Origin of the sequence: Streptomyces adelaidensis (genome assembly GCF_016598475.1) — a bacterium.
Lineage (GTDB): Bacteria > Actinomycetota > Actinomycetes > Streptomycetales > Streptomycetaceae > Streptomyces > Streptomyces adelaidensis.
Genome location: NZ_JAEMUX010000065.1, coordinates 1 through 50,154, shown reverse-complemented (window position 1 = coordinate 50,154; position 50,154 = coordinate 1). Strand labels below are relative to the sequence as shown.

Below are 50,154 nucleotides of genomic sequence, written 5' to 3'. Positions count from 1 at the left end.
CCGCCTCCCAACGCCCCCGCCACGCGGACTCCGTGAGCTGAGCCGCCTCCAGATGCTGTCGGGTGCGGGCGAGCTGCCTGCCGCCGCGTACGACGTGCACGATGCCGGCCTCGCGATCCGCCCGCGCAACAGTCAGCCAACTCGCCGCCCTCGGCTTCACGACGACCGCCCTGTCGACCGGTACGGCTCCCACGCAGGCCGTCGTCGACCGGGCGGTCGCCGCCGCGCGCGGCAAGGACGCGGTGGTCGTGGGGACGTACAACGTGACGGCGGGCAGTAGTCAGAAGACCCTCGTCGCAGGGCTGATCGCCACCGGTGTTCCGGTGGTGGCGATCGCGATCCGGAACCCGTACGACGTGGCCCAACTGCCGGACCTCAAGGGCTACTTGGCGTCGTACTCGTGGACGGACGTCGAGGTGCGGGCGGCGGCGCGGGTGCTGGCCGGGCGGGTGGCGCCGCGCGGGAAGCTGCCGGTGCCGGTGCAACGGGCCGACGATCCGGGGGCGGTGCTCCACCCGATCGGGCACGGGCTGACGTACTGAACCTACGCCGCCCGCCTCGTACACACCGTCCCCAACTGACGCAAAGCGCCCGGTCCGCCTGGCGTGGCCCCCGGTGGCGGGTCACGCTGGACGGGGGTTCGTCGGGGGGATGCCATGCGGAGGGTGCGTACCGGGGTGTGGGCTTCGGCCGTCGCGCTGGCTGTGGCGGCGTCCGCGCTCTCGGGGTGTCAGGTCCTGTCCGGCGGTGCGGGTGACAGGTCCGAGGAGCCGACGGCGACGGCGGTGACGGCGGTGACGACCACCTCGCCGAACCTGCCGTCCGGTTACGGGACCGTGTTCCTCGGGGTCGACGAGTGCAGTTCGTTCGGGACGACCAGCTTCACCGAGGTGCCCTGCGTGGGCGAGCGCGCCGCCGCCCGGGTCGTGGCGCGGCACGAGGGCCGGGTCGCGCAGGGGCCGCTCTGCCCGCCGACCACCGACTTCGTCCTCCACATCAGCGAGTCCCGGCTCACCACCGGTGCGGACGAGGACGGCGACGGTTCCGTCCCCCAGGGCTACGCCTGTATGCGCAAGCTCCAGCCGCCGCACCCGGGCGACCCCGGCGGCGGAGGCGGGCCCCGGACCATCGTCGGCGACTGCGTCTACGGCACCGGGCGGGGCGAGGTCCGCGAGACCGCCTGCGACGGCACGGGCAAGCACGCCCCGGAGTACCGGGTCACGGCGGCGGTCGGCACGAAGTCGCGGTGCCCGGACTCGACTGAGCTGTATGTCCAGTTGGGCGGCAGCAAACCGGTGGGATGCGCCGTACCCGTGTGAACGGTCGGGTAACTGGCCACATGTGGGCGAGGATCGAGTCGAAACCCAGCTGGCCGCACATCCCTCCACACTCCGTCGTACCGGATCGATATCATCCGCTCACGGACCGTACGACGACGGTGGGGGGACGATGGCCCAGGATGCTCAGGGTGCTCCGGGCAAGGAGGAGCTGCCGGAGATTCCCGGTTACCGCATCGACTCCCTTCTCGGCTCCGGCGGCATGGGCCGCGTCTATCTCGGTACGTCTCCCTCGGGCCGCCAGGTCGCCGTCAAGGTGATCCTCGGCAATCTCGTCCACCAGCCCGACTTCCGGCACCGTTTCCGGCGCGAGGTGACCGCCGCCCGGCAGGTCAGCGGGGCGTTCACCGCGCCGGTCGTGGACGCCGACCCGGACGCCGACCCGCCCTGGATGGCCACCCTCTATGTACCGGGGCAGCCGCTGGACCAGCGCATCAAGCTGGGGCCCACCCTCGGTGCCGAGGAGCTGTACCGCCTCGCCACCGGCCTCGCCGAGGCGCTGCGCGACATCCACCGCGCCGGCATAGTGCACCGTGACCTCAAGCCGGCCAACGTCCTGCTCGCCGCCGACGGCCCCCGGGTCATCGACTTCGGCATCGTGCGCGCCGCCGACGCCGACATGCCCACGGGCACGGGGGTCACGGTGGGCACCCCGCCGTTCATGTCACCGGAACAGATCCGCGCCCAGAAGGACGTCGGACCGCGGAGCGACATCTTCTCGCTGGGCTCGGTGCTGACGTACGCGGCGAGCGGCCATGTGCCGTTCGATGCCACGGACGTGTACGCGGTGGCGTACCAGCTCGTCCACGAACCCCCTGACCTGGAGGGGGTGCCCGACTGGCTGCTGCCGGTGGTCGAGCGTTGCATGGCCAAGGAGCCGGACGGGCGCCCGGACGCGGACGAGTTGCTCACCCTGCTGCAGAGCACGTCCTACCCGGCCGTCCTCGACTCCCCGGAGACCGTGGTGCTGCGCTCGCCGGCCCCCCGCTCTCCGGCGCCGCCCGTGACCACGGGCGCGGGCTCCGCGGCCACTCCCCCGCCCCGGCGGCGTCGGCGGCTCGTCCTCGCCGTGGCGGCCGCGGTGGTGGCGGTCGCCACGCTGTCGGGCGGACTGCTGTACGGGCTGCGCGGCGGCGAGGACGTCGGCGGGGGCGGCGGCTCGGATTCGGCCGGGTCCCCGAGCGGGAAGCCCGGCCGGAGCGCGCGCGCCGTCACACAGCCCAAGGGGTCCGCCGCGTACGCGAGCACGCAGTCCGGCTCGGGCGGCTTCACTTTCACGTACCACGACAGCCCCGAGCGCCGCCCGGACGGCTGGCGGCAGTGGCAGTACAACCTCCAGAACAGCGACTGCGTGTACGCCGAGTCGTCCCTGGTGTGCGTTGGCGACCGCACGGTCCGGATCGACGCCGCGACCGGCAAGGAGCTGTGGCGGACCGACGAGGCGTCGTCGTACGGCCAGAACACGCCGGTCGTCGTCGACGACATCGCGGTCGTCAACGTCGGCGACCGCATCGTCGGTCTCTCGCTCGCCGACGGCAAGGTGAAGTGGCGCTACGCGATGGCGTTACTCACCCAGCGGCTCATCACCGACGGCGAACGGGTGTACGTGGTCGACCACGGCGGCCTGGTCCAGGCCGTCGACGCGCGCACGGGCCGGGAGAGCTGGACGCTGTCGGCGCGAGGCGCCCCCGAGGGCGGCACCGGGCATCCGCCCGCGCTGCGGGTCGTCGGCGACCGGCTCCATGTGTTCACCGGCGTCACCGACGACGGTCTCGGCGAGGACTTCGTCACGGTCGTCGACACGGGCACCGGCGAGCAGGTCGCCGCGTTCAAGCTGTCCGCGCCGTGCGAACCCGGCAGCCAGGCACTGCTCGAAGAGGGCGGCACGACCCGGCTGTACTGCGTCGTGGTGAACGACGAGAGCGCGGAGAGCACCCTGTTGAGCCAGGAACTCGCGGCCGACGCCAAGGGGGTGCGCACCGAGGTCGACGCGAACCTGGGCGGCGGTCAGATCGGGGCACCCGAGCTGTCGGTGACGCCGGGCCGGGTGCTGTTCGTGGCCCCCACCCAGACGGGCGGCGAACTGGTCGCCGTCGACACGGCCCGGCGGACCGAGCTGTGGCGCCGGCCCCTGCCCGGCCTGGGCCCGGCCGACGCACCGCCCGTCCAGGCCGGGGACCGCGTCTACGTCGCCAACACCCGTGACGTCGCCGTCTTCGAGTCACGCACGGGCAAGCTGCTCTACCAGCACAGCGTGCCGACCGTCGAGGACGACAGCGGCATGGTGACGGGCCTGGACACCGAGCCGATGGTGGCGGGCGGCGTCATCTACGCCCCGTCGACGAAGGTGGGCTGGGTGGCGCTGGACACCGAGCGGAGTTGAGCCCCGGTGCCGCTGGGCGGCGGCACCGGGGCCCGACTCGCTTACCGTTCGGGCGGGTTACGGCCTCAGCGCCGGCTCCCGCTCGACATCGCGCTTGTCGAGCTCGGAGTCGAACTTCGCCAGCGGCTTCGCCTTGCTCGGGTCCTCCTGGACGGCGGCCGGGGCGACGCCCGCCCACTGCAGGATCCGTGCCGTGGCCAGGTCCTTCTGTGCCTCGACGAGACCGGCGACGTTGGCGCCGTGGTTGGCGCCGGGGGCCGTGAAGACGTACGAGTCACGGGCGCCCTTGCCCAGGTGGAACGGCTCGGCGCCCCACGGGTCGTTCTCGCCGTACACGAAGAGCATCTGCTTGGCGTTGTGGCGGACCCAGGTGTCGACGTCCCGCATGGCGTACGGCTGGAACCTCATCTTGATGTCACGCGGGACGAAGTTCCGGGGCGGCTGGTAGCCGTAGCGGATGTACTTCTTCTCGATGTGCGGGAAGTCGATCGTCGGCGCGCCCAGCTGCGTGCCCGCCTGGTAGAAGTACGGCGTGTACGGCTCCAGGCCCTGGTCGGTGTAGAAGGAGAAGCCGGAGATCGTGTCGATGGACGTCCAGATCTCGTCGTCCGTCGCGGACTTGGCGTCCTTCGGGATGGCGTCGCTGTCGCAGTCCGCGAGCAAGCTGTACTGCCAGAAGCCCCACACGTAGTCGAGGACGACCGCCTCGTACGCCTTGTCCAGGCTGCCGACGGTGTCGAAGGTGAAGCCCTCGGCGGCGGCGACCTCGGCGTACTTCTTCTCCAGCGGCTCCCGGCGCACCAGCGCCTCGCGCTGCACGGCGTTCAGCCGGTCGCGGCACTCCGCGGTGCCGACCTGTCCGAAGAACCGGTCGTACGCCGAGTCCTCCTTGTTGACGACGTCGTTGGGGGCGACGTAGGCGACGACGCCGTCCATGTCCTTGGGGTAGAAGCGCTCGTAGTAGGTGGCGGTCATGCCGCCCTTGGACCCGCCGGTGGAGATCCACTTCTTCGAGTAGATCTTCTTCAGCGCCTTGAAGATACGGTGCTGGTCGCTCGCCGCCTGCCAGATGTCCAGCTTGGACCAGTCGGCCGGGTCGGGGCGGGACGGGCTGAAGAAGCGGTACTCCATGGACACCTGGTTGCCGTCCACGATCTGCGTGGGCTCGCGGCGGCCGGGGGCCGTGGAGACGTTGTAGCCGCCGGTGTAGAACACCGTCGGGCGGGCCGTGTCCTTGTGCAGCACGGTGACGCGCTGCTGGAACGTGCCCTTCGCCGGGTGCCGGTGGTCCACCGGCTGTGTGAAGCCCAGGACGAAGAAGCGGTAACCCGGGTAGGGCTTCTCCTCGATCAGGCTCACGCCGGGTATCGCGAGCAGTCGGTCCTTGATGTCAGCGGTGTCCGGCTCCGCGGCGGTGGCCGCCCCCGCCGTGCTCAACGTGCCTATGAGCACCACGAGCGACAGCACCCATCTGAGTGCTTTGCGCATGCGTATCTCCCCTATGCAGCAGCTGTGCGCCGGAAGCTATCGGAGTGGTCGGCTGGGCACCAGGGAGGAATGGGGCCAACTGGACTGTTCTCAGGCGGAGATGGCGGAGGTAGGGAAAACCCTGTGTGCGACGCGGGGTGGGATGGCGGGCCCTGGTGGATTCACGCTCCGGGTGGGGTGGCTCGGGTCGTGTCGCGGCTGCCGGCCGTGGGGGTTGTTCGCGCAGTTCCCCGCGCCCCTATGGGGGTGGGGGTTGCTCGCACGGCTCCCCACGCCCCTTACGGGCGCGCGGTTCCCCGTGCCCCTTACGGGCGCGCGGTTCCCCGTGCCCCTTACGGGCGGCGGATCCAGCCCGAGTCGTATGTCTTCGTGCCGACGCTCGCGTGGATGCGCACACTGCGCCGGCCCGCGTGTACGGTCACCGGGCCCGCGGGGTGTTTCTTGTTGCGCACCCACTGGCCGCCCCAGGCCCGGATGCGGACGCTCGCCGTGCGCGACCCGGCCTTCTTCTTGGCTACGAGCACGGCGCACACGTACCGGCTGCCCTTGCGGTAGACCCGCACGGTCCCGGCGTCGAAGGTCAGCGTCCGTACCTTGCGCCCGCCACAGGACACGACGGCCGCCGCCTGCGCGCTCTCCACCGGCGCGGCCAGCGTCAGCAGCCCGGCCAGCGTCAGCACGGCCAGCACGAGCGCCGTCGGCCGACGCGCTCCACGCCTGCTCACCTTTGCCCCTCCCGCCACAGATGCGTACTGAGGTACGGACGCAGGACGTGGGTCGAACGGTTGCGCGGATGCTTGGTATCCACGTGGACGCCGGGTGTCAGGCGGGCCGGGCCGCCTCCGGCTCGCCCACGAAGGTGCGCCACAGCTCCGCGTACCGCCCGTCCCGCGCCAGTAGCTCGTCGTGGGTGCCGTCCTCGGTGACGCGGCCGTGGTCCATGAGGACGACGCGGTCGGCGCGGGCGGCGGTGGTGAGGCGGTGGGCTACGACGAGGGTGGTGCGGCGGCCGGCGATGCGGTCGGTGGCGTGGTTGACCTGGGCCTCCGTCGCCAGGTCCAGGGCCGCCGTCGCCTCGTCGAGCAGCAGGATGTCGGGGTTGACCAGCTCCGCCCGCGCCAGGGCGATCAGCTGGCGCTGGCCCGCGGAGAGGTTCCGGCCGCGTTCGGCGACGTCGTGGAGGTAGCCGCCGTCGAGGGTGGCGATCATGTCGTGGGCGCCGACGGCCCGGGCGGCGGCCTCGACCTCGGCGTCGGTGGCGTCGGGGCGGCCGTAGGCGATGGCGTCGCGGATCGTGCCCTGGAAGAGGTACGCCTCCTGCGGGACGACGCCCAGGCGGTGGCGGTAGGAGGTGATGTCCAGGTCGCGCAGGTCGGTGCCGTCGACCGTGACCCGGCCGCCGGTCGGGTCGTAGAAGCGGGCGACCAGCTTGACGAGGGTCGACTTGCCGGCGCCGGTCTCGCCGACGAAGGCGACGGTCTGCCCGGCGGGGATCGTCAGCCGCACACCGCTGAGGGCCGCCTCCCCTTCGACGGAGGCGCCGTACGCGAAGTCCACGTCCTCGAAGGCGATGTCGCCCCGCAGCGACAGCACCTCCAGCGGCTCGGCGGCGTCCGTCGTGGAGGTGGGTTCCTGGAGGAGTTCCTGGATGCGGCCCAGGGAGACGGTGGCCTGCTGGTAGCCGTCGAAGACCTGGGAGAGCTGCTGGACGGGGGCGAAGAAGAGGTCGATGTAGAGGAGGTACGCGACCAGGGCGCCGGTCGTCAGGGTGCCCGCGTCGACGCGGTGGGCGCCCACGATCAGGACGGCAGCGGCGGCGGCCGAGGACAGGAACTGCACGAACGGGAAGTAGACCGAGATCAGCCACTGGCCGTGGACGCGCGCCTCGCGGTAGCTGTCGCTGCCCGCCGCGAACCGCGCGCCGCCGTCCCGCTCGCGGCGGAACGCCTGCACGATCCGCAGCCCCGACACCGACTCCTGGAGGTCCGCGTTGACCACGGACACCCGCTCACGGGCCAGCTCGTACGCCTTCACGCTGGCCCGGCGGAAGTAGACCGTACAGACGATCAGCGGCGGGAGCGTCGCGAAGACGACGAGGGCGAGCTGTACGTCGATCACGACCAGGGCGACCATGATGCCGAAGAAGGTGACGACGGAGACGAAGGCGGTGACCAGGCCGGTCTGGAGGAACGTGGAGAGGGCGTCGACGTCGGTCGTCATCCGGGTCATGATCCGGCCCGTCAACTCCCGCTCGTAGTAGTCGAGTCCGAGCCGCTGGAGCTGGGCGAAGATCTTCAGGCGGAGGGAGTACAGGACGCGTTCGCCGGTACGGCCGGTCATCCGCATCTCGCCGATCTGCGCCGCCCACTGGACGACGACCGCCGCCAGCGCCAGCACCGACGCGGCCCAGACCGCGCCAAGGGCCGCCTGCGAGACACCCTGGTCGATGCCGTGCCGGATCAGCACCGGCAGCGTCAGCCCCATGCCGGCGTCCACCGCGACCAGCCCCAGGCTGACCAGGAGCACCGGCCCGAAGCCGCGCAACAGCCGCTTCAGGCCGTACGACTCCTCCGGCGCGACCGCGCCGGCCTCGTCGATGCCGGGGATGTCGGTCGCCGGGGGCAACGCCTCGACCTGGGCGAGGAGTTCGGGCGTGGCGGGGGTGCCGTCGAAGGCGGTGTCCCTGGGCTCCCGGTCGCCGGTCCACAGCCGGGGCGTGATGCCGCGCTCGGCGTCGAACTCGGCGTCCAGCTCGTCGCGTATCGAATCCCGTACGGGGCTGTCGTCGGCCTTGGCCAGGGTGGTCCGGGGGAGGTGGCCGGGCGAGACGCCGCCCAGTTCGTCGGGGTCGGTGAGGAGGCGGCGGTAGAGGGCGGAGCGGCGCTCCAGCTCCTCGTGGGTGCCGACGTCGGCGAGGCGGCCCTCGTCGAGGACGGCGATGCGGTCGGCGAGGCCGAGGGTGGAGCGGCGGTGGGCGATGAGGAGGGTCGTTCGGCCCTCCATGACGTGCTTCAGCGCCTCGTGGATCTCGTGCTCCACGCGGGCGTCCACCGCCGAGGTCGCGTCGTCGAGGACGAGGAGGCGCGGGTCGGTGAGGATCGCGCGGGCGAGGGCGACGCGCTGGCGCTGGCCGCCGGAGAGGGTGAGGCCGTGTTCGCCGACCTTGGTGGCGTAGCCGTCGGGCAGCTCCGCGATGAAGCGGTGGGCCTGGGCGGCACGGGCGGCGGTCTCGATCTGCTCGTCGGTCGCGTCCGGGCGGCCGTACGCGATGTTGGCGCGGACCGTGTCGGAGAAGAGGAAGGAGTCCTCCGGGACCAGGCCGATCGCGGCGCGCAGCGAGTCGGAGGTCAGCTCGCGGACGTCGTGGCCGCCGATGAGGACGGCGCCGCGCGTCACGTCGTAGAAGCGCGGGAGGAGGAGGGAGACGGTCGACTTGCCGGAGCCGGAGGAGCCGACGACCGCGAGGGTCTCGCCGGGCCGGATCTCGAAGCTCAGCCCGTTCAGCACCGGGCTGGTCTTGCCGGGGGCATGGTCATACCCGAACGACACGTCGTCGAACTCGACCGTCGCGGGCGCGTCCGCCGGGAGGGTCTTCGAGCCGTCCGTGAGGCTCGGCTCGGTGTCGATCAGCTCAAGGACGCGCTCGGTGCCGGCCCGCGCCTGCTGGCCGACGGTCAGGACCAGGGCGAGCATGCGGACGGGGCCGACCAGCTGCGCGAGATAGGTGGAGAAGGCGACGAAGGTGCCGAGTGTGATGTGGCCCCGCACGGCCAGCCAGCCGCCGAGGGCCAGCATGGCGACCTGGCCGAGGGCGGGGACGGCCTGGAGGGCGGGGGTGTACCGGGCGTTGAAGCGGATCGTGCGCAGCCGCCCCGCGAAGAGCCGGCGGCCGACCTCCCGCAGCTTCCCCGTCTCCTGGTCCTCCTGCCCGAAACCCTTCACCACGCGTACGCCGCTGACGGCGCCGTCGACCACACCCGCGACGGCGGCGGCCTGGGCCTGGGCGTACCAGGTGGCCGGGTGCAGCTTGGTGCGGCTGCGTTCGGCGATCCACCACAGGGCCGGGGCGACGGCGAGGGCGACGAGGGTGAGGGGCAGGGACAGCCACGCCATGATCACGAGGGAGATCAGGAACAGCACGAAGTTGCCGATGGTCATCGGCAGCATGAAGAGCAGGCCCTGGATCAGCTGGAGGTCGCTGGTGGCGCGGCCGACGACCTGCCCGGTGGACAGCTCGTCCTGACGGCGCCCGTCGAGCCGGGTGATCGTCCCGTACATCTCCGTACGGAGGTCGTGCTGCACGTCGAGCGCGAGGCGGCCGCCGTAGTAGCGGCGGATGTAGGTGAAGACGTAGACGAGGAGGGCGGCGCCGATCAGGGCGGCCGCCCAGGGGCCCATGTCCCGGGTCCGGTCGCCGATGACATCGTCGATGATCACCTTGGTGACCAGGGGGACGAGCGCCATCAGGGCCATGCCGGCCAGCGACGAGCCGAGGGCGAGGATCACGTCCTTGGGGTGCCGCCAGGCGTACCCGGCGAGCCGGCGGGCCCAGCCGGCCTTGTCCCCTGCGGAGCCGTCCCCTACGGGGCCCTCCATGGCTTCCTCCCCCTGTCGCGCGGCCACGCGGTGCCCTCCCTGTCGTCATGGTCTTCCGGAAGGCACCAACGCGCGGAGCAGCGGATTTCATCCCGCCGCAACGATTCCGCTCTGCGGTCGGCTGGGGAGGGTGGGGTGGGGTGGGTGGGTGCGGGTCCGGTGGGGGCTGGTCGCGCAGTTCCCCGCGCCCCGGAAGCACGGGGGCTGCGCCCCGTGCTTCCGGCTACTGGCTGCTGGCTGCTGGCTGCTGAGGCCGCTTGTCGCCGCCGCGATCAGAGCCCTGGCCGCCGGGCGTCTGCCCGACGACCCGGCCGCCTCCCGTACCTCAGCGGCACCGGCTCGCGGCACGCACGCCGACGCGCCGCACTCGCCCGGCCTCCGTTCGCCCCGGCTGCCCCGGTCCACCCGGCATCACCGGCTCACGCCGCCGGCTCCGGCTCACCCCTGCGCCGGCAGTCCCGTCGTGCGCAGCCGACTCACCGTCTGCGCCGAGGTCGCGCGGGGCGCCTGAACCGCCAACGCCGACAGCAGCCCTTCCCAGGCGTCGGGGAGTCCCGCGTCCACGGCCGACCGGTAGGCGGCGCAGGCCTCGGCCGACCGTCCCTGTTCCAGGTAGAGGGTGCCGAGCGCGGCGTACGCCTCCGTGTCACCGGCCGCGCAGCCACGGACGTAGGCGCGTTCCGCGGCGGCGGTGTCATCCAGTGCCTCACGCACGCGGCCCAGTGCGGTCCAGGCGTCCAGGGCGCCCAGGGCGGCGGCCCGCAGCACCGCTCGCCGGGATCCGTCCCGGTCCCCCGCCCGCTCCCGCATCCGGGACAGCGCGGCCCACGCCGCGGGTGAGCCCCGGTCCGCGGCCAGGTCTGCGGCGCGCTCCGCGCCCTCCGCGTCCCCGGCACGTTCCCGGCCGCGCGCCAGCGTGATCCATGCCTCCACGTCACCGGCGCGCGCCGCCTCCGCGGCGGCGTGTGCGGCTCCCGCGTCGTCGCCGCGCTTTGCGCGGGCCTCGGCCAGGGCGGTCCAGGCCTCCGGATCGCCGGTGCGCACCGCCTGCGCGGCGGCCTCCTCGGCGGCGACGCGGTCGCCGTCCGACTCGGCGAGCAGGGCCAGCTCACGCCAGGCCGCGCCGACACCGAGGGCCGCGGCCTCGCGATGGGCGGCCTCGGCCCCCGGCAGGTCCCCGTCCGCATCACGCAGTTGAGCGAGGAGGGACCAGCCTTCGGGGTTTTTGGCGTCCGCGCCCCCGGTGGCCGCGGCCACCGCCGACTCATGGTCACCGAGCGACCGGTGCAGCCGTACGAGACGCGCCCAGGCCGCCGTGACGCCCGCCTCGGCCGCCCGGGTGGCGTGCTCCACCGCCTCGGGGAGGTCACCCGCGCGTTCGGCGACCTGTGCGAGCCCGATGTGCCCCCACCCGTCACCGACGCTCACCGCCTGCTCGAACGCCTTGGCCGCCGCCGGGCCGTGGGCCGCGCGCATCCGGCCCAGCGTCCGCCAGGCGAGTGGCTGCCCCGCCGCCGCTGCCAGGGCCGCGACGGCGTCCGCGGCGGCCGGGTCCCCCTCCTCCTCGCGGATCCGGGCCATCGCCGACCAGGCCCACACATCGCCCGCCCCGGCCGCGTGCCGGTACGCGTCGTAGGCGGCGGGCCTGTCGCCGCCGCTCTCCCTCGACATCGCGAGGGCCGCCCAGGCGACGGGGTCGGTCGCGGCAGTCTCCTCGGCGGCGGCCCAGCCGTCGGTGGTCTCCCGCAGCACCGTCCAGGCGGCCCGGGCCCGGCCGTGGCCCCGCTCGACGGCCATCTCGTACAGCGCGGCGGCACAGCCGTAGCGGCGGCGCTGTCCGGCGGCCCGTCCGAAGGCGTGGAGGTCGTCGGCGGTCCTGGCCCAGGCGGCGCCGGTCCAGAACTCGGCCGGCGGCGCCCGATGCGCCCTGACCCGGCGGATGTGCTGCTCGAGGTAGTCGTCCGGGCGGTAGCTGTCGGGGTCGCCGACGCCCGGCTCGTGCCGTTCCGCGATCAGCGGCGCCGGACCGCGTCCCGCCGTCGTCAGCGCGCCGATGGCCGCCGGGAACCACTCCTTGCCCGCGGTCGCACGGGCGGTGGAGTCCATGAACCCGGCCGCGGCCTCTTTCAGCAGCCCCGCGGGTACGGCGCTGGCGTGGCCGAGCCTGCGTGCCTCGACGGCCGCCGTCAGCACGGCGTGCTCGGGAGCGGTGAACCACTTGCCCGGGCCCATGTCCCAGCGGTGCACCAGCTCCGGTCCCCCGGTGAGGTGTTGCAGCACGCGGTTGCCGGGCCCTGCCGCCCGTACGGCGGCGGCGAGTCGCGGGTCACGGGCCGCTGCCGCGGCTACCGCCGAGGCGTCGCCGGACAGCGTGTCCGGCACCGTGATCTGTGCGTGACGGCCCGTCAGCAACGCCCGGGTGTGCGGGGATTCGTCCTCCATGCCCCGGCGGTTCTCCGTCAGTCGCCGCAGGTGTTCCGGCCACATGGTGCCCACCACGGCGAGCGGCGCCACCCGGTCCAGCAGCCGTCCCAGCGCCCGCGCGGCCTTCTCCCCCGAGGCCCCGCTCAGATAGCGCTGTGTCTCGTCGAGCCACAGCACCGTGCGCGGGCCGACGTCCGCGGCGGTCAGTTCGTCGGCGTCGGCGGGGTGCAGCACGGGCCAGTCGGGCAGGATGGCCGCCACCGCCTCATAGACGGCCCGGGTCTTGCCGCTCGCCGAACCGCCCACCAGCAGCACGAACACGGCGTCGTTCGTCGCCGCCGTACGCGCCAGCCGCTGCCGCAGGGTCTCGTCGTGCGGGCGCAGGAGGTACTCCGGCAACAGCAGGTCGGCGGTGCCGTCCGGGCCGGGGGCGGGGCGGACTCCCAGGCGTACGGGGTCCCATTGGCGGGCGGTGCGCCAACGCGTCTCACCGTCAAGCATGCGCCGTGGGCACCTCACGGCCGAGGAACTCGACGGCCGGGTCCGCCGTGGCGAAGATGGGAAACACCTTGGTCAACCCGGTGATCCGGAACAGTTTCAGTGCCCGCTCGGACTCCACGACCAGCGCGATCGTGCCGTCGTGGGCGCGGAGCCGCTTCAGAGCGCCGACGAGAACGCCCACTCCGGTCGAGTCCAGGAGCTCGACGGACGTCAGATCCACGACCAGGAAGTACCGTCCCTGGTTGATCAGGTCCACGAGCAGCTCGCGCAGGGTCGGCGCCGTGTAGACGGATATCTCACCGCCCGGATCTCTGCTCATGACGTTCACCAACGTGATGTCCTCGGTGACGTGTTCGTACGTGTGGTCACCCGAGACCATGATGCCTTCCTCCGTCGCCCGCCGCTTACGGGCCTTCCGCTCCTCGATGGCCGCGAGCCGCTGCTCGATGCCTTCCTCCGCGTAGTCGGCGACGAGCGTCGCGACCGCGCTCGGCACGTCGTCGTGGACGCGGAAGACCTTCGTGAGGGCGGTCTTGGACAAAATGGCCCGCAACCGGTCGTTCGTCACGACCAACGACAGCGTTCCGCCTTTGAAGTGCACGCGCTTCAGGCCGCCGACCAGCACGCCCAGGCCCGTGCTGTCGACGTCGTCGATCGCGCTCAGGTCGACGACCAGGATCAGCCGCCCCTCTTCGACCAACCGCGCCAGGACTGTGCGCAGTTCGGGGGCGGAGTGGATGTCGAGCGCACTGCCTCGGTCGTCGCGTTCGAGCCGCACGACAGTGATGTCGCTGGACTGCTCCGCGTACGACACCTTCGGTTGCACCTGGCCCCCCATCACCTCGGCACTGCGGATCTTATCCGCCCGGCACCGGCTGAACAGGGGTGAGCGCGGCTCGGGCCACGCTCAGGAACGCGTCCTGCGCGACGGAGTGCTGGGTTCCGGGAGCGGTGGCGGCGAGTGAGCCGCGCAGGGTCTCCGCCGCCGCTGCCACCCCGTCCGGCCCTTCCAGACGTACGACGTTGAGCGCTTCCCCGACCGCGCCCATGGCGGCGTCGTACTCCCGTCGGCGCGGCGACTCGTCCGCGGTGCCGATGGCGCTCCGCCAGGCCGTGAGCGTCTGTTGGGCGCTGTCGGTACGGCTCAGGTACGTGACGTACGCCGCCCGCCGCACCGCCCGCTGGCCCGCCAGCGTCTGCTCGGTGAGGGTACGGCGGGCGACGTCGAGCTGGGCCGTGGCCTGGAGCCGCCCGGCGTCCCAGGCGGCGGCCGCCTGTTGCCGTCCGGCTTCCCACGCGGCGTTCGCCTGACGCTCGCCCGCCGCCCAGGCCGCCGCGGCCTGACGCTTGGCGGCGGCGAAGGCGAACACCCCGGTCAGCGCTCCGCCGCCGATCGCGGCGCCGGCGGCGATCAGTGCCGTCAGCACGGCCTCGTCCATCTTCTGTGCCTCTCTTGACGCGTCAGGTGCCCAGCGCCGCCAGCACCACGGACCTGGCCTCCTCCTGGACCCGGGTCAGGTGGTCCGGGCCGAGGAAGGACTCGGCGTAGATCTTGTAGACGTCCTCGGTGCCGGAGGGGCGGGCCGCGAACCAGGCGTTGGGGGTGGCGACCTTGATGCCGCCGAGGGCGGCGCCGTTGCCGGGGGCCTCGGTGAGGACCGTGGTGACCGGCTCGCCGGCGAGGGTGTCGGCGGTGACCTGGCGCGGGGACAGCTTGGCGAGCAGGGCCTTCTCCTCGCGGGAGGCGGGGGCGTCGACGCGGGCGTAGGCGGGGGCGCCGAAGCGGTCGGTGAGCCGGGCGTAGTGCTGCGACGGGGTCCTGCCCGTGACGGCCGTGATCTCGGAGGCGAGCAGGGCCAGGATGATGCCGTCCTTGTCGGTGGTCCACACCGAGCCGTCGCGGCGCAGGAAGGACGCGCCCGCCGACTCCTCGCCGCCGAAGCCGAGCGTGCCGTCGGACAGGCCGTCCACGAACCACTTGAAGCCGACGGGGACTTCGGTCAGCGGGCGGCCGACGTCCGCCGCGACCCGGTCGATCATGCTCGACGACACCAGGGTCTTGCCGATTCCGGCCCCGGCGGGCCACTGCTCGCGATGGGAGAACAGGTAGGAGATCGCGACGGCCAGATAGTGGTTGGGGTTCATCAGGCCCCCGTCCGGCGTGACGATGCCGTGCCGGTCGGCGTCGGCGTCGTTGCCGGTGGAGATGTCGAACCGGTCGCGCCGCTCGATGAGCGAGGCCATGGCGTACGGCGAGGAGCAGTCCATACGGATCTTGCCGTCCCAGTCGAGCGTCATGAAGCGCCAGGTGGGGTCGGTGAGCGGATTGACCACCGTGAGGTCGAGCCGGTGCTGTTCGGCGATACGGCCCCAGTAGGCGACCGAGGCGCCGCCCAGCGGATCGGCGCCGATGCGCACTCCGGCGGACCGGACGGCATCCAGGTCCAGCACGTTCGGCAGGTCGGCCACATAGGCGCCGAGGAAGTCGTGGCGGCCCGTGCCGGGTGCGGTCAGGGCGCGGGCGTAGGGGATGCGCCGTACGTCCTTCAGGCCGCCGGTGATGATCTCGTTGGCGCGGTCCTGGATCCAGGAGGTCGCCTCGGATCCGGCGGGGCCGCCGCTCGGCGGGTTGTACTTGAAGCCGCCGTCGGCGGGCGGGTTGTGCGAGGGGGTGACCACGACTCCGTCGGCGAGCGCCGAGGCGCGGCGGCGGTTGTGGGTGAGGATGGCGTGCGAGACGGCCGGGGTGGGCGTGTAGCCGTCGGACTCGTCGATGAGGACGGTCACGTCGTTGGCCGCGAAGACCTCCAGCGCCGTGATCCGGGCGGGCTCCGACAGGGCGTGGGTGTCGGCGCCGAGGAAGAGGGGGCCGTCGGTGCCCTGGGCGGCGCGGTACTCGCAGATGGCCTGGCTGGTGGCCGCGATGTGGTCCTCGTTGAACGCCGCCGCGAACGACGAGCCGCGGTGCCCCGAGGTGCCGAACGCCACCCGCTGCCCCGGTTCGGCCGGGTCGGGGTGCAGCGCGTAGTACGCCGTGACCAGGCGGGCCACATCGATGAGGTCCTCGGGCCCGGCGACCTGCCCCGCTCGCACGTTCTGCATTTCCCGGCTCCTCCGCAAGGTCGACCGTTGGGTACGGCTGGGTACGACTGGGTACGGTCGTCATTCTCCCCTGCCTGGGGCGCGGGGACGCTCACGGGCGGCCGGAACGTGCGCCGGGTCACCGGGACGCGGGACATGCGCCAGAGCCCGCCGGGACGCGCACGGGGACGCCGGGACATGCGCAGGCCCGCCGGGACGCGTACCGGGACGCCGTTGTGGACGCGTCCGGTGGGTGCGACGATGCGGGCCGGCCATGCGGGTCGGCGAGCGAAGGGGAGAGCGACATGATGAGGCACGAGGACCAACGGCCGCCCGCCGCCGTGCTGTTCGACGCGCTGGGCCCCGACTACGAGAAGGCGTTCGCCCATGCCCCCGCGCACCTGGCCGCGTTGGAGTGGCTGATCGAGCGGCTGCCGCCCGCCGCGCGGACACTGGACGTGGGCAGCGGCACCGGGCGGCCCACCGCGTCCGCGCTCGTCGCGGCCGGGCACTCGGTACTGGGCGTCGACATCTCCCCCGTCATGGTCGAACTCGCCACCCGCCAGGTCCCCGAGGCCGAGTTCCGCCGCGCCGACATCCGGGATCTTCCGCTTGAGCCGGACTCGCTCGACGGCGTGTGCGTGTTCTTCTCCCTGCTGCAGATGACCCGCGCCGAGCAGTCGGCTCTGACCCGGCGGCTGACCCTGGCCCTGAAGCCCGGCGGGCATCTGGTGCTGGCCACCGTGCCCGCGGACGTGGAGGGCGCCGACGTGGTCTTCATGGGCCAACCCGTCCGCGCGACGAGCTTCGCCGAGGAGGGCTTCACCGCCATGGCACAGGCGGCCGGCCTGACCGTCCTCACCCACCACAGCAACGTCTTCACCCCGAACCACCCCGACGCCGCGCCCGAGCCCCACCTCTTCCTGCACTGCCGCAGGGACGAGACGGGGCGCTGAGCCCGACGCGGGCAGGAGGGGCGCGGGGAACCGCGCGAGCGACCACGACCAACCCGCACCCGCCAACCCACCCGAGGAACGTCCCGGGGCCTACGCCGCGGCCTCAGCCCGCTCCTCCTCCTCCTCGGCGGCGGCCGCCGGCTCCTCGTTCACGCTCTCGTCCTTGCTGAGCAAGCAGATGAACGCGCAGCCGGCGGCGATCACCGCCGCGATGTACCAGTTCGCGCCGGGGACGTCCCAGGACAGCGCCAGGTCGAACAGCGCGCCCGCCAGCAGGGAGCCGACCATGTTGCCGGCGCTGCGGAAGAAGTGCATGGCGCCCATGGCCTTGGCGAGGCGGTCGGCGAGGACCTTGCGGGCGACCCAGATGTCGAAGGACGGGACGAAGAGGATCTCGCCCAGGACGACCGTGAGGCAGCCGACGATCACCCAGGGGGCCGTGCGGCCCGCGCCGAAGGCGGTGAAGGCGACCGTCATGCCGGCCAGGCCCAGCGCCATCACCGCGCCGGGGCGCAGGTGCTTGATCAGGAACTTGAACAGCGGGTACTGCAGGACCAGGACGGTCAGGCCGGTGATCCAGAACGGCGAGGAGGGGGCCCAGCCGGACGCGTACTCCTTCATGTGCAGCGGGATGCCGACCATGAAGCCGATGGAGAGGAACCAGAAGACGGCGGAGAGGAGGAAGTAGCGGGTGGCGCCGCGGACCTCGATGCCCTTGAAGACCGCCGTACTGACCAGCGCGGGCCTGGTCGCCCCGGCGGACGGCGGCTCCCCGAAGCCGTCCCTCGGGATGAACGCCGAGGACGCCAGGCAGAAGCCGATGAAGATGGCGAAGACGACGGAGAAGAGGGTGCGGAGGTTCACGTCCGCGAGGAGGCCGCCGGCCAGCGCGCCGCCGAAGAGGCCCACCTGGGCGGACATCTGGAAGGTGGAGAAGGCCTTCGGGCGCTCGTCGTCGGGGTAGGAGACGAGGATGTTCTTCAGGCCCGGGAAGGCGGTGCCTGAGCCCAGGCCGATGAAGAAGGCGAGCGCGGAGTAGACGAGGACGCCGTCGCCGAAGCCCATCAGGAACAGTGCCACCGCTTCCATCGCGGTGCCCGCGAACACCGCGCCCCGGATGCCGATCCGGGCGGCGACCCCCTCGTAGAAGAAGGTGGCGGCCAGTCGGCCGACGTACGTCATGCACATCACGACGCCGGCCCAGAAGCCGCTGTCGGTGCCGCCGAGGGAGGCGACGAGGACGGGGAACCAGATGAAGTTCCCGATGTGGGCGAGGAAGATACCGGCGTTGACGCCGATCAGTGCCCGCCTGCGTTCGGTGCTCACGCGGCGATTCCCTTCAGATCAGTCACAGCATGGGTGGCGCGCAGGGCCGCTATCTCGCGGGCCAGGGCCGGGCGGTCGATGTCCGTGCCCCGGACGACGGTCCGTACGGGCAGGGCCGAGAGGGGGCGGGTGGGGGTGGACGGGTGCAGGAGGTTGTACGTGGCCACGCCGCCGGGGCGCAGCGGGTGCGCCCCCGACGTGGTGCCGCTCAGCTCGTCGAAGTAGCGGCGGCCGCCGACCGTGGCCTGGTGGCGCAGCGGTACGTCCCAGGAGGCGTCCTCGCCGCGCAGCAGGTCCAGCTCGCTGAGCAGCGAATAGCCGTGGTAGGCGCCGGTGTTGCCCGAGTCGGTGCCGACGAGCAGGTCGCCCCGGCCCAGCGCGGCCAGGGCGTTGCGCCGCATGTCGCCGAGGGCGGCGGTGCGGGTCTCCTGGACGCCGTACTCGATGCCGTACGGCTTCTCGATGCCCTTGACGAAGTCGAGGTTGCGGACGTCCTGGGTCTCGGCGAAACCCTCGCGGCCGTACTCGGTGAGGAACTCCTCGCCCGTCATGATCATCGGGCGGAGTCCGGCGAGCGTGGAGACGAAGCGGGCTCCCTCGAACTCCTTCCAGTCGGCCTCGTCGAGGGTGCGGTCGCGCACGGTGTGGGCGAAGAGGCGGAAGCCGCACTCGTACGCCCAGCGGGTCTCCTGGAGGGTGTTGCAGTCGATGACCGCCGTGACGCCGCGTTCGGCGGCCATGCGGGCGGTGAAGCGCAGGACGTGCTCGGAGAGGCGGGAGAAGCGGACCGGGCTGCCCGGCTGTTCGGTGCCGTCGGTGAACATCACCTTGAGGAAGGTGCCGCCGCGTTCGGCGTTGGCGCGCAGCGCGTGGTCGAGGTCGGACTCGACGGCGAGCATGTGCACCGGGGCCGGGAACTCCACTCCGTGGCCGGTGCGGCCGGCCGTGTCCGTCGTCGCCGTCACCGCGTAGCCGCAGTGCGCGATCTCCGGGTACGGCCACGGGGAGGCCTCCCGGCCGGCCGCCCAGGCGTCGGCGGCCAGCGGGAAACCGAACATGTCCACCACGTGGGTGACCCCGTGGTACAGGTACTGGAGGGCCACGATCCGGGGGTCCTCGACCGTGTCGTCCCAGTTCGCGGGGAGCGAGACATGGGCGTGGGTCTCGGTGTAGCCGGGCCAGAGCTCGGGCTCGTCGCCCCGGCGGGGGCCCGCCGGGGCGAACGCGGTGAAGACGCCGTCCTCGCTCGTGACGTCGTACGCCGCCTCGGGGTCGAGGGCGGGGACGGCCACCCCGCGCAGCTCCCGCCGCGGTGGAGCGGAGCTCATCGGGCCACCTCGACCTTCAGCCGGAGGTCGATGGCGTCCAGGGCCTCTTCGTTGCGCTTGTTGACCTCGTCGCGGTCGGCGCCGGTGAAGATGATGTGGCCGATCCAGTCGAAGTTGCTCTTGGAGAGGCGGCTGACCTCGACGCCGGGCTTCTTGTAGGCGAGGGCGCTGTGGAAGCCGGGCAGGTCCGTCAGGCCGTCGAAGCCGATGGACTCGACCGTGCCGGCGACCGGGGAGCCGAACCAGTGGCCGCCCGCCGTGGTCTCGCCCGGGAAGGGCAGTTCGGGGCGCTCGCCCAGGGCCTGGCGGATGACCTCCAGGTAGGCGTCCACGCCGGAGCTGATCTGCATCAGGCTCGGCACGATGCCGCCGATGAGGCGTCCGTTGACCTCGCACAGCACCGGGCCGTCCGGGCCGAGCAGGAACTCGGTGTGGATGAAGCCGAAGTCGACGCCCAGCTCTTCGAGGACCTTCGTCGTCATCGCGAACAGCTCGTCCTGGAGCGGGTGTCCGCTGAAGTACGTGGCGCCCATCTCGATGAAGTGCGGGAAGCCGCTGAGCGGGCGGTCGGTCAGCCCGAGGTTGACGATGTCGCCCTTGCCGAGCACGCAGGACTCCACCGAGATCAGCTCGCCGGTGACGAACTCCTCGATCAGGATGTCGGGGATGCGTACGACGCCGCGCCCGTAGTCGACGACCTCCGCGAGCTCGGCGAGGTACGTGGTCAGGTCGTCCTCGTCCTTGAGGTGCAGGACGTGCAGGCTGGCGGTGCCGTCGGACGGCTTCACCACGCAGGGGAAGCCGATCTCGCGGACGGCCGCCTCGACCTTCGTGGGGTCCAAGACGTGGGCGAAGCGCGGCTGGCGGATGCCCCGGCCGTCGAGCGTCAGCCGGGTGAGGTGCTTGTGCCGGGCGTTGCGGGCGCCGTCGACGCTCATCCCGGGCAGGCCCAGCGCCTCGGCGACGGCCGCGGTGTGGACGGTGTGGTACTCGCTGTACGTGGTCACCCCGTGCACCGGGCGCTCGGCGTGCAGTTCGCGCGCCAGGGCCGTCAGCTCCTCGATGGAGAAGGCCTGCTCGCTCTTGATGACGTGGCAGTTGGGGTGCGCGTAGGCGGCCTCGGTGAGCGGGGAGACGGCGAGGTAGAAGTCGGGGTCGACCGAGACGAGGGTGACGTCGTGGCCGAGGTCGAGGGCGTTGGCGATGCCGGCCATGCCGTTGGGGTTGCATTCGATCATGAGGATGTGCACGTCGGGCTCCTTGACTGGCTTGTGGATGGGGCGAGTTGGGGTGTGATCAGCTCGTGGTGCGGGCGAATGCGTCGAGGGCGTCGAGTACGGCGGGCAGGTCCAGGCCCAGCGCGGCCATGACCTCCTCGTGGTCGCCGCCCTGTGAGGGCCAGCTCCGGTCGGCGCTCACCGACCTGACCTCGCAGGCCGGCAGCAGCAGCGCGAGCGCCTCGGCGACTCCGCCCTGGCCCCGGTGCTCCTCGACGACCACGAACCGGGAGTGGTGGCGGGCCAGTTCGGCCGCCGCCCCGGTCAGGTGCTCGTGGTCCAGGTAGACCAGGTGCGCGTGGGCGGTGCCGGGGGCGGCCCGCCGGGCGGCGAGGGCGAGCCGGGTGCCTTCCTCGCCGACGGAGACGAGACAGACGGCGTCCCAGCCCTCCCGGCCCTCTCGGTCACCGGCCCTGAACTCCCAGTTGACCAGGGGGAGTTCGTCGCCGAGCGGGGCGAGCGACTCGTACGTGGCGTTGCGCCCGGTGCGGATGTAGTGCGGGCGCCCGGAGCGGGCGGCCTCCCGCACCACCGCGCGCATCTCGGCGTCGCCGTACGGGGCCGCGATGGTCACGCCCGGCACGCTGCGCAGGATCGCCAGGTCCTCCAGGCAGTGGTGCGTGGTCCCGAACCAGGCACCGGAGACACCGGCGTACGGCGCGACGACCGTGACCCCGGCGGCCAGATAGCCGAGGGTCAGCTTCAGGCTCTCGGCGGCGCGCAGCGCGGCGAACGGGGCGAAGGTGCTGACGAACGGCTTGTGACCGCCGGCCGCCAGCCCCGCCGCCATGTCCACCATCGCGCCCTCGGCGATCCCGAGGTTGAGGAAACGCTCCGGGTGGGCGGCCTGGAAGGGGTGTCCCTTGCCGCCCAGGTCCGCCTCCAGGCAGACGATCGTGTCGTCGGAGGCGGCGAGCCGGGTCAGCTCGTCCCGGTAGGCGTCGCGGCCGGAGAGGGTCACCGGTCGCTCGTCTGGGAGGGGTGCGGTGGCCGTCGTGGCCGTCCGGCGCTCGTCCGTGGCGGGCACGGTGCCCGCCACGGGCGCCCGGCGCTCGCCGGCGGGGGCCTCGGGCCGCTCGCCGGCGGGGGCGACGGGGTGCGTCCCCGTGCCGGCCTCGGGCCGCCCGCCCGCGACATCCTTCGGCAGCTCGTCCCGGTAGGCGTCGCGGCCGGAGAGGGTGGTGTCCGGGGTGGTTACCGCGCGGTCGTCGGTGGTGGTCATCGGATGCCCCGCTTCCACTTGGCGGCGCGCGCCTCGTCGATGGTCACGTAGTGGGAGCCGGGCTTGCCCTCGACGGCTCGTACGCCCTTGCCCTTGACGGTGTCGGCGATGACGGCGAGGGGTTTGCGGGCGGTCGAGCGGTCCTCGGTCAGGAGGTCGGTGAGGGCGGCCAGGTCGTGGCCGTCGATCTCCGTGGTGTCGAAGCCGAACGCGGTGAAGCGGGCGGCGAGCCCGGGCAGCGGCGAGATGTCGGCGACCATGCCGTCGTTCTGGCCGCCGTTGCGGTCCACGACGAGCACGAAGTTGCCCAGCTCCTGTGCGGCGGCGACCTGGCAGGTCTCCCAGACCAGGCCCTCCTGCAGCTCGCCGTCACCGGCGACGGCGATGCCGAGCGCACCGGGACGGCCGCGCAGCTTCTGCGAGAGCGCCCAGCCGGCGGCGTACGGGACGCCGTGGCCGAGGCTGCCGGTGGGGAAGCGGACGCCGGGGACCTTGGGGCCGGGGTGGCCGGTGTAGGGGTGGCCGGCGAGGCCGTACAGCGGGGCCGGGTTCTCCGGCAGGATGCCGCTGACGTGCAGGGCGGCGTAGAGCCCGGCGGCGGCGTGGCCCTTGCTGAGGACGACCTCGGTGCCGTCGTCGGCGGCCGCGCGGTGCAGCGCGGCGATCAGGATGTCGAGGACGGAGAGGCTGCCGCCGAGGTGGCAGCCGCGCGGGCTCGCCGCCATGTCGACCACCAACCGGCGTGCCTGGACGGCCCGTTCGGTGAGGGTGGCCACGATCTCGTCGTCGTGAGGAGGCGCTTCGAGGGTGATGGTCATCGCCGGCTCCCCTCGGGCAGCGCGAACCACCGGTTGACGGCGTCGGCGAGCAGGGAGCGTGCGGTGCGGTACTCCATGGGGTCGATGCGTTCCTCGTCGGTGTGGTCCAGGGAAGAGTCGCCGGGTCCGTACGCCACCATCGGGACGTCGTGCCAGGTGGTGGCCAGCGTGTTCATGTCGGACGTGCCCTTCTTCACCACGAAGCGGGGCCTGATCCCGGCCTGTGCGAAGGCCCGGGTGAAGACCTTGACCAGGGCACTGGACCGGCCGCCGGCGTGCCCGGGGGTGGCGCGCAGCACCTCGACGCGCACGTCGTCGCCGACGTGTCCGAGCGCGGCGGCCTTGAGCACCTCGACGTCGGCCTTGGGCGGCACCCGGAAGTTGAGAATCCCGGTGGCGGTGGAGTGAGCCCGTCCGTTCTCCACCTGGACGTCGATGACCGCGCTGAGCGCGTCCGGCGCCTCGGCGAGCACCGCGGCCCGGATGCGGGCGAGGACCTCGATCAGGTGGTCCGGCGCGGACACGGCGTCCATCCCGGCCGAGTGGCCGCTGGGCACCGATGCGGTCACCCGGAGCTTGAACAGCCCGAAGTAGCCGAGGGTCAGGGTCTGCGAGCCGCTGGGCTCGCCGATGACGACGGCGTCGGCCGGGTACCGGTCACGGGCGTGGAAGGCGCCCTTGGAGGAGGAAATCTCCTCCTCGACCGCGCCGACCACACGCAGTTGCCCGTCCTCGGGGATGTCCGCGTGGGCGAGCACCTCCAGGAAGTTCGCGAGGCTGCCCTTGGCGTCGACGCTGCCCCGGGCCCACAGCTCACCGCCCCGCCACTCGGCCGGCCAGTGGTGCGGGACCGTGTCGAGGTGCCCGAGGAGCAGCAGCCGGCGCGGCCCGCAACCGCGTACGGCGACCAGGTTGCCCGCCTCGTCGACATGGGCGTCCATGCCGCGCTCCCGGCACCATTCGGCCAGGTAGGCGGCGAGTTCGGCCTCGTCGCGCGAGACCGACGGCACGCAGGCCACCCGGGTGAGCAGACCGAGGTCGGCCGCGGGCTCCTTCGTACGCCAGAACCGGGTCCAGCCGGACGGCAGGCTCATCGTGTGCGGGCCGGTGATGGCGACGTCCGCGCCGCTGTCCCGCATGGCGATCTCGGCGGCCCGCACCTTCTGCCGCATCCTGCCGCCCGCGTACTTCGCGCCCTCGCCCGGATAGACGTCGTACAGCGTCGAGTCCGGGTCGGCCGGGTCGCTCAGCAGCCCTGCGGTGCCGGTGACCAGGCGCAGATGGTCCGCGCCGAGCGCCCCGGTCAGGACGGCGGCGAGCACGTCGGCGTCCACGTTGAGCGGCGCACCGCCGGCCGGATCGGCGACCGGCGGCGACAGACACACCACGTCGTACGCCTCCAGCAGCGCGGTCAGCCCCTCGGTGTCCACGTCCGTCGGCACGCCGGCCCGGTGGTCGCGTACGACCAGGGTCCGGCCCCCCGCGGAGACCGCCTTCAGCGGCCGGTTGGCCTTGCCGGTGACCAGGCCGCCGCGCGCCGCGACCGAGGTGAACACGCTCAGCCCGAGCGCCCACAGCTCCCGCTCGACGGCGGGCAGGGTGACCCGCTCGTAGGCGTCGACCAGGTGGGCCATCTCCTCCGGTGGGCAGTAGCGCACCGAGTCGCCGCCGACCAGCCGCAGTTGGGGCATGGGCCGGTCGATGGCGGCGTAGTGCCGTTCGATCCCGGTGGCACCGCCCGCGACGAGCAGCACGCGTGCGCCACGGGCCACCAGGTCCGCGAGCTCCTTGTGGATGGCGCCCCGGTCGAGGGTGGCGCTGCCGGCCTTGATGACGTACAGGGGGCGGGTGGACCTGAAGACGGGCTTGGGTCGCGTGACGGCGGCGGGGACGGTGTCCATGGCCGCGGCCGTGGCCGTGGCGGAAGGCACGGCCGGAACCCTGGCCCTGGTGGGGCCGGCGGCGGAGGCCCGCGTCGTCGGTCGTTCGATCTGCGTCGTCACGGCGACACCGCCGTCGTCGGCAGGCCGGCCGTCTCGTCGAAGCCGCTGATCAGGTTCATCGCCTGGATCGCCTGTCCGGCGGCGCCCTTGATGAGGTTGTCGAGGGCGGCGACGGCGACGACCTGGCCGCCCTGGACCGCGATGGCGACCTCGGCGACGTTCGAGCCGACGACCGCCTTGAGCATCGGGAAGTCCTGCGGCGCCTTGGGCGCGGGCCGGACCCGTACGAACGGCTTGCCGACGTACGCCTTGGCGTAGGCCCGCTTGACGTCCAACGAGGTGACGCCCTCGCGGAGTTCGGCGTACGCGGTGACCATGATGCCCCGGGCCACGTCCAGGCTGTGGGTGGAGAACCTGAGGTCGACGGCCGCGCCGGTGAAGTCGGCGATGGCCTGCCGGACCTCGGGCGCGTGCCGGTGCCCGTACAGCTTGTGGACCCGGAAGTTGCCGGTGCGCTCGGCCGGCGGCTCGTTGCTGCCGCGGCCGCCGCCGGTGGAGCCGGTCTTGGCGTCGACGACGACCCGGTCGGTGGCCAGCGGCTCGGTGCGGCCGGCGCCGGCGAACAGCGGGTACAGGGCGTAGATCGTGGTGACCGCCATGCAGCCGGGCAGGTTCACGAACCGCCCGTCCGGCACCTCGGGGCTCAACTCCGGTACGTAGTAGGCGAAGTCCTCCAGCGGCGGATGCTCGGCGGTCTTCGGGTAGTGCGTACGCACCTCGGACTCGGCGCGCAGCCGGTAGTCGCCGCCCAGGTTCAGCACCCGCTTGGCGTGGGCCGCGATCAGCGGCAGCCGCTCGGGCAGCGCGCCGGTGGGCAGGCAGCCGAAGGCGACGTCGACGGCGTCGATGTCCGCCAGCTCGGCCAGCGGCCGGAACTTCAGCCCGCCCGCCTTCGGGTGGTTGCGCAGCCAGGGATGGACGGTGCCGATGGCGGCGCCGGCCGACCGTTCGGCGGACAGGAAGGCGAGTTCGACGTGCGGATGCTCAAGGAGCAGCCGGATGACCTCGCCGCCGGTGTACCCGCTGGCGCCGACGACGGCGACGCGGATCTTCTCGTTCGCAAGGACCTTGTTGCCTGTGAGGTGGTCGATGTCAGCCAAGGCGGGCCGCCTTCTCGTACGGCCGTACGTAGTCGCGCTCGTCGACGAGCTTGCGGATGGCGTCCGGACGGCGGGCGACCTTGCGGAAGGCGTCGGCGTAGCGCAGGATCCGCTCGTACTCGACCGGGGAGCGCAGCTCGCGGCAGAGGACGAGGGTGGAGTCGAGCATGCCGAGGGTGACGGGGAAGTCCTCGGGCCGGTGGTCGCGCACGGCGGCGGGGTTGAGGCTGAACGGATAGCCGTTGCCGAACCCGTCGCGGTGCTGGAAGGGCAGATGGCAGGGGATCGGCGTGTTCTGCCACTCGCGCGCCGGCACCCCCTCCGCGACCAGCAGCTCGTGCACGGCCTCCTTGACGGCGTACACGGGAAGGTCGTCGAGCCCGACGGCCTCGGGGTGCAGTCCGATCCGGTACATGTTGTACGCGTGGACGTGTCCGTCCGGCACCTGCGGCGGTGTGAACAGCCCGGTTCCGCCCAGTACTTCGCCGAGCAGGGCGGCGTTACGGGCGCGGATCTCGTCGTAGTACGGCAGGCGCTTGAGCTGGCTGCTGCCGAACGCGGCGGCGACCCAGGACATCCCGTAGTCGATGCCGTGGCGGGCGAGATAGCCGACGGCCCGCTCGTACGCCTCCTCCGTGGCGAAGAAGGCGATGCCGCCCTCCCCGCCGAGCGGGAAGTTCTTGTCGGCCATCAGGCTCTGCCCGGCCGCGTCGCCGAACGAGCCGGCGACCCGGTCGCCGATCTTCGCGGAGTGGGCGTGCGAGGCGTCCTCGACGAGGGCGATGCCGTGCCGGTCGGCGAGGGCGCGCAGCGCGGGGACGTCGGCGGGCAGCCCGTGCACGTGGACCGGCATGAGCGCGCGGGTCCGGTCGGTGATCGCGGCCGCCGCGGCGGCCGGGTCCATGCAGTACGTGACCGGGTCGACGTCGACGAACACGGGGATGGCGTGGGCCGCGACGACCGCCTGGGCGGTGGCGATGAACGTGAACGCCGGCACGACGACCTCGTCGCCCGGCCGCACCCCGGCGCCGACGAGCGCCATGTGCAGACTGGACGTACCGCTGGCCGTGGGCAGCGCGAACCCGGCGCCCACATAGGCCCGGTAGGCCTCGGCGAAGTCGGCGACGACCTTCTCGGGCGCCTGCCGCTGCGCGAGCATCAGGTTGAACACGTCTTCCTTGGTGATGACCGGGAAGAGCGTGCGGCGCATCGCCTTGGGGATCATCTCGCCGCCTCCGAGGGCGGCGAGCTCGTCCTCGACGTCCGCCGGATTCGGCAGCGGCAGCGGCGAGTTCGGGAAGTCGGTGATCATGACTGGGTCGCTCCGGAGGTCACGGCGGGTCGGTGCTGTGCCGCCTGGGTCAGGGCCATCCGCACACAGGCGGCGACCAGGGGGCTGAGCCGGTAGTTGAACTGCACTCCGGGCACGAGGTCGGCGTCGGCCTCCTCCTGCGTCCACATCGTCCGCAGGTCGTAGGCGCCGAAGATCTTCAGCCGCTCGGCGCGGGCCCACAGGCGCGGGTCGTCGGTGAGCACCGCGGCGGCCGGCCCGAAGCCCAGCCCCGTCAGGTCCACCACCAGCGCCGGCGCCGTGGCCCCCGCGGCCAGCTCGCCGAGCCGGTCGGCGTTCGCCTCGTCCAGCGCGATGTGGTCGTACGCCGTCGGCCCCTCGTACGACGTCACCCGCACGCCCAGCCAGGCCAGGAACGCGGCGGTCTCCGCGTCGGGTTCGGCGAGCGCGACGCTGTCCCCGTGCCCGATCCCCTGACCGGCCAGCGCGGCGTGTATCGCACCCGTACGGCTGTTGAGCAGCACGGCTTTGCTCCGCCGCGTCTTCTTGCTGAGCAGTCGTTCGAGACCGGGCAGCTCCCGGTCACTCTTCTCGATGCTCATGACCACGCCCGAGGTGAGGACGCGGGTGAGCACGGTGGCGGTGTCGAACAGTTGCATGGAGTGTCGGGCCTTTCTGAGAGGTCTGGGATGGAAGGGGGCGGAAATCCAGCGGGAGTCCAGGGGGCGCAGCCCCTGGCGGGGTCCGGGGCGGAGCCCCGTGGCGGGGGTGAAGGGGGGCCGCCGCCCCTGGGGATGGGACGGGTAGGGGCGGCGGGGGCGAGGAGACACCCGTCGGCTAGACGGCGGCGCCCACACCCAACTGCTCGGCCACATACGCCGCGTACAGCCCCGCCACATCCACCCCGTGCCGCTCCGACGACTTGGCGAACTCCGGATTGGCGTTCACCTCAAGGACGAGCAGCTCCCCGGTGGACCGGTCCTCCACCAGATCGACCCCGTAGAACCCGGGCCCCAGCGCATCCACGACCTGCCCGCACAACTTGTCGATCTCGGCAGTCACCTCGACGCGCCGCACACTCGCCCCGAGATGCGTGTTGGTCCGCCAGTCCTCGGAGACCCGCTGAATCGCCACCACGGGCGTCCGCCCGACGACCACGACCCGCAGGTCATGCCCCGGCTTGTCGACATACTCCTGCACCACGACGGGAAACAGCTTCCCCGTGGCGTCCGCGGACTCCCGCCCCCCGGCCCACGCCTCGACACACTCCGCGTTGGCCATCTTGGTGACCCCCCGCCCCCACGACCCGCTGACGGGCTTGACGACGGCCGGCATCCCCAACTCACCGACGGCGGACCGCACTTGGTCGTAGCTGAAGGCATGCCGGGTGACCGGATGCGGAATGCCGTGGCGGGCGAAGAGCAGCGACTGCAGCCCCTTGTCGTTGCACACCTCGATGACGGAGGACCGGTTGAGGGCGCTCACGCCGGCGTACTCCAGCCGCCGGGAGACGTTGATGGCATCCCGGTGGGACAGGTTCCGGATCACGGCGAGGGCGGGCGGGCCGCTGCGGCCCGCCACCACCTCCGCCAGATCCTCCATCAGCAACGGACGAGCCGTCAGCCCCTCGGCCCGCAACGCCCCGAGGAGGAGTTTCTCCTCGGGCCGCAGCATCGTGACCGAGAGCAGGACCTGATCAGAGGCCGTCACTCGCCCCAGTCCTCTTCCACCTCGGGGGCGAGATCAAGCCGTACCACGGCGGCGTTCTTCTCCACGACCTCGTGCTCCTGGCCGCAGGCCGTGCACTCGGTGATCTCACCCTTTTCCCAGTCCGCCTGGACCTCGAATTCGGTGTCGCACACCAGGCACTTCGGTGCGGCAATGGCGGTGGTCATTCCTCGAACTCCTTAGTTGGTTTAATGTGAAACCGACACGCCGGAACCCATAAACCGGCATGCGGAATTCACCGGACATCGATGGAACCTCGGCTGAACATCGATCCGGCCGGACGGATTCCGGTCAGCGATCCGTCAGTGAAGTGTTTGCGATCCGTTTGCGATCGACTTTCGACCGGCCGGCGTTCCGCTCGCGAACTCCCCCGCTCCGGCACCAGACTGACGTTTCGTCAGGTGGGTTCACCCGGGCCGCGCTTTTTGCACGGGCTTTACGCGGGAGGGGCGCCGGCCGGTCCGGGCGGGTCAGGGCCAGCCGGGGTCGCCCGGGGCGTTGGACGCCTGGGCGTGGGCGACGGTGGTGCGCTCGGCGGTCTCGGCGGCGACAGAAAGGGTCAGCACCGCGGCGGCGACAAACGCGAGTGCCCCGGCAAGTCTGCGCATGTACTTCATTTCTCATTCCCCCCAGAAGAATTTCCGGACTTCCAGCTCTTCGCCGGTGTCCATACGAAGAGCATGCCGTGAGCCACCGGTTGCCGGAAGCGATTGAAGGGGTCATGATCGTGCACTGCAGGAATCTGAAGGGGGATGACATGTGCGGCGATGCCGACATAGGCGGGGGCCCCGAGGCCCATACGGAGGTGTGCGGTGCGGGGATCGAGTTCTATCGCACCGCCCTGCTGGCGGGGAGGGCGCCGCGGGCGGAGGCGCCCGGGTGTGTGAGCACGTTCGGGCTCGTGGCCCCCGCGGTGGACGACCCGGAGGCGATGGTGCCGATCCCGCCCTCGGTGGCGACCGCGGCGCTGGCGTACCCGATGGAGCGGCTGATCCTGGAGCAGCAGCAGTCCCTGGCCGCCGTACGGGCGTCGCTGTCCCAGGCGGAGAGCGTCTACCGCACCGCGCGCCGCAAGGAGAGCGAGTCCTCCCAGCGGCTCACCCCGGCGCCGGCGATCACCGCCGCGCTGGACGAGGCGATCCAGAACACCAGGAACGAGCTGCTCACCGCCCACCCCGGCGGCAAGCGGCCCGAAGAGGTGCTGGTCAAGGCGCTACCGCGCACGCTGGAGGCGCACCGCAAGGGCGTGAAGCAACGCACCCTGTACCAGCACACCGTCCGCGCCCACGGCCCCACCCTCGACTACATCAAGCAGGTCACCGAGCTGGGCGTCGAGGTGCGTACCGTCGACGAGGTCTTCGACCGGATGATCATCTGCGACCGTGCCGTCGCCTTCATCCCCGACATGGGCAAGGACCACGGCACCCACGCCCTCAAGGTCACCGACTCCGGCGTCGTGCACTTCCTGGTCTCCGCCTTCGAGTACGCCTGGGAGCGGGCGAAGCCGGTCGTCTACGAGCACGACCAGCAACGCCCCCCGCTCCTCACCGACGAGACCCGGCTCCACGTCCTGCGCCTCATGGTCGACGGCTACACCGACGCGGCCATCGCCAGCCGGCTCGGCATCAGCACCCGTACCGTCGCCAGCCACCTCAAGAAGGTCAGCGACCTGCTCGGCAGCAACAGCCGCGCCCAGCTCGCCTATCTCACCGCGAAGAGCGACCTGCTGGAGGACGGCACCTCGGGCGACTGCGACTGCGACCACGACTGTGAGGGGCGGACGACGTGAACCGGGCCGGGTCGGGAGATCCCGAGGTCAGGGGAGCCGGACCCGCAGGGAGTAGAACCGCGTCGTCTGTACGGCGTTCTGGTTGTCGTCGCTGACGAGGAGTACGTCGAGCCGCCCGGTCCCCCGGTTTCGCCCCTGCCCGGTGACGGTCATGCCCTCGATGTTGTCGAGCAGCGGGTTCGGCTGGGGCTGCTCGGCGGTGGCACCGAGGGTGGGGCAGTGCACGAGGTCGGCGAGGAGCGTCTTGCGGACGAGCCGTATGCCGCCCTCCTCGCCGGTCAGGGTCTCGACGTGGCTGGTGTCCGTCGCACGGCCCGTCTCGGCGAGGTAGAGGCGGACCGTGTTGCCGACCCCGGCGGTGAAGCCGCGCTCCAGCACGAGCAGCCGCCCGCCCGGGAGGCCCGCCACCTCGACGACGCCGAGCCCGGTGTCGGTGCGGTAGCCGTACTGGGTGGAGAGCCCGAAGTCCCCTCCGCCGCCGTGCCGTCGCCAGGTCTGGAAGCGGACGACACCGGCCGTGTCCCCGGCGAGGGCCCCCTCCATCGAGGCGAGCAGGGTGCGCCCGCCGGGCAGGAGGGTGAGCCCCTCGAAGGTCTGGTTGGAGACGGCCCGCCCGGCCGGGGCGACCTTCAGCGAGCCGGGTACGGGAAGGCTGCCCAGGATCCGCCCCTGCCGGTCGTACCGCCGTACGGTCGGCTCGGTCTCCGAGGTGATGAGCCGGGTGCCGTCCCGGTCGACGACCAGCGCCTCCGAGTCGAGCGCGGCGCCGGTCTCCGTGGCGAGCGGGACGACGCCCGTCGGCCGGAGGGTGCGGCGGTCGAGGGTGAAGAGGGAGGACCGGTCGGAGACGGCGAGGAGCGAGCCGTCGCGGTCGACGGCGAGGCCGGAGAAGTTCCCGACGAAGGTGTCTTCGTACGTCGTCTTGTCGAGGGCGTCGGAGTACCGGTCGATCGACACGGACGCCGAACAGGCCCGCTTTCGCGGTGAGTCGGCGTGAACCGGCCCGGCGGCGGCGAGGGTGGTGGTGGCCGCCGCCAGGCCGGCGGTCAGGGTCGCGAGGAGGGTTCTGAGAGGCATGGCGTCACGGTAGGACGACGCGGGTGCTACGGAGATGGCCTCGCCGTGAACGTCCGGATATCAGCCGCAGCTGCTGCGCTGCCGCTACCGGACCCCGACACCGGCACCGGCCTCCGGCACGGGCACGGTCGCCTCCTGGGGCCGGCCGGTGGGCACGTACCGCTGCACGCTCGACGAAGCCGAGGCGCTCTTCGCGACGGGCACGAGATCCTTGTGGATGGCCTTGGCGACGCCCTGGATGGTGTTCACGCCGTACTTCATGTCGGGGTTGCCGTGGCTGAGGACGGTGATCGTGTAGTCCCGGCCGCCGCCGTTGAACGTACCGACGCTGTGCACCCGCCAGCCGTGCGTGGCGCGGGACAGCCACCCGTTCTTGACGTGCACCTTCACGGTGGACGGCGCGCCGGCCGGGGTCCCCCAGCGCTGGGCGGCGACCACCTTGTTCATGAGCTTGAGGACGTAGGCGCGGCCGTTGTCGCTCAGGACGCTGTTCTTCGCGGTGAGCAGCGCGAGCAGCCGCTGCTCGTCCCGGACGGTGATCCGGGTGAGCCCCCAGTAGTTGTTCGCGCCCGGCTTGGTCTGGGTCATCTTGGCGGCGGCGAGGAACCCCTTGATCTTCGTCAGGCCGAGCTGCTTCCACAGGGTGCTGGTGGAGGCGTTGTCCGACTTGGTGATCATGGCGGTGGCGAGCTTGGTCTCACGATCGGTGAGATACCGCCCCTTCTTCTTCGCGTCCCACAGCAGCGCCGCGAGCACGGTCACCTTCACGATGCTGGCCGAGTCGAAGGCGGTGTCGCCCCGCAGGGTGCAGGTGGTCTTCGTGGTCCGGTCGTACAGCCCGACCGCCACCGTCCCCTTCCGCTTCGCCAGCGCCGTCGTGATGTCCTTCTGCAACTTCTGCGCCAGCCCCGCCTGCGCCGAAGTACAACTGACCTGCGGCCCCGCGGCCACCGCGGCCGGCGCGAACGCGACCGCCAACGGCACGACCATCCCGGCCCCGATCCCCGCGGCGAGCACCCGCGTCCCTCTGGACGTGCGGGATATCCGGGCTCTCCGGTGAGTCATGAACGCTTCCCCCTGTGAGTGACGAGAACGCGCCACTGGCGCATCCATCTCAGTCGACTCGCGAGGATGGTCGATAGTTGTACGTGTGTTCCCTTCTTGGGGGTGTGAGGTAGGTGAAGAAACAGAGTCCCGAAGCGCCCTACAGGGGCCTCACGGGGAACGGGAAGAGGTGCCGGATCTGGCGACAGGCTTCACCCCGGCCCGCGATCACGGCTCCGAAGCCGGGGAGTAGCCGAGGCGGCCGAAGTCGTCGAGGTCGTCGCCGGGGCCGTCCTCGCCGCCCGCCCCTTCACCTTCACCTTCACCTTCACCGACGGACGCGGACAGACGCCCGCCCCGGCTCACCGCGATCCGCTGTACGTCGGTCAGCGACTCGCTCATCCGGGCCAGCAGGAAGCGGAGTTGCGCGGGGGTCACCCGGCGGTCGGCGAGTATGTCGGCCGCGTGAGAGAGGAGTTCGCCCGCCATGCCGAGCTGGACGCTCTCGATGTCGTCGGCCAGCCGGGAGACGTAGCCCGCGCCGTCGCCCACCAGATAGCACCGCTTGCCGCCCGCTCCCACCCAGGGCAGCAGCCGCGCCCCGCTCACGTCCACCGCTCCCTCTCCAGCAGGAACAGCGCGTGCCGCCGGGCCTCTTGGAGGCGGTATCCGGGCTCGTGCCCCGGGGCGAGCCACGGCCGCGCCAGCGCGTTGGCCGCCGCGACCGCCAACGTGCCGTTCTCCGCCCTCGCCGGGCGGGACCCGAGATGATGCACGGTCGGGCCCGAAATCAGGCGTTTCCGCCGCGACTTGAAGAAGCGGGCGATACGGTTGCCCATGTCGTCGAATCCGTTCCTGTGTAGCGATTCATGACCACGCCCCCGGACCGGTGCGACGGTCGCGGGGGTTTGCTTTGTGTAGCGATGCACTCACAGGGTGAGACAGGCCGGGCTGGTCTCGCCAGGGGGTAGCTGGTGACAGCGCATTTGTCACAAGGGAGTGGCGCGATGGGCACGATTTACGGCGATTGGCTCAAGCAACAACGTGGAGCGGCGGGGCTGACACAGCAGCAGTTGGCCGAGATGGCGGTCATGACGCGTTCGCACGTCGCGCACATCGAGGCGGGGCGCCGGGTGCCGTCGAAGGAGGACGCACGGCGGCTGGACAGGGCCCTGAACACGGGGGATGTGCTGAGCAGCTTCTTGCCGCAGGACGACGTGGTGGTCTCGGACTACTTCGAGGCAGTGCGGCTGCTCGAACAACAGGCAGCGACGATCAGGGAGTTCGCCAGTGCGTTCGTACCGGGGATTCTTCAGACGAAGGGGTACGCGCGTGCGGTTCTGAGCAAGGTCTTCCCTCCCGTGAGTGAAGAAGAATGTGACAGGCGCGTTGGCACACGCCTTGAGCGCGCGAGACTCCTGGACGATCCAGTGACACCCGCGGTCTGGACGTTGCTGGACGAGGCGGTGCTACGTCGCCCCATGGGCAGCGCGGAGGTGATGGCGGAGCAGCTCATGCACCTGGCCCGCCTGGCGGAGAACGGTCGGGTACGCGTCCACGTACTGCCCTTCGAAGTCGGCCTCCACCCGCTCATGCAGGGCATGTTGACGCTCATGACGTTCGAGGACCAGCCGCCGGTGGGCTACGGCGAGGGCCTGAACATGGGAAAACTCCACGACACGCCCACTGTCGTCAAGCGACTCGAAGACCTCTACGCTCTCGCACTGAGCGACGCGATGTCACTCAGGGAGTCAATCGCCCTGCTGCGGACCACAGCAAAGGACTACGGACACCATGACTGAACACACCATCCCCGACGCCGCCACCCTCACCGGCTGGCGCAAGTCCTCGTACAGCTCAAGCAACCCCGACAGCTGCCTCGAAGTCATCGACCGCCACCCCGCGGGCGTCCCCGTCCGCGACTCCAAAACCCCCCACGGCCCCGCCCTGCTCATCTCATCGCCCAGCTGGACCCTGTTCGTCGCGGCCGTGAAAGCGCGGTGAGTGGAACGGCCGAGACGAACGCCCCCCGGGGCCCGACTGTGACGCCGGGCCCCGGGACACGGCATCAGTCCACGATCACCACGCCACGCGCGACCCGCGCGCCCGGCGCCGTACCGACCAGTCCGGTGATGGCGCCGAAGTTGCCCTCGACCTCCGACTTCTCGGCCGCGTTCGGGTTGGGGTTCGTGCAGGAGACGCCCGCGCTGGAGCCCGACATCAGGCTGGTGCAGGGGCCGGGCTTGCGGTCCGGCAGGCCGAGGATGTGGCCGAGTTCGTGCGACGCGATACGGATCGTGTTGTAGCCCTCGTCGACGGCCTGGCGTCCCATGTAGACCGTGCCGTTGCCGAGAGAGGTGGTCAGGGCCCGGGGCCAGCCGTTGTCGGCCACGATCCGGATGTTGGCGCGCTGCCCGGCGGCCACCGGTCGCAGTTCCAAGGCGTCCACGCTCTCGTTCCAGATCGCCGCGCCCCGATCGACAGCGGCCTTGAACTCCGCCGACGCACCGGCGTCGTAGGTGACGACGCGGGCGGCGAGCGGCTGCTGTCGCTCACCCGGGTCCGGCGCGGCAGCGTAGGCCTGGCCGCCGACCAGGCTGAGCGCCGCCACCGTGAGGGCGGCGGTGAAGCCATGGACGAACGTGCGGGAGTACCGGGAGTGCTGGGAGTACATGGGCGACCTCCTGTGGGGGGTGAGGTGGGCTCATGGCGTGCTCATGCCACGCGCCCCTCAGCTCACTGCCCACCCCCGAGGGCCTCAATCCGTCAATCGACACCAGCCCCCAGCGCACACCTACGGCGCACCACACTGTGTGGGACAAGCGCACTCCATGTGAATATCCCGTGATTGCTTCAACCCTCAAGATCGGCCAGTCTGTTGCACTGACCGCGAAAGGCCAGCTCAGCAGGGGAGAACGTGGCGCTCCGGATACATTTCACCGAAATAGACCTCGCGAGGACACGCGTGGCGACGCGCATGGATCCGCTGTGGGAACTCGCCGCGAGCCTGCACCGCCTGCAGTCACGGAGGGGCCGCTGGGCCTACGCCGAGTGGTACCGCGGGGCCCGGATCGCGATGCGCGAGCAGAAGTTGGAACGGGCGCTGCGCACCACGCTGCTGCCGCTGTACCCGAGAGCCGCCTACTTCCCCGACTTCCTGACTCCCCCGCAGACCCTGGGCGACCTGAAGGGAGGCCTCGACGAACTCCTCACCACTGCGCCCCGCCGTGTCGGCGAGGAGATCGAGCTGCTCGACCAGGCCGTCGGAGCACCCTCCTGGGCACGTCGGCTCGTGGAGTCGCCCGAACGGGCGGCGCTGGTACAGGCGTTACGCGCCTACTACGGTGCCGTCGTCGCCCCGTACGAGGACCGGATGACGGCCAGGATCGAGGCGGAGCGCACAGCGCGATGTCGCGGGCTCATGGACGGCGGCATCGAGGGCATGCTCGCCGGGCTCGGCCCCACCATGCAGTGGCGGCGGCCCGTACTGCACGTCCGCTACCCCGCGCAGGAACGCGACCTGCACCTCAACGGACGGGGAATCACCCTCGTCCCCTCCTACTTCTGCTGGGACGCCCCGGTCAGCCTCGCCGACCCCGAGCTGTCGCCCGTCCTGTACTACCCGCTTCTCCACGAACAGCCGCCGCCGGACGCGCCGTTGGGCGGCGCCCTCGCCGACCGGTCGCTGACCGAACTGCTGGGGCGGGCCCGCGCCGCCGCCTTCCGCGCCACCGCCAACGGGGCCACGACCGGCGAGATCGCCCGCGCCGCCCACGTGTCCGCGTCGTCCGCCAGCAGACACGCCACCGTGCTGCGCGACTCCGGCCTGATCACCACCATCCGGCACGGCGCGGCCGTACTGCACACCCTCACCCCGCTCGGCGCGTCCGTCCTGCGCGCCGCGACCGGCGCGGCGTCCGCCCCCGCGCCCCCCTCGTCCTACTCGCGCGTCAACTCGCCCTCGCCCACGAGGTCGGAGGAGCCGAACAGGCCCTCTCCCGAGGTGTCGAAGGAGTAGCGGGCGGTGTCGGTGTCCAGGCCGGTCAGGGAGATCTCCACCTCGTCGAGACAGCCCCCGGTGCCGTAGGTGATGTGTTCCATGACGTCCACGCGGGAGTCCGTGCGGTGGCGCAGGGTCCAGTACCCGCCACAGGAGAGCTTCGGGTACTCCACCTCGGCGACCCGTTCGCCGGTCTTCCCTCCGGTGTAGCGGATCCGGACGTCGTAGACGCTGGCCCCCTCACCCTGGTTCACCGTGCCTTGCCAAGTGCCGTCGAAGTCGAACTGCTCGGGCGCGGTCGGGGACGCTTTCGTCGGGGACGGTTTCGTCGGGGACGCTTTCGTCGAGGGCGGTGTGGTCGAGGTGTCCGGCGTGGGCGGGCGGTCGTCGGCGTCGGACACCGTGGCCGACCGTTGCGGGACGGCAGCCGCATCGTTCTCGCCCCCGTCGCCGTCGCGCAGGGCCAGGACAAGGGTGATGGCCAGGACCGCGGCGAGGGCGGTGCCGAGCGCGGCCAGCAGCGGCGCCCTGCCCGCCGGACGGCGGTCCGGCACGGCTGTCGTCGACCCGGCCGACCGCGGGAACGTGGCGGCGGGGTGTCCGGGGGTTCCGCCGCCGGCGGGAACAGGGGTGGGCCAAGCGGTGGCGGTGGGCGCGTGGTGCAGGCCCGGGCCGCCGTCCACCTGGGTCGGCACCGGCCCTTCGAGGGTGAGCAGCCTGGCCGCTTCCTGTCCCAGCCGGGCGGTGACCGCCGGCGGCAGCCAGACGTCCGGGGTGCCGGGGCCCACGACGCGGGTCGCCTCGGCCTCGATCTCCCGCGCGGCGGGCCGGTCGGCGGGGTCGCGGGCCAGGCAGCGCTCGACGAGGTCGTGGAGAGGGCCGTCGAGACCGTCCAGGCGGGGCGGTTCGCTGAGCACACGCATCAGCACCGCGTGCGGGGCATCCTCGCCGGTCGACTCGAACGGACTGCGGCCGGTGGCGGCATAGGCCAGCACGGCACCGAGGCCGAAGACATCGCTCTTCTCCCCGACGCGTTCCCCGCGCACCTGCTCGGGCGACATGAAACCAGGCGATCCGATGACCGCGCCCGTGCGGGTGGCCACGCTGGAATCGACGGCCCGCGCGATGCCGAAGTCGATGACCGTGGGGCCGTCCAGGGTGATGAGTACGTTGGAGGGCTTGAGGTCCCGGTGCAGTACGCCGAGGCCGTGGATGGCCGACAGGCCGGCGGCGAGGCCGCGGGCCAGGTGCCACACCGAGTCCGGCGGCAGGGGGCCGTGCCATTCGTCCACGACGCGGTGCAGGGCCGGACCGGGCACGAACTCGGTCGCGAACCAAGGGGTTTCGCCCTCGGTGTCGGAGTCCAGCACCCGCGCCGTCCCGGCGCCCGCGACCCGTCGCACGGCGGCGACCTCGCGGCGGAAGCGAAGACGGAACTCCGGCTCCTCCGCCAGATGCGGATGGATCAGTTTCACGGCGACGGCCCGCCCGTCCGGGGCCCGGGCCAGGAACACCCGGCCCATTCCGCCGGACCCCAGCCGGCCCACCAGCCGGAACTGCCCCAGCATCAGCGGATCCCCCGCCCGCAGCGGCTTCATCGCTTCGTCCCCTGCAACACGCGCACCCGAACCCCCTCCACCGCACCTCCGTCACGGTCACGGCCCGGACAGTGTGGCAGCTCACGGGACGGGTGGTCCTGATTTTGACGGGTTCGCCGCCTTCGGATTCGTCGCACTCGCCCTTCTGCCACCACACGTCGCGCGGGCCGCACCCGTGTCGGCCGAAGCACCGCGCCGAGCAATGGCATCCCCACACTGACCTGCACTTTTGCGCTGAGCCGCAAAGGCATGGCCCGAGCCCGCACCGCAGGGAATCGTATGCCGCACGCACCGCCACGGTGGGACCGACCGACCCGACCGACACGGCTGCACGGGCACCAGACACAGGCACAGGCACAGACACGAACGCGGGCACAGGCACGAGCACAGGCACAGGCACCAGGGGGGAACCGGCATGAAGAAGCGAGCGTCCGCCGACATCGTCGCCGTGACCTGCGCCGGTGCGCTGTCGCTGTTCGTCGCCGTCACCTCGGCCGGCTGCTCGGTGAGCGCGAGCGACACCGCCGGTAGGCAGAGCAACTCCACGTCCGGTCCGAAGGCACAGGGCCGGGAGCTGACCGATGCCGAACAGCTCCTGGTACAGCGCGCCGAAGCACGGCTCGTGAAGAAGTGCATGGAGAGCAAGGGCTTCAAGTACTGGGCGTGGACGGTACTGACCGTCGACGACCTCAAGGGCGGTGGTTACGTGCTCACCGACCCCGTATGGGCGAAGAAGCACGGCTACGGCAGCCGGCTCACCGACCGGCTCCAGAACATCCAGCGCGACGACCCGAACAACACGTACGCCAACAAGCTTCCGCGGCAGGAGCGGGTCCGCTACGGCAAGGCGCTCGAAGGCAGCCCGTCGAGCGGGATGCTGAGCGCCGAACTGCCCGGCGGGGGCACCGTCCAGACGCCGCGTCACAGCTGCCAGACCGAGGCCAAGAGTGGGCTCTACGGCGATTTCGAGACCTGGTTCCGGGCGGAGAAGACCGCCACGAACCTGTCCTCCTTGTACGTGCCCGACCTCGTCGAGGACAAGCGCTTCACGCACGCGGTCGAGCAGTGGTCCACCTGTATGCGCCGAGCCGGCCACGACTACGCCGATCCTCCGGCGATCCGCCGCGAACTCCCCTCGCTCACCCAGGGGTTGTCGTCCGAGAAGTCCTATGCCGTCGAGGTCGGACTGGCGGTCGCCGAGGCCACCTGTGCGACCGGGACCCCGCTGGCCGACACGGCGCGCGCGCTGGACACCGAGTACCGCGACAAGAAGCTCGGCCGATACGCCACGGACATCACCACGTACCGGCGTATGGCTCTCGCCGCGCTTGCCCGGGCGAAGGACATCGCCGGTTAGGCCTCGACCCCACCCACCCCAGAAGAACAAGGAGTGATCCCTCATGCGCAAGACCCTCGCAACAGTCGCCACGCTCGGCCTCGCCGGCCTCGCGGTGATCGTCCCGACCAGTGGCGCCCAGGCCGCCACCGCCTGCGACAACGCGTACAACAGCGCCAGCCTCGGCTACTTCTACGCCTACTCCGGCGACAACTGCAGCGGATATCTCGGCAGCGCCGAGGGCTCGGACTCCAACTGGGGCAACAGCCAGGGCTCGTTCCAGGACGGCGACACCAACAACGCGGAGTCGATCCTCCACCGGGGGTCCTCCGGCCTCGCCGTCCAGGTCTTCAACGGGACGGGCGACGACTGGGCGGGCGGATACACCTGCATCAAGAAGTCCGAGCTGTACATGAGCAGCCTCAACGGCTTCTCGTTCACCAGCGGCTACGACGTGGACAACGGGATCAGCTCCCACCGCTGGCTGGCCGAGGGCTCCTGCGCGAAGTTCCTGGACTCCTGACGCCCCCGGGCTCCTGACAGCCGGCCGATCCGGCCCAGCGGGAGCCGCACCGCACGTCACTCCCGTGGCCCACCACAGCGCGATCGTGGTGGGCCACGGGTCTGTCCGGTTCTCCTCGCAAGACATCCCCAGCACGCCCTGATTCCCACGTCAATTGGGGTCTTCCCTCTGGTCGGGGCAGGCAGAGGGGAGTCGAGGCACAGGGGTTGCCCCGTTAGCGACAACGTCACCGAATCGCCTTCCCGCCGTAACACACGAACTGACCGGTCCATGCCAATCTCTCGGTTACCGACACAGTCAACCCGCGTAGACCGAGGCTCCCCCAAGCAACTCCTCGCTCCGCGCGGCCCTCTGGGAAGGGACACCCCACATGCCCGCTGCGCGGATACGCAGTTGGAAGACCGTCGCTCTCGCGGCGTCCGCCGTGCTCGTCGGTCTCGTCCTGCCGACGGCCACCGCCGGCCCCGCCTCGGCGACGACGACCGCATACGACGACACGTACTACGCGAACGCCATCGGCAAGACCGGTACGGCCCTGAAGTCCTCGCTGCACACGATCATCAGCGACCAGACGACGCTCTCGTACTCGGCGGTCTGGAACGCGCTGAAGGTCACCGACCAGGACCCGAACAACAGCAGCAACGTGAAGCTGCTGTACAGCGGTATCTCGCGCAGCAAGACCCTCAACGGCGGCAACTCCGGCAACTGGAACCGCGAGCACGTGTGGGCGCAGTCCCACGGCGACTTCGGCACCTCGGCCGGCCCGGGCACCGACCTGCACCACCTCCGCCCCGAGGACGTGACGGTCAACGCCAGGCGCGGCAACCTGGACTTCGACAACGGCGGCAGCACCTTCACCAACAGCGGTGGCAGCCTCGTCGACTCGAACTCCTTCGAGCCGCGTGACGCGGTCAAGGGCGATGTGGCCCGCATGATCCTGTACATGGCCGTCCGTTACGAGGGCGACGACGGCTGGCCCGACCTGGAGCCCAACGACCTCGTCACCAACGGCGGCACCCGGTTCCACGGCCGCCTCTCCGTCCTGAAGACCTGGAACGACGAGGACCCGCCGGACTCCTTCGAGGAGAACCGCAACGAGGTCATCTACGACACCTACCAGGGCAACCGGAACCCGTTCATCGACCACCCGGAGTGGGTCGAGGCGATCTGGTAGACCAGCGGAGTCCGGCCGCGAAGCCGGTCTTCCGGGCGGCGGGGGTCCCAGCGAGAGCTGCGGCCCCCGCCGGTCCGTCCGGCTACTCGCTTCGGTTACTCACTCATGACACTCGGGCGTACAACCGGTGAAGGCCCATTCGAGTCGAACTGGGTGGACGCGGCGCTTCCGCTCGCGTACCCCCGACCCGAAAGGCACGTGATGTCACGAGGACGAGCAGGAGCACGACGTAGAACCCGTACGGCGGCGCCCTTGGCGGCAGCGGTACTGCTGGCCGGAGGCCTGACCTCCTGGTCCCTCACCGGCACGGCGTCCGCGGCCGGATCCTCGGCCGAATCGGTCGGCGTGCGGGACGACTTCAACAAGGACGGATACGCCGACCTGGTCATCGCCGCTCCCAACGCCACGGTGTCGGGCAAGGCCAAGGCCGGCTACGTCGCCGTCGTCTACGGCTCGAAGAGCGGCCTGTCGCCGTCGACGGCCTCGAAGCGGAAGCTGTTGAGCCGGTCGACGAGCCAAGTCCCCGGCTCCGCCACCGCGAACCAGCGCTTCGGGTCCTCCTTCACCAAGGGCGACCTGGACCGGGACGGCTACGGCGACCTGGTGATCGCGGGCGGCCCGGCGGGCTCGGTGATCGTGTGGGGCTCGGCTTCCGGCCTGACCGGCGGCACGAGCGTCGCCGGGTACGGCGCCTCCCCGCAGGCCGGCGACTTCGACGGCGACGGCAAGACGGACCTCGCCCTGTTCTCCGCGCAGTCCGTGGGCGGCGACGACCCCGAGGGTGCCCCGGCGGCCCTGTGGAAGGGCCCGATATCCCGCACGGGCGAGCCCACCGCCGTACTCGACCTCCTCGACAAGTCCCTGTGGTGGGGCTACGGCGAGGACGGCGCCTCCTGCGCGACCGACGGCGGCTGCGAGGACGGCCCCTCCTCCATCACCGGTCCCGTCGTGTCCGGCCAGGTCGGCGACGTCAACGGCGACGGCAGGGACGACATCGTCCAGTGGCACTACACGGGCGACGGGACGTGGGGCAACCGCCTGCTGCTGGGCGGCGCTTCGGGCTTCACGCGCGGTGCGGTGAACGGCTGGGACGTGAGCCGCGACCCGGCGGGCACCGGCATCGGTGACATCGACGGCGACGGATACGACGACGTGGTCGTCGGCGCGGACGCCGACTCCGACAAGGTCCGCGTGACCTACGGCTCCCCGACCGGCCTCGCCGACACCCAGTCCTTCGACCAGAGCCTGCCCGGCTTCCCCGGCGCCCAGGAGGACGGCGACCTGGTCGGCTCCTCCGTCTCCGTGGCCGATGTGACCGGCGACGGTTACGCCGACCTCGCCCTCGGCATCGCGTACGAGGACGTCGCCGGGATCGTCGACGCGGGTTCGGTCGTCCTGGTGCCCGGCTCGGCCGCCGGTGTCACGGGCGCCGGCACGAAGGTGTTCCACCAGGACACGGCGGGGGTTCCCGGCGTCGCGGAGAAGGACGACAAGTTCGGCGCCACGACCGCCCTGCTCGACCTCAACGGCAACGGCCACCGCGACCTCGTGGCCGGCGCCCCCGCCGAGAACAGCGAGAACGGCGCGGTCTGGGTGCTGCCCGGCACGGCCTCCGGCCCGGCCGTGACGTCGGCGCTCGCCTTCGGCCCGAAGGACGTGGCGGGGCCGTACACGGACGCGTGGTTCGGAGCCGCACTGCGCTGAGCTGGGGGCGGCTCGCCGGTCGGGGGAAGGGTCGTCCGTTGGGAAAGGGTTGTCCGTTGGGAAAGGGTTGTCCGTTGGGAAAGGGTTGTCCCGGCCATTACCCTCCCCGGGGCGAATCCACAGCTGACTGCCAGCCGGACCACAGTGCGCGCCCATGGCGCCGTCGGACGGTGCGGTGGTGACATCTGCCACCGATCCACATCCCGACACGACCGACACCACCGGTGCCGCCGGCGCGACCGGCGCCGGCGGCGCCACCGAGCCGTCGGTCACGCCCGATCCTCCGGCGCCCCCGCCGCCCGCGGGGCCGCCGGAGGCCGCACCGCGCTGGTCGCTGCCCGCCCTGGCCGGGATCATGATCCTGGCGGCGGTGCTGTACTCCTGGAACCTCTCCTCCTCCGGCCTGAACAGCTACTACAGTGCGGCCGTGCTGAGCGGCACGGAGAGCTGGAAGGCGTGGTTCTTCGGCTCGCTGGACGCGGGGAACTTCCTCACCGTCGACAAGCCACCCTTCGTACTCATGGTGATGGGCCTGTCCTGCCGGATCTTCGGCTTCGGGACCTGGCAGATGATGGCGCCGCTGATCGCCTCCGCGCTCGGCACCATCTGGATCCTGCACTCGTCGGTGAAGCGGGTCTGGGGCCACGGGGCGGCGGCGGTCGCCGCGCTCGTCCTCGCCCTCACCCCCATCACGGTCGCCATCAACCGTGACAACAACCCTGACACCCTCCTCGTCTTCCTGATGGTCGCGGGCGCGGCCCTCGCCCTGCGGGCCGTGCACAACGGCAGGCTGCTGCCGCTGCTCGGCTCGGCGGCATGCTTCGGGCTCGCCTTCAACACCAAGATGCTCCAGGGCTACATCGCACTGCCCGCCGTCTTCGCGGTCTATCTGTACGCGGCCAACACGGGCCTCGTGAAGCGCGTCGTGAACCTGCTGCTCGCCGGGGTGGCGCTGGCCGCCGCCAGCTTCTGGTGGGCGGCGGCCGTGTCCCTCGTACCCGCCGACGAGCGGCCGTACATCGGCGGCTCCACGGACGGCACCGCCTGGAACCTGATCATGGGCTACAACGGCCTGGGCCGGATCCTCGGCAGCGAAGGCGGCGGCGGAGGCGGCGGGGGCGGCGGAGGCGGCCTCTCCGGCACCGCCGGCCTCGGACGGATGTTCAACGACACCCTCGGCGGCCAGATCTCCTGGCTCCTCCCCTTCTCGGCCATCGCCCTCATCGGCGGTCTCGTCCTGTGCGGCCGCGCCCCGCGTACGGACCTCACGCGCGCCGCGCTGGTCATGTGGGGCGGCTGGACGGCCCTGCACTACGTGACCTTCGGCCTCGCCGAGGGCACGATGCACCCGTACTACACGACCGCGCTCGCCCCCGGCATCGCGGCCCTGTGCGGGGGCGGCGGCCTCATGCTGCTGCGCGCCTTCCGCACGGACAAGCGGTGGCTCTGGGTGCTGCCGGCCGCGTTCGCGGTCACGGCTGCCTGGGCGGTCGTCCTGCTGCGCCGGGCCACCGACTGGAACGTGTGGCTGTGGCCGGCGATCGCGGTCGTCATGGCGCTGGCCGTGGCAGGCCTGATCGTCTTCCGCTCCGGCAACCGCGTACGCCTCCTGGCCGCCTCCCTGACCGCCGCGATCGTCGCCTCGGTCGCGGGCCCGGCCGCGTACGCCGCCACCGAACTCTCCTCCGCCAGCGGCGGCATGGGCGGCAACAACCCGACCGCCGGCCCCACGACGGGCAGCGGCATGGGCGGCTTCGGCGGCGGCGGCAACCGCGCGAGCGGCGGCGGTCCTGGCGGCGGCGGCTTCCCGGGCGGTGGCCAGAACGGCCAGGCCAACGGCCAACAGCAGGGCGACGGCCAGCTGGGCACACCCCCGAGCGGCGCCCCTGGCGGCACCCAGCAGGGCGGCCAGGCCCCGCAGGGCGGCACGAGCGGCACTCCCGGTGGCGGTGGCACGGGCGGTGGCGGCGGTGGCGGTGGCGGTGGCGGTATGGGCGGCAGCGCCAGCAGCGAGCTGATCTCCTACCTGAAGAAGAACCAGGGCGACGCCAAGTGGCTGCTCGCGGTGTCGGGTTCGATGAGCGCGTCCCAACTCATCCTCAGCAGCGGCGAGCCCGTCATCTCCATGTGGGGCTGGACCGGCAGCGACCAGGCCATGACCCTCGCCAAGCTCAAGGAACTCGTCAAGGCCGGCGAACTCCACTACATCCAGCTCGGCGGCGGTATGGGCGGCGGCCGCGGCGGCGACTCCATCCTCAGCTCCGAGGTGACCACCTGGGTGCAGAAGAACGGAAAGGCGGTGGAGGGCAGCGAGTACGGCGAGACCACATCCACCTCGTCGGACGGCCAGTCGACCTCGACGATCTACCGGCTGGACCCCTCCGACGTCGGCTGAGGCCCCTGAAGAACGGCCCGGGAGCTCTCGACGCTCCCGGGCCTTGCCCAACCGCTCGGCGAGGGACAGCGGGACACCCTGTCTCCCACCTGGCGGTTGTCGTCATCCCTCCTCGATCCTCGATGGAGAGGACATCGATGAGACGGCGTGACCGCCGTCGTACATGAAGCACAGGACGTCCGCCGTCCTGCCCTCGGGCGCGTCCGCGATCCTGAGGATGCCGTGGGAGGCGTGTCCCATACCGGCCGGATGGACAGCACCGCCATCCGGGACTCCTACGACGCGGTCGCGGACGTGTACGCACAGGGCTTCACCGCGGATCCGGCCTCCAAGCCGTCGGACCACGCCATGCTGACGGTCTTCGCCGAGCAGATTCCGCGAGAGGGCCTTGTGGCCGACGTGGGGTGCGGGCCTGCCCAGGTGGCCTGTTTCCTGGCCGATCTCGGAGTTCCGGTCCTGGGCTTTGACGTGTCACCGGGCATGGTGGAGGTGGCCCGGGCACGCAGGCCCGGCCTGGATGCGCGGGTCGGATCGATGCTCGACCTTCCACCGGGCGACGGAGAACCGGCCGGTGTGGTGGCGTTCTACTCGCTGGTCCATCTCCAGGTCGAGGAACGACCGCTGGCCTATGCGGAGTTCGCCCGGGTCCTCCGGCCGGGAGGCCTCGCCCTCGCCGCCTTCCACGCGGGCCAGGACGTTCGGCAACCGGACTCCTGGTTCGACCGCCCGGTCGCGCTCGACTTCTTCGCTCCGCGTCCCGAAGAGGTGGCCGCGGGCCTTGCCGCTGCCGGATTCGCGATGGAGGCAACGCTGCCGCGAGGGCCGTATCCGGGGGAAGCGGACACCGAGCGCGCGTATCTGCCGGCCCGCAAAGCGCCGGGCCGCTGAGGAGACCACCACACCCGGGTACGCCTGGGGCCAGTCGCGGCCCGATGAACCGGACGCCCCAGGTCACATCGAGACCGGCAAACAGGTCGACAGGGAAACGGTATGTTCACACCCTTGACACAACTGAACTAATCCGTACAGTTCATTTTCGGAGTCCGGACTGTATCGGCTGGGAACGGCCTCTGCTCCTCCCCCCGCTCAGCGCGCCCACATGGGCGGTTCGCTATGCCCGCACGAGGAAGGACGAGGATGTCAAAGATGCCATCATCCCGTAGCGATTCCCCCGGAATCGGATCGCCTGACGGGGCGCGGGGCTCCCTGCGCACGTATGTCGCCGGCCTGCGCCAGTACCCCGCATCGGCCCGGCGAGCGGCCGTGGCTTGCGTCCTGGCCATGGCCCTGAGCCCGGCCGCCCTGATCACCACGCTCGCCTTCCTCGTGGAGCCGGTGTCGGCGGATTTCGGCTGGTCCTCGACCACCACGCTGACCCTGTTCAGCGTCCCGACCCTGCTGGCCCCGTTGGCTCTGCCGCTCGCCGGCCGCTGGGTGGACCGCTTCGGGGCCCGGGTGGTCGCCATCCCCGGCACGCTCCTGTACGGGCTGGCCATCGCCGCCGTCTCGCTCGTCGGCGCGAGCACGACGCAGATGCTCCTCGCCCAGATCGTGCTCAACTTCTGCGGCTACATGTCCATCATGGGTGTGGTCTACAAGGTCGTGGCCAAGTGGTTCCCGGATCACCGCGGCGCCGCCTTCGGCATCCTCATCGGCGCCGCCTCCAGCGTCGGCGGCGCCGTCATCGCTCCGCTGTGCCAGTGGACCATCTCCGCCTACGGCTGGCGCACCACCTACGTGATCCTGGGTGCGGCCGTCCTGCTGATCGTCTTTCCGGCCCAGATCCTCTTCATGGAGAAGCCTGAGCGAACGGCACAGGCGCGCGGGGGCACCCTGCCCGCCGCGGCGCGCCTGGTGGTGCGGGAGGAGCAGCCCGGCGTCCCGTTCCTGGCGGCGCTGCGCACCCGGGCCTGGATCGTCGCCGTTGCCATCCTGACGCTTGCGGCCGGTGCGGCGATGAGCATCCGGCTCAACGCCACCTCTCTCTTCGGCGACGCCGGCTACTCCGCGACGGCCGTCTCCTTCGCGACTTCGCTGATGCTCCTGGCGTCGGTGGGGGGGCAGATCGCCGGAGGCGTCGCGATGGACCGCAGCAGGAGTCCCCGCGCCTTCATGCCCTTCGTGGCCTGTCTGGTTCTGGGCCTGCTCTTCGCCCTCTACGCCAGCGGCGGTGTGTGGATGCTGTACCTGTCCATGGCCCTGCTGGGCATGGTGATGGGCGCCGAGGCCTCCGTGGGCCCGTACCTCATCGCCCGCTATTTCGGCCTGCGAGCCTTCGCCCAGATCCAGGGCGTCGTGCTGGGCATGGTGAGCTGCATCGGCGTCGGCCTGTTCCCGATCCTGGTGTCGGGCATGACCGAGAGCAGCGGCAGCTACGGCGGCGCGCTGGTCGTCCTGATCGCAGTGAGCGCGGTCACCCTCGCGCTGGTCCTGCTGCTGCCGCGCTATCCGGAGGTTTCGCCCGAGCTGAGCGAGACCGACGAGGCGACCGCCTCGGACCTCGCGCACTCCTGACCCGACCGCTGTTCCGAGGCTGTCCGTCGCGGTCCGGTCATCGCCTGACCACCCGCCAGACGGACAGCCTCGCCGGCTGTCCACGGGACCTGGACGCACCGCACCGACCACCTCGAAGCCCTGGCGGCGGAAGCGGATCCGGCACACGCGCCGAGCGGAAGAAGCTGGTCCTCGACTTCGAGGCGGCGCCGGCCCGGTCGGCCATGACCGGGACCGTGGACGAGGGGATCGATGCCGTCATCGCGCGGACGTCGCCCCTGACTACATCCAGCGCGACCCGAACATGCCGGACGGGAGCAAGGCCCTGGCGGATTCCCTCCGTGCGATCGGGCCCACGGGCGGCACTCCCCCCGACCCGGGACAGACGTACGACTGGTTCATTCCGGCCATCCGCACGCGAACACCCGGTCATGGGCCGCCGGCCGCAGGCGCCGAGCGCCGAGCGCCGAGCAGTCTGGCCAAGTCGCGAAGGTGAAACTAAACTGAACGATACAGTTCAGATCGATGGATCGGAGCATCATGACATTTCTCGGGGATCATGACTGGCAAGGGCGCATCTTTTCCGGCGGGTGGGTGGACGGGTCCGGTGAGTCCTACGACTCCGTCGAACCGGCCACCGGCAAGGTGCTGGGCCGGGTGGGCACCGCCACGCCCGCCGACCTGGACCGTGCCGTGGCGCAGGCCTCGCGGGCGCAGCGCGACTGGGCGTCCCTGCCGTACGTCGAGCGGGCACAGGTGCTGCGTCGTGCCGGGGCCCTGTTCGAGAAGCACCTGGCCGAGATAGCGGACTGGATCGTGCGGGAGTCGGGGGCCCTGCGCCCGTTCGCGGAGTTCCAGACATCGAACGGAGCCGCCGAGGAGTGCTACGAGGCCGCGGGCCTCGCGGCCGCCCCGTTCGGCGAGGTGCTCCGCTCGGTCGAGGACCGGCTGTCGTTCTCACGGCGCAAGCCGGTGGGCGTGGTGGGCGTGATCTCCCCGTTCAACGCGCCGATGGTGCTGGCCATGCGGGCGGTGGCGCCGGCGCTGGCGCTGGGCAACGCGGTCGTCCTCAAGCCCGACCCGCGCACGGCGGTCTGCGGGGGCGTCACGATCGCGCGGGTCTTCGAGGAGGCGGGACTTCCCGAGGGCGTGCTGCACGTCCTGCCCGGTGGCGCCGACGTCGGGGCGGCGCTGGTGGACGATCCGCGGGTGCCGGTCATCGCGTTCACCGGGTCGACGCGGGCCGGTAAGGCGATCGCGACGGCCGCGGCGCAGCGTCTGAAGCGGGTGCACCTGGAACTGGGCGGCAACTCGGCCCTGATCGTCCTGGAGGACGCCGACCTGGACAAGGCGGTGTCGGCGGGCGCGTTCGGCTCGTTCCACCATGCCGGTCAGATCTGCATGGCGTCCAGCCGGCATCTGGTGCACGCCTCCATCGCCGAGGAGTACACCGCACGGCTCGCGGAGCGCGCCGACGCGGCGCCCGTGGGAGACCCGGCGACGGACGCGGTCGCCGTCGGCCCCATGATCGACGAGAAGCAGCTCCAGGCCGCCCACTCCGTCGTCGCCGACACTCTGGCCGCCGGAGCACGGCTGGCCGCCGGCGGCACGTATGAGGGCCTGTTCTACCGGCCCACCGTCCTGGCCGGCGTACCGCTGACCGCGCGTGCCTACGCCGAGGAGATCTTCGGCCCGGTCGCCCCCGTGGTCGCCTTCCAGGACCTGGACGAGGCCGCCCGGCTCGCCGCCGACACCGAGTACGGTCTCTCTCTCGGCATCCTGACCCGCGACACGGCCAGGGGCCTGGCGCTGGCCGACCGCATCCCCTCGGGGCTGGTCCACATCAACGACCAGACCGTCAACGACGAATCCACCGTGCCCTTCGGCGGCGTCGGCGCATCGGGCAACGGCTCCCGCCACGGCGGCGTCGCGGCCAATCTCGAAGCCTTCACCGAACAGCAATGGGTCACGGTCCGGAGCGAGATCCCCGACTATCCCTTCTGACCATCCGTCGGCCGGGGTCCCTGCCTCCCCTGGGATCCCGGCCGCCTCATGGGGCGAGAAGGCCGACTGACATCGCAACGCACGAGTGGGGGCCGACGGGGCAATAGCCCGCGGGCCCCCCACGGGCGGCGGGTTACCCGTGACTACAGCGCGGGCCC

Annotated in this window: 40 protein-coding genes and 3 pseudogenes; 16 read left to right on the top strand and 27 right to left on the bottom strand. The window is 71.7% G+C overall.

Annotated elements, in window-relative coordinates; genetic code table 11:
* Nucleotides 1-136, bottom strand: a pseudogene (locus I8N67_RS43115) (IS200/IS605 family accessory protein TnpB-related protein); the annotation flags it as partial.
* 4 nt (nt 137-140) lie between these two features.
* On the opposite strand from I8N67_RS43115, the pseudogene I8N67_RS29870 reads away from it, so the two are divergent.
* From I8N67_RS29870 to I8N67_RS29860, 3 genes and pseudogenes are all read left to right on the top strand, one after another.
* Nucleotides 141-542, top strand: a pseudogene (locus tag I8N67_RS29870) (glycoside hydrolase family 3 C-terminal domain-containing protein); the annotation flags it as partial.
* Nucleotides 543-656: 114 nt separating this feature from the next.
* A complete protein-coding gene (locus I8N67_RS29865) occupies nt 657-1,319 on the top strand; it encodes a hypothetical protein (protein WP_200307339.1) in 663 nt (220 codons plus the stop codon).
* 130 nt (nt 1,320-1,449) lie between these two features.
* The gene (locus I8N67_RS29860) at nt 1,450-3,720 is read left to right on the top strand and encodes a serine/threonine-protein kinase (protein WP_200307338.1); all 2,271 of its coding nucleotides are present in this window, start codon (nt 1,450-1,452) and stop codon (nt 3,718-3,720) included.
* A gap of 57 nt (nt 3,721-3,777) precedes the next feature.
* Here the strand turns inward: I8N67_RS29860 and I8N67_RS29855 are convergent, their stop codons facing one another.
* The 8 genes and pseudogenes from I8N67_RS29855 to pgm form a co-directional block, all read right to left on the bottom strand.
* Nucleotides 3,778-5,208: a S28 family serine protease gene (locus I8N67_RS29855; protein ID WP_200307337.1), complete on the bottom strand. Its 1,431-nt coding sequence runs from the start codon at nt 5,206-5,208 to the stop codon at nt 3,778-3,780.
* Nucleotides 5,209-5,540: 332 nt separating this feature from the next.
* Nucleotides 5,541-5,933 (bottom strand): hypothetical protein, encoded by a 393-nt coding sequence (locus I8N67_RS29850; RefSeq protein ID WP_200307336.1) that lies wholly within the window; start codon nt 5,931-5,933, stop codon nt 5,541-5,543.
* Between the two features lie 97 nt (nt 5,934-6,030).
* Nucleotides 6,031-9,804: an ABC transporter ATP-binding protein gene (locus I8N67_RS29845; RefSeq protein WP_200307346.1), complete on the bottom strand. Its 3,774-nt coding sequence runs from the start codon at nt 9,802-9,804 to the stop codon at nt 6,031-6,033.
* A 438-nt stretch (nt 9,805-10,242) separates the two neighbouring features.
* Nucleotides 10,243-12,729: a hypothetical protein gene (locus tag I8N67_RS29840; protein WP_200307335.1), complete on the bottom strand. Its 2,487-nt coding sequence runs from the start codon at nt 12,727-12,729 to the stop codon at nt 10,243-10,245.
* A complete protein-coding gene (locus tag I8N67_RS43110) occupies nt 12,722-13,108 on the bottom strand; it encodes an STAS domain-containing protein (RefSeq protein ID WP_372443824.1) in 387 nt (128 codons plus the stop codon). Before I8N67_RS43110 ends, I8N67_RS29840 begins: the two co-directional genes overlap by 8 nt.
* Nucleotides 13,109-13,225: 117 nt before the next feature.
* Nucleotides 13,226-13,567, bottom strand: a pseudogene (locus I8N67_RS43105) (STAS domain-containing protein); the annotation flags it as partial.
* A 19-nt stretch (nt 13,568-13,586) separates the two neighbouring features.
* The gene (locus tag I8N67_RS29830; protein WP_200307333.1) at nt 13,587-14,168 is read right to left on the bottom strand and encodes a hypothetical protein; all 582 of its coding nucleotides are present in this window, start codon (nt 14,166-14,168) and stop codon (nt 13,587-13,589) included.
* A 22-nt stretch (nt 14,169-14,190) separates the two neighbouring features.
* A complete protein-coding gene (gene pgm / locus I8N67_RS29825) occupies nt 14,191-15,831 on the bottom strand; it encodes a phosphoglucomutase (alpha-D-glucose-1,6-bisphosphate-dependent) (RefSeq protein ID WP_200307332.1) in 1,641 nt (546 codons plus the stop codon).
* A gap of 287 nt (nt 15,832-16,118) precedes the next feature.
* Between pgm and I8N67_RS29820 the strand changes: the two genes are divergently transcribed.
* Nucleotides 16,119-16,766: a class I SAM-dependent methyltransferase gene (locus I8N67_RS29820; protein ID WP_200307345.1), complete on the top strand. Its 648-nt coding sequence runs from the start codon at nt 16,119-16,121 to the stop codon at nt 16,764-16,766.
* 90 nt (nt 16,767-16,856) lie between these two features.
* Here I8N67_RS29820 and I8N67_RS29815 read toward each other — a convergent pair whose 3' ends face one another.
* The 12 genes from I8N67_RS29815 to I8N67_RS29760 form a co-directional block, all read right to left on the bottom strand.
* Entirely contained in the window at nt 16,857-18,092 is a 1,236-nt protein-coding gene (locus tag I8N67_RS29815; RefSeq protein ID WP_200307331.1) for an MFS transporter, read from the bottom strand.
* Nucleotides 18,089-19,420 (bottom strand): amidohydrolase family protein, encoded by a 1,332-nt coding sequence (locus I8N67_RS29810; RefSeq protein WP_200307330.1) that lies wholly within the window; start codon nt 19,418-19,420, stop codon nt 18,089-18,091. The genes I8N67_RS29815 and I8N67_RS29810 overlap by 4 nt, the downstream gene beginning before the upstream one ends.
* Nucleotides 19,417-20,670 (bottom strand): ATP-grasp domain-containing protein, encoded by a 1,254-nt coding sequence (locus tag I8N67_RS29805; protein ID WP_200307329.1) that lies wholly within the window; start codon nt 20,668-20,670, stop codon nt 19,417-19,419. The genes I8N67_RS29810 and I8N67_RS29805 overlap by 4 nt, the downstream gene beginning before the upstream one ends.
* A 46-nt stretch (nt 20,671-20,716) precedes the next feature.
* Complete coding sequence (locus tag I8N67_RS29800) at nt 20,717-21,919, bottom strand: transketolase family protein (protein ID WP_234046509.1); 1,203 nt, start codon at nt 21,917-21,919, stop codon at nt 20,717-20,719.
* On the bottom strand, nt 21,916-22,737 hold the full coding sequence (locus I8N67_RS29795; RefSeq protein ID WP_200307328.1) for a thiamine pyrophosphate-binding protein: 822 nt from the start codon (nt 22,735-22,737) through the stop codon (nt 21,916-21,918). Before I8N67_RS29795 ends, I8N67_RS29800 begins: the two co-directional genes overlap by 4 nt.
* Nucleotides 22,734-24,740 (bottom strand): M20/M25/M40 family metallo-hydrolase, encoded by a 2,007-nt coding sequence (locus tag I8N67_RS29790; protein ID WP_307835410.1) that lies wholly within the window; start codon nt 24,738-24,740, stop codon nt 22,734-22,736. The genes I8N67_RS29795 and I8N67_RS29790 overlap by 4 nt, the downstream gene beginning before the upstream one ends.
* Nucleotides 24,737-25,840, bottom strand: coding sequence for an N-acetyl-gamma-glutamyl-phosphate reductase (argC, locus tag I8N67_RS29785; RefSeq protein WP_234046508.1), 1,104 nt, complete (start codon nt 25,838-25,840; stop codon nt 24,737-24,739). The genes I8N67_RS29790 and argC overlap by 4 nt, the downstream gene beginning before the upstream one ends.
* Entirely contained in the window at nt 25,833-27,152 is a 1,320-nt protein-coding gene (locus tag I8N67_RS29780; protein WP_200307327.1) for a DegT/DnrJ/EryC1/StrS aminotransferase family protein, read from the bottom strand. Before I8N67_RS29780 ends, argC begins: the two co-directional genes overlap by 8 nt.
* Nucleotides 27,149-27,790 carry a degT/DnrJ/EryC1/StrS aminotransferase gene (locus tag I8N67_RS29775; protein WP_200307326.1) on the bottom strand — a complete coding sequence of 214 codons (642 nt, stop codon included), beginning with the start codon at nt 27,788-27,790 and terminating at the stop codon, nt 27,149-27,151. Before I8N67_RS29775 ends, I8N67_RS29780 begins: the two co-directional genes overlap by 4 nt.
* Nucleotides 27,791-27,968: 178 nt before the next feature.
* Complete coding sequence (locus I8N67_RS29770; RefSeq protein WP_200307325.1) at nt 27,969-28,841, bottom strand: RimK family alpha-L-glutamate ligase; 873 nt, start codon at nt 28,839-28,841, stop codon at nt 27,969-27,971.
* Nucleotides 28,838-29,026: a lysine biosynthesis protein LysW gene (locus I8N67_RS29765; RefSeq protein WP_200307324.1), complete on the bottom strand. Its 189-nt coding sequence runs from the start codon at nt 29,024-29,026 to the stop codon at nt 28,838-28,840. The genes I8N67_RS29770 and I8N67_RS29765 overlap by 4 nt, the downstream gene beginning before the upstream one ends.
* Before the next feature lie 303 nt (nt 29,027-29,329).
* Nucleotides 29,330-29,467 carry a hypothetical protein gene (locus I8N67_RS29760; protein ID WP_200307323.1) on the bottom strand — a complete coding sequence of 46 codons (138 nt, stop codon included), beginning with the start codon at nt 29,465-29,467 and terminating at the stop codon, nt 29,330-29,332.
* Nucleotides 29,468-29,616: 149 nt separating this feature from the next.
* Between I8N67_RS29760 and I8N67_RS29755 the strand changes: the two genes are divergently transcribed.
* Nucleotides 29,617-30,648: a LuxR C-terminal-related transcriptional regulator gene (locus I8N67_RS29755; RefSeq protein ID WP_200307322.1), complete on the top strand. Its 1,032-nt coding sequence runs from the start codon at nt 29,617-29,619 to the stop codon at nt 30,646-30,648.
* A gap of 27 nt (nt 30,649-30,675) precedes the next feature.
* Here the strand turns inward: I8N67_RS29755 and I8N67_RS29750 are convergent, their stop codons facing one another.
* The 4 genes from I8N67_RS29750 to I8N67_RS29735 all read right to left on the bottom strand — a co-directional run bounded on the left by I8N67_RS29750 (nt 30,676) and on the right by I8N67_RS29735 (nt 33,608).
* On the bottom strand, nt 30,676-31,725 hold the full coding sequence (locus I8N67_RS29750) for an esterase-like activity of phytase family protein (protein WP_200307321.1): 1,050 nt from the start codon (nt 31,723-31,725) through the stop codon (nt 30,676-30,678).
* Nucleotides 31,726-31,809: 84 nt separating this feature from the next.
* The gene (locus I8N67_RS29745) at nt 31,810-32,790 is read right to left on the bottom strand and encodes a serine hydrolase (RefSeq protein WP_372443823.1); all 981 of its coding nucleotides are present in this window, start codon (nt 32,788-32,790) and stop codon (nt 31,810-31,812) included.
* Between the two features lie 207 nt (nt 32,791-32,997).
* A complete protein-coding gene (locus tag I8N67_RS29740; RefSeq protein WP_200307320.1) occupies nt 32,998-33,384 on the bottom strand; it encodes a hypothetical protein in 387 nt (128 codons plus the stop codon).
* On the bottom strand, nt 33,375-33,608 hold the full coding sequence (locus I8N67_RS29735; protein ID WP_200307319.1) for a hypothetical protein: 234 nt from the start codon (nt 33,606-33,608) through the stop codon (nt 33,375-33,377). The genes I8N67_RS29740 and I8N67_RS29735 overlap by 10 nt, the downstream gene beginning before the upstream one ends.
* Nucleotides 33,609-33,776: 168 nt before the next feature.
* Between I8N67_RS29735 and I8N67_RS29730 the strand changes: the two genes are divergently transcribed.
* Together I8N67_RS29730 and I8N67_RS29725 are read left to right on the top strand one after the other, a co-directional pair.
* A complete protein-coding gene (locus tag I8N67_RS29730; RefSeq protein ID WP_200307318.1) occupies nt 33,777-34,571 on the top strand; it encodes a helix-turn-helix domain-containing protein in 795 nt (264 codons plus the stop codon).
* On the top strand, nt 34,564-34,773 hold the full coding sequence (locus I8N67_RS29725; RefSeq protein ID WP_200307317.1) for a DUF397 domain-containing protein: 210 nt from the start codon (nt 34,564-34,566) through the stop codon (nt 34,771-34,773). The genes I8N67_RS29730 and I8N67_RS29725 overlap by 8 nt, the downstream gene beginning before the upstream one ends.
* 64 nt (nt 34,774-34,837) lie before the next feature.
* Here the strand turns inward: I8N67_RS29725 and I8N67_RS29720 are convergent, their stop codons facing one another.
* The gene (locus I8N67_RS29720) at nt 34,838-35,443 is read right to left on the bottom strand and encodes a snapalysin family zinc-dependent metalloprotease (RefSeq protein WP_200307316.1); all 606 of its coding nucleotides are present in this window, start codon (nt 35,441-35,443) and stop codon (nt 34,838-34,840) included.
* A 303-nt stretch (nt 35,444-35,746) separates the two neighbouring features.
* Here I8N67_RS29720 and I8N67_RS29715 point away from each other — a divergent pair, with 303 nt between their 5' ends.
* Nucleotides 35,747-36,787 carry a helix-turn-helix domain-containing protein gene (locus tag I8N67_RS29715; protein ID WP_234046510.1) on the top strand — a complete coding sequence of 347 codons (1,041 nt, stop codon included), beginning with the start codon at nt 35,747-35,749 and terminating at the stop codon, nt 36,785-36,787.
* Here the strand turns inward: I8N67_RS29715 and I8N67_RS29710 are convergent.
* On the bottom strand, nt 36,709-38,367 hold the full coding sequence (locus tag I8N67_RS29710; protein WP_200307315.1) for a serine/threonine-protein kinase: 1,659 nt from the start codon (nt 38,365-38,367) through the stop codon (nt 36,709-36,711). The two genes, I8N67_RS29715 and I8N67_RS29710, sit on opposite strands and share 79 nt — an antisense overlap.
* Before the next feature lie 415 nt (nt 38,368-38,782).
* On the opposite strand from I8N67_RS29710, the gene I8N67_RS29705 reads away from it, so the two are divergent.
* The 8 genes from I8N67_RS29705 (at nt 38,783) to I8N67_RS29670 (ending at nt 49,996) form a co-directional block, all read left to right on the top strand.
* Nucleotides 38,783-39,724 carry a hypothetical protein gene (locus I8N67_RS29705; protein WP_200307314.1) on the top strand — a complete coding sequence of 314 codons (942 nt, stop codon included), beginning with the start codon at nt 38,783-38,785 and terminating at the stop codon, nt 39,722-39,724.
* Nucleotides 39,725-39,767: 43 nt separating this feature from the next.
* The gene (locus tag I8N67_RS29700; RefSeq protein ID WP_200307313.1) at nt 39,768-40,226 is read left to right on the top strand and encodes a hypothetical protein; all 459 of its coding nucleotides are present in this window, start codon (nt 39,768-39,770) and stop codon (nt 40,224-40,226) included.
* A 370-nt stretch (nt 40,227-40,596) separates the two neighbouring features.
* Nucleotides 40,597-41,400 carry an endonuclease I family protein gene (locus I8N67_RS29695; RefSeq protein WP_200307312.1) on the top strand — a complete coding sequence of 268 codons (804 nt, stop codon included), beginning with the start codon at nt 40,597-40,599 and terminating at the stop codon, nt 41,398-41,400.
* Nucleotides 41,401-41,601: 201 nt separating this feature from the next.
* A complete protein-coding gene (locus I8N67_RS29690; RefSeq protein ID WP_200307311.1) occupies nt 41,602-43,104 on the top strand; it encodes an FG-GAP and VCBS repeat-containing protein in 1,503 nt (500 codons plus the stop codon).
* A gap of 178 nt (nt 43,105-43,282) precedes the next feature.
* Nucleotides 43,283-45,499: an ArnT family glycosyltransferase gene (locus I8N67_RS29685; protein WP_307835409.1), complete on the top strand. Its 2,217-nt coding sequence runs from the start codon at nt 43,283-43,285 to the stop codon at nt 45,497-45,499.
* Between the two features lie 249 nt (nt 45,500-45,748).
* Entirely contained in the window at nt 45,749-46,387 is a 639-nt protein-coding gene (locus tag I8N67_RS29680; protein ID WP_200307309.1) for a class I SAM-dependent methyltransferase, read from the top strand.
* A gap of 393 nt (nt 46,388-46,780) precedes the next feature.
* Nucleotides 46,781-48,013, top strand: coding sequence for an MFS transporter (locus tag I8N67_RS29675; RefSeq protein ID WP_200307308.1), 1,233 nt, complete (start codon nt 46,781-46,783; stop codon nt 48,011-48,013).
* Between the two features lie 519 nt (nt 48,014-48,532).
* On the top strand, nt 48,533-49,996 hold the full coding sequence (locus tag I8N67_RS29670; protein ID WP_200307307.1) for a benzaldehyde dehydrogenase: 1,464 nt from the start codon (nt 48,533-48,535) through the stop codon (nt 49,994-49,996).
* Nucleotides 49,997-50,154 lie beyond the last annotated feature (158 nt).

Excerpts from the sequence above, each read along its gene's own strand:
- I8N67_RS29865 (WP_200307339.1), top strand. The coding sequence starts at position 657 with ATGCGGAGGGTGCGTACCGGGGTGTGGGCTTCGGCCGTCGCGCTGGCT.
- I8N67_RS29860 (WP_200307338.1), top strand. The coding sequence starts at position 1,450 with ATGGCCCAGGATGCTCAGGGTGCTCCGGGCAAGGAGGAGCTGCCGGAG.
- I8N67_RS29855 (WP_200307337.1), bottom strand. The coding sequence starts at position 5,208 with ATGCGCAAAGCACTCAGATGGGTGCTGTCGCTCGTGGTGCTCATAGGC.
- I8N67_RS29845 (WP_200307346.1), bottom strand. The coding sequence starts at position 9,804 with ATGGAGGGCCCCGTAGGGGACGGCTCCGCAGGGGACAAGGCCGGCTGG.
- I8N67_RS29840 (WP_200307335.1), bottom strand. The coding sequence starts at position 12,729 with ATGCTTGACGGTGAGACGCGTTGGCGCACCGCCCGCCAATGGGACCCC.
- I8N67_RS43110 (WP_372443824.1), bottom strand. The coding sequence starts at position 13,108 with ATGGTCTCGGGTGACCACACGTACGAACACGTCACCGAGGACATCACG.
- I8N67_RS29830 (WP_200307333.1), bottom strand. The coding sequence starts at position 14,168 with ATGGACGAGGCCGTGCTGACGGCACTGATCGCCGCCGGCGCCGCGATC.
- pgm (WP_200307332.1), bottom strand. The coding sequence starts at position 15,831 with ATGCAGAACGTGCGAGCGGGGCAGGTCGCCGGGCCCGAGGACCTCATC.
- I8N67_RS29820 (WP_200307345.1), top strand. The coding sequence starts at position 16,119 with ATGAGGCACGAGGACCAACGGCCGCCCGCCGCCGTGCTGTTCGACGCG.
- I8N67_RS29810 (WP_200307330.1), bottom strand. The coding sequence starts at position 19,420 with ATGAGCTCCGCTCCACCGCGGCGGGAGCTGCGCGGGGTGGCCGTCCCC.
- I8N67_RS29800 (WP_234046509.1), bottom strand. The coding sequence starts at position 21,919 with ATGACCACCACCGACGACCGCGCGGTAACCACCCCGGACACCACCCTC.
- I8N67_RS29795 (WP_200307328.1), bottom strand. The coding sequence starts at position 22,737 with ATGACCATCACCCTCGAAGCGCCTCCTCACGACGACGAGATCGTGGCC.
- I8N67_RS29780 (WP_200307327.1), bottom strand. The coding sequence starts at position 27,152 with ATGATCACCGACTTCCCGAACTCGCCGCTGCCGCTGCCGAATCCGGCG.
- I8N67_RS29775 (WP_200307326.1), bottom strand. The coding sequence starts at position 27,790 with ATGCAACTGTTCGACACCGCCACCGTGCTCACCCGCGTCCTCACCTCG.
- I8N67_RS29765 (WP_200307324.1), bottom strand. The coding sequence starts at position 29,026 with ATGACCACCGCCATTGCCGCACCGAAGTGCCTGGTGTGCGACACCGAA.
- I8N67_RS29760 (WP_200307323.1), bottom strand. The coding sequence starts at position 29,467 with ATGCGCAGACTTGCCGGGGCACTCGCGTTTGTCGCCGCCGCGGTGCTG.
- I8N67_RS29755 (WP_200307322.1), top strand. The coding sequence starts at position 29,617 with ATGTGCGGCGATGCCGACATAGGCGGGGGCCCCGAGGCCCATACGGAG.
- I8N67_RS29750 (WP_200307321.1), bottom strand. The coding sequence starts at position 31,725 with ATGCCTCTCAGAACCCTCCTCGCGACCCTGACCGCCGGCCTGGCGGCG.
- I8N67_RS29745 (WP_372443823.1), bottom strand. The coding sequence starts at position 32,790 with ATGACTCACCGGAGAGCCCGGATATCCCGCACGTCCAGAGGGACGCGG.
- I8N67_RS29735 (WP_200307319.1), bottom strand. The coding sequence starts at position 33,608 with ATGGGCAACCGTATCGCCCGCTTCTTCAAGTCGCGGCGGAAACGCCTG.
- I8N67_RS29730 (WP_200307318.1), top strand. The coding sequence starts at position 33,777 with ATGGGCACGATTTACGGCGATTGGCTCAAGCAACAACGTGGAGCGGCG.
- I8N67_RS29725 (WP_200307317.1), top strand. The coding sequence starts at position 34,564 with ATGACTGAACACACCATCCCCGACGCCGCCACCCTCACCGGCTGGCGC.
- I8N67_RS29720 (WP_200307316.1), bottom strand. The coding sequence starts at position 35,443 with ATGTACTCCCAGCACTCCCGGTACTCCCGCACGTTCGTCCATGGCTTC.
- I8N67_RS29715 (WP_234046510.1), top strand. The coding sequence starts at position 35,747 with ATGGATCCGCTGTGGGAACTCGCCGCGAGCCTGCACCGCCTGCAGTCA.
- I8N67_RS29710 (WP_200307315.1), bottom strand. The coding sequence starts at position 38,367 with ATGAAGCCGCTGCGGGCGGGGGATCCGCTGATGCTGGGGCAGTTCCGG.
- I8N67_RS29705 (WP_200307314.1), top strand. The coding sequence starts at position 38,783 with ATGAAGAAGCGAGCGTCCGCCGACATCGTCGCCGTGACCTGCGCCGGT.
- I8N67_RS29700 (WP_200307313.1), top strand. The coding sequence starts at position 39,768 with ATGCGCAAGACCCTCGCAACAGTCGCCACGCTCGGCCTCGCCGGCCTC.
- I8N67_RS29695 (WP_200307312.1), top strand. The coding sequence starts at position 40,597 with ATGCCCGCTGCGCGGATACGCAGTTGGAAGACCGTCGCTCTCGCGGCG.
- I8N67_RS29690 (WP_200307311.1), top strand. The coding sequence starts at position 41,602 with ATGTCACGAGGACGAGCAGGAGCACGACGTAGAACCCGTACGGCGGCG.
- I8N67_RS29680 (WP_200307309.1), top strand. The coding sequence starts at position 45,749 with ATGGACAGCACCGCCATCCGGGACTCCTACGACGCGGTCGCGGACGTG.
- I8N67_RS29675 (WP_200307308.1), top strand. The coding sequence starts at position 46,781 with ATGGCCCTGAGCCCGGCCGCCCTGATCACCACGCTCGCCTTCCTCGTG.
- I8N67_RS29670 (WP_200307307.1), top strand. The coding sequence starts at position 48,533 with ATGACATTTCTCGGGGATCATGACTGGCAAGGGCGCATCTTTTCCGGC.